At 59.9% G+C, this 56,428-nt stretch carries 54 protein-coding genes and 1 tRNA gene (1 of these 55 cut by a window edge); 25 read left to right on the top strand and 30 right to left on the bottom strand.

Features of this window, described 5'->3' with window-relative positions:
• Positions 1-298, top strand: partial view of a putative nucleotidyltransferase substrate binding domain-containing protein gene (locus QP904_RS05185; protein ID WP_023021978.1) — the end only. The gene continues 482 nt to the left of window position 1, outside the view; the window shows 298 of its 780 coding nt (coding positions 483-780); the start codon falls outside the window, past its left edge; its stop codon occupies positions 296-298.
• A 101-nt stretch (positions 299-399) separates the two neighbouring features.
• Positions 400-1,116 (top strand): TetR/AcrR family transcriptional regulator, encoded by a 717-nt coding sequence (locus QP904_RS05180; protein WP_023021979.1) that lies wholly within the window; start codon positions 400-402, stop codon positions 1,114-1,116.
• 7 nt (positions 1,117-1,123) lie between these two features.
• Here QP904_RS05180 and QP904_RS05175 read toward each other — a convergent pair whose 3' ends face one another.
• Genes QP904_RS05175 through QP904_RS05155 form a run of 5 tightly spaced genes read right to left on the bottom strand, consistent with a single transcriptional unit; the run spans position 1,124 to position 6,612 of the window.
• A complete protein-coding gene (locus QP904_RS05175) occupies positions 1,124-1,756 on the bottom strand; it encodes a hypothetical protein (protein WP_023021980.1) in 633 nt (210 codons plus the stop codon).
• Positions 1,757-1,781: 25 nt separating this feature from the next.
• On the bottom strand, positions 1,782-2,726 hold the full coding sequence (locus QP904_RS05170) for a serine hydrolase (protein WP_284835667.1): 945 nt from the start codon (positions 2,724-2,726) through the stop codon (positions 1,782-1,784).
• A 15-nt stretch (positions 2,727-2,741) separates the two neighbouring features.
• The gene (purH, locus tag QP904_RS05165) at positions 2,742-4,274 is read right to left on the bottom strand and encodes a bifunctional phosphoribosylaminoimidazolecarboxamide formyltransferase/IMP cyclohydrolase (RefSeq protein ID WP_250411697.1); all 1,533 of its coding nucleotides are present in this window, start codon (positions 4,272-4,274) and stop codon (positions 2,742-2,744) included.
• 27 nt (positions 4,275-4,301) lie between these two features.
• Entirely contained in the window at positions 4,302-4,910 is a 609-nt protein-coding gene (purN, locus tag QP904_RS05160; protein ID WP_251068576.1) for a phosphoribosylglycinamide formyltransferase, read from the bottom strand.
• A 22-nt stretch (positions 4,911-4,932) separates the two neighbouring features.
• The gene (locus QP904_RS05155; RefSeq protein WP_250411698.1) at positions 4,933-6,612 is read right to left on the bottom strand and encodes a cell division protein PerM; all 1,680 of its coding nucleotides are present in this window, start codon (positions 6,610-6,612) and stop codon (positions 4,933-4,935) included.
• A gap of 429 nt (positions 6,613-7,041) precedes the next feature.
• Here QP904_RS05155 and QP904_RS05150 point away from each other — a divergent pair, with 429 nt between their 5' ends.
• Both QP904_RS05150 and QP904_RS05145 read left to right on the top strand, forming a co-directional pair.
• Entirely contained in the window at positions 7,042-7,791 is a 750-nt protein-coding gene (locus tag QP904_RS05150; RefSeq protein ID WP_284835666.1) for a M23 family metallopeptidase, read from the top strand.
• Between the two features lie 647 nt (positions 7,792-8,438).
• Positions 8,439-9,197 (top strand): M23 family metallopeptidase, encoded by a 759-nt coding sequence (locus QP904_RS05145; protein WP_239279229.1) that lies wholly within the window; start codon positions 8,439-8,441, stop codon positions 9,195-9,197.
• Here the strand turns inward: QP904_RS05145 and pcrA are convergent.
• Positions 9,194-11,719 carry a DNA helicase PcrA gene (gene pcrA, locus QP904_RS05140; protein ID WP_284835665.1) on the bottom strand — a complete coding sequence of 842 codons (2,526 nt, stop codon included), beginning with the start codon at positions 11,717-11,719 and terminating at the stop codon, positions 9,194-9,196. The two genes, QP904_RS05145 and pcrA, sit on opposite strands and share 4 nt — an antisense overlap.
• A gap of 97 nt (positions 11,720-11,816) precedes the next feature.
• Here pcrA and QP904_RS05135 point away from each other — a divergent pair, with 97 nt between their 5' ends.
• The 3 genes from QP904_RS05135 to pgi all read left to right on the top strand — a co-directional run bounded on the left by QP904_RS05135 (position 11,817) and on the right by pgi (position 15,258).
• Positions 11,817-12,140 carry a chorismate mutase gene (locus tag QP904_RS05135; RefSeq protein ID WP_284835664.1) on the top strand — a complete coding sequence of 108 codons (324 nt, stop codon included), beginning with the start codon at positions 11,817-11,819 and terminating at the stop codon, positions 12,138-12,140.
• 47 nt (positions 12,141-12,187) lie between these two features.
• Positions 12,188-13,534, top strand: a complete 1,347-nt coding sequence (locus QP904_RS05130; RefSeq protein ID WP_284835663.1) for a Na+/H+ antiporter family protein — start codon at positions 12,188-12,190, stop codon at positions 13,532-13,534.
• An 86-nt stretch (positions 13,535-13,620) separates the two neighbouring features.
• Positions 13,621-15,258: a glucose-6-phosphate isomerase gene (gene pgi / locus QP904_RS05125; RefSeq protein WP_284767718.1), complete on the top strand. Its 1,638-nt coding sequence runs from the start codon at positions 13,621-13,623 to the stop codon at positions 15,256-15,258.
• A gap of 165 nt (positions 15,259-15,423) precedes the next feature.
• On the opposite strand, the gene QP904_RS05120 is transcribed toward pgi, so the two are convergent.
• From QP904_RS05120 to QP904_RS05110, 3 genes are read right to left on the bottom strand one after another with little or no spacing between them, the layout of a single operon-like run.
• Complete coding sequence (locus QP904_RS05120; RefSeq protein WP_049377693.1) at positions 15,424-15,837, bottom strand: YccF domain-containing protein; 414 nt, start codon at positions 15,835-15,837, stop codon at positions 15,424-15,426.
• Positions 15,838-15,861: 24 nt separating this feature from the next.
• Positions 15,862-16,680: a DNA-formamidopyrimidine glycosylase family protein gene (locus QP904_RS05115; RefSeq protein WP_284767719.1), complete on the bottom strand. Its 819-nt coding sequence runs from the start codon at positions 16,678-16,680 to the stop codon at positions 15,862-15,864.
• Between the two features lie 18 nt (positions 16,681-16,698).
• Positions 16,699-21,498, bottom strand: a complete 4,800-nt coding sequence (locus QP904_RS05110; RefSeq protein ID WP_284835662.1) for an ATP-dependent helicase — start codon at positions 21,496-21,498, stop codon at positions 16,699-16,701.
• A 35-nt stretch (positions 21,499-21,533) separates the two neighbouring features.
• On the opposite strand from QP904_RS05110, the gene QP904_RS05105 reads away from it, so the two are divergent.
• The 5 genes from QP904_RS05105 (at position 21,534) to QP904_RS05085 (ending at position 24,057) form a co-directional block, all read left to right on the top strand.
• Complete coding sequence (locus QP904_RS05105) at positions 21,534-22,292, top strand: 3'(2'),5'-bisphosphate nucleotidase CysQ (protein WP_284767721.1); 759 nt, start codon at positions 21,534-21,536, stop codon at positions 22,290-22,292.
• A 10-nt stretch (positions 22,293-22,302) separates the two neighbouring features.
• Positions 22,303-23,100, top strand: coding sequence for a thymidylate synthase (locus tag QP904_RS05100; RefSeq protein WP_284767722.1), 798 nt, complete (start codon positions 22,303-22,305; stop codon positions 23,098-23,100).
• Complete coding sequence (locus QP904_RS05095; protein ID WP_284766833.1) at positions 23,100-23,630, top strand: dihydrofolate reductase; 531 nt, start codon at positions 23,100-23,102, stop codon at positions 23,628-23,630. Before QP904_RS05100 ends, QP904_RS05095 begins: the two co-directional genes overlap by 1 nt.
• Positions 23,630-23,911 carry a glutaredoxin domain-containing protein gene (locus QP904_RS05090; RefSeq protein WP_284811066.1) on the top strand — a complete coding sequence of 94 codons (282 nt, stop codon included), beginning with the start codon at positions 23,630-23,632 and terminating at the stop codon, positions 23,909-23,911. The genes QP904_RS05095 and QP904_RS05090 overlap by 1 nt, the downstream gene beginning before the upstream one ends.
• 70 nt (positions 23,912-23,981) lie before the next feature.
• A tRNA-Arg gene (locus QP904_RS05085) sits at positions 23,982-24,057 on the top strand.
• Between the two features lie 528 nt (positions 24,058-24,585).
• On the opposite strand, the gene QP904_RS05080 is transcribed toward QP904_RS05085, so the two are convergent.
• The 3 genes from QP904_RS05080 to QP904_RS05070 all read right to left on the bottom strand — a co-directional run bounded on the left by QP904_RS05080 (position 24,586) and on the right by QP904_RS05070 (position 28,823).
• Positions 24,586-25,542, bottom strand: coding sequence for a hypothetical protein (locus tag QP904_RS05080; RefSeq protein WP_284835661.1), 957 nt, complete (start codon positions 25,540-25,542; stop codon positions 24,586-24,588).
• Positions 25,543-25,583: 41 nt separating this feature from the next.
• Positions 25,584-26,876 carry a hypothetical protein gene (locus QP904_RS05075; RefSeq protein WP_005328335.1) on the bottom strand — a complete coding sequence of 431 codons (1,293 nt, stop codon included), beginning with the start codon at positions 26,874-26,876 and terminating at the stop codon, positions 25,584-25,586.
• A gap of 867 nt (positions 26,877-27,743) precedes the next feature.
• Complete coding sequence (locus tag QP904_RS05070) at positions 27,744-28,823, bottom strand: GNAT family N-acetyltransferase (protein WP_005328338.1); 1,080 nt, start codon at positions 28,821-28,823, stop codon at positions 27,744-27,746.
• Positions 28,824-28,909: 86 nt separating this feature from the next.
• Between QP904_RS05070 and QP904_RS05065 the strand changes: the two genes are divergently transcribed.
• Together QP904_RS05065 and QP904_RS05060 are read left to right on the top strand one after the other, a co-directional pair.
• Positions 28,910-29,479 (top strand): TetR/AcrR family transcriptional regulator, encoded by a 570-nt coding sequence (locus tag QP904_RS05065; protein WP_284835660.1) that lies wholly within the window; start codon positions 28,910-28,912, stop codon positions 29,477-29,479.
• A 225-nt stretch (positions 29,480-29,704) separates the two neighbouring features.
• A complete protein-coding gene (locus tag QP904_RS05060; protein ID WP_005328341.1) occupies positions 29,705-30,298 on the top strand; it encodes a Type 1 glutamine amidotransferase-like domain-containing protein in 594 nt (197 codons plus the stop codon).
• A 46-nt stretch (positions 30,299-30,344) separates the two neighbouring features.
• Here the strand turns inward: QP904_RS05060 and QP904_RS05055 are convergent, their stop codons facing one another.
• The 3 genes from QP904_RS05055 to QP904_RS05045 all read right to left on the bottom strand — a co-directional run bounded on the left by QP904_RS05055 (position 30,345) and on the right by QP904_RS05045 (position 32,340).
• Entirely contained in the window at positions 30,345-30,824 is a 480-nt protein-coding gene (locus QP904_RS05055) for an MFS transporter (protein WP_050776590.1), read from the bottom strand.
• Between the two features lie 187 nt (positions 30,825-31,011).
• On the bottom strand, positions 31,012-31,458 hold the full coding sequence (locus tag QP904_RS05050; protein WP_005328347.1) for a DUF2871 domain-containing protein: 447 nt from the start codon (positions 31,456-31,458) through the stop codon (positions 31,012-31,014).
• Between the two features lie 252 nt (positions 31,459-31,710).
• Positions 31,711-32,340, bottom strand: coding sequence for a DJ-1/PfpI family protein (locus tag QP904_RS05045; RefSeq protein WP_034668385.1), 630 nt, complete (start codon positions 32,338-32,340; stop codon positions 31,711-31,713).
• A gap of 76 nt (positions 32,341-32,416) precedes the next feature.
• Here QP904_RS05045 and QP904_RS05040 point away from each other — a divergent pair, with 76 nt between their 5' ends.
• A complete protein-coding gene (locus QP904_RS05040) occupies positions 32,417-32,845 on the top strand; it encodes an OsmC family protein (protein WP_034668387.1) in 429 nt (142 codons plus the stop codon).
• A gap of 112 nt (positions 32,846-32,957) precedes the next feature.
• Positions 32,958-33,950, top strand: a complete 993-nt coding sequence (locus QP904_RS05035; protein WP_005328353.1) for a DUF1906 domain-containing protein — start codon at positions 32,958-32,960, stop codon at positions 33,948-33,950.
• Positions 33,951-33,952: 2 nt separating this feature from the next.
• On the opposite strand, the gene QP904_RS05030 is transcribed toward QP904_RS05035, so the two are convergent.
• The 6 genes from QP904_RS05030 to QP904_RS05005 all read right to left on the bottom strand — a co-directional run bounded on the left by QP904_RS05030 (position 33,953) and on the right by QP904_RS05005 (position 40,005).
• Positions 33,953-34,987: a hypothetical protein gene (locus tag QP904_RS05030; protein ID WP_396130030.1), complete on the bottom strand. Its 1,035-nt coding sequence runs from the start codon at positions 34,985-34,987 to the stop codon at positions 33,953-33,955.
• Positions 34,988-35,014: 27 nt separating this feature from the next.
• On the bottom strand, positions 35,015-36,658 hold the full coding sequence (locus QP904_RS05025) for a monocarboxylic acid transporter (protein ID WP_284835658.1): 1,644 nt from the start codon (positions 36,656-36,658) through the stop codon (positions 35,015-35,017).
• Positions 36,658-37,005: a DUF485 domain-containing protein gene (locus QP904_RS05020; protein WP_200436239.1), complete on the bottom strand. Its 348-nt coding sequence runs from the start codon at positions 37,003-37,005 to the stop codon at positions 36,658-36,660. The genes QP904_RS05025 and QP904_RS05020 overlap by 1 nt, the downstream gene beginning before the upstream one ends.
• Before the next feature lie 291 nt (positions 37,006-37,296).
• Positions 37,297-38,160 (bottom strand): aldo/keto reductase, encoded by an 864-nt coding sequence (locus tag QP904_RS05015; protein WP_284835657.1) that lies wholly within the window; start codon positions 38,158-38,160, stop codon positions 37,297-37,299.
• A gap of 69 nt (positions 38,161-38,229) precedes the next feature.
• On the bottom strand, positions 38,230-38,589 hold the full coding sequence (locus QP904_RS05010; RefSeq protein ID WP_005323855.1) for an FKBP-type peptidyl-prolyl cis-trans isomerase: 360 nt from the start codon (positions 38,587-38,589) through the stop codon (positions 38,230-38,232).
• Between the two features lie 123 nt (positions 38,590-38,712).
• Positions 38,713-40,005, bottom strand: a complete 1,293-nt coding sequence (locus QP904_RS05005; RefSeq protein ID WP_284835656.1) for a citrate synthase — start codon at positions 40,003-40,005, stop codon at positions 38,713-38,715.
• Between the two features lie 160 nt (positions 40,006-40,165).
• Between QP904_RS05005 and serC the strand changes: the two genes are divergently transcribed.
• From serC to QP904_RS04990, 3 genes are all read left to right on the top strand, one after another.
• Positions 40,166-41,284 carry a phosphoserine transaminase gene (serC, locus tag QP904_RS05000; RefSeq protein ID WP_284835655.1) on the top strand — a complete coding sequence of 373 codons (1,119 nt, stop codon included), beginning with the start codon at positions 40,166-40,168 and terminating at the stop codon, positions 41,282-41,284.
• 112 nt (positions 41,285-41,396) lie between these two features.
• Positions 41,397-42,272 carry a septation protein SepH gene (gene sepH, locus QP904_RS04995; RefSeq protein WP_284835654.1) on the top strand — a complete coding sequence of 292 codons (876 nt, stop codon included), beginning with the start codon at positions 41,397-41,399 and terminating at the stop codon, positions 42,270-42,272.
• Between the two features lie 2 nt (positions 42,273-42,274).
• Positions 42,275-43,105, top strand: coding sequence for a DUF6928 family protein (locus tag QP904_RS04990; protein WP_023022013.1), 831 nt, complete (start codon positions 42,275-42,277; stop codon positions 43,103-43,105).
• Here the strand turns inward: QP904_RS04990 and QP904_RS04985 are convergent.
• From QP904_RS04985 to QP904_RS04975, 3 genes are read right to left on the bottom strand one after another with little or no spacing between them, the layout of a single operon-like run.
• Positions 43,066-43,872, bottom strand: coding sequence for a TrmH family RNA methyltransferase (locus tag QP904_RS04985; RefSeq protein ID WP_200287979.1), 807 nt, complete (start codon positions 43,870-43,872; stop codon positions 43,066-43,068). The genes QP904_RS04990 and QP904_RS04985 overlap by 40 nt on opposite strands.
• A 9-nt stretch (positions 43,873-43,881) precedes the next feature.
• Positions 43,882-45,285, bottom strand: coding sequence for an NCS2 family permease (locus tag QP904_RS04980; RefSeq protein WP_200287981.1), 1,404 nt, complete (start codon positions 45,283-45,285; stop codon positions 43,882-43,884).
• A 49-nt stretch (positions 45,286-45,334) separates the two neighbouring features.
• Positions 45,335-46,003 (bottom strand): DUF3027 domain-containing protein, encoded by a 669-nt coding sequence (locus QP904_RS04975; protein ID WP_248100411.1) that lies wholly within the window; start codon positions 46,001-46,003, stop codon positions 45,335-45,337.
• A 38-nt stretch (positions 46,004-46,041) separates the two neighbouring features.
• Between QP904_RS04975 and QP904_RS04970 the strand changes: the two genes are divergently transcribed.
• Both QP904_RS04970 and QP904_RS04965 read left to right on the top strand, forming a co-directional pair.
• Positions 46,042-46,806 (top strand): glutaminyl-peptide cyclotransferase, encoded by a 765-nt coding sequence (locus tag QP904_RS04970; protein WP_284835653.1) that lies wholly within the window; start codon positions 46,042-46,044, stop codon positions 46,804-46,806.
• Between the two features lie 6 nt (positions 46,807-46,812).
• Positions 46,813-47,391 carry a DUF2771 domain-containing protein gene (locus QP904_RS04965; RefSeq protein WP_023022018.1) on the top strand — a complete coding sequence of 193 codons (579 nt, stop codon included), beginning with the start codon at positions 46,813-46,815 and terminating at the stop codon, positions 47,389-47,391.
• On the opposite strand, the gene QP904_RS04960 is transcribed toward QP904_RS04965, so the two are convergent.
• Complete coding sequence (locus QP904_RS04960; protein WP_005323875.1) at positions 47,388-47,768, bottom strand: cold-shock protein; 381 nt, start codon at positions 47,766-47,768, stop codon at positions 47,388-47,390. The genes QP904_RS04965 and QP904_RS04960 overlap by 4 nt on opposite strands.
• A gap of 321 nt (positions 47,769-48,089) precedes the next feature.
• On the opposite strand from QP904_RS04960, the gene QP904_RS04955 reads away from it, so the two are divergent.
• Positions 48,090-48,719, top strand: coding sequence for a resuscitation-promoting factor Rpf1 domain-containing protein (locus QP904_RS04955; protein WP_049360602.1), 630 nt, complete (start codon positions 48,090-48,092; stop codon positions 48,717-48,719).
• A gap of 86 nt (positions 48,720-48,805) precedes the next feature.
• Here the strand turns inward: QP904_RS04955 and QP904_RS04950 are convergent, their stop codons facing one another.
• A complete protein-coding gene (locus tag QP904_RS04950; protein ID WP_023022020.1) occupies positions 48,806-48,991 on the bottom strand; it encodes a hypothetical protein in 186 nt (61 codons plus the stop codon).
• A gap of 66 nt (positions 48,992-49,057) precedes the next feature.
• Between QP904_RS04950 and QP904_RS04945 the strand changes: the two genes are divergently transcribed.
• From QP904_RS04945 to QP904_RS04935, 3 genes are read left to right on the top strand one after another with little or no spacing between them, the layout of a single operon-like run.
• The gene (locus tag QP904_RS04945; protein ID WP_284835652.1) at positions 49,058-51,073 is read left to right on the top strand and encodes a helicase-associated domain-containing protein; all 2,016 of its coding nucleotides are present in this window, start codon (positions 49,058-49,060) and stop codon (positions 51,071-51,073) included.
• Positions 51,070-52,695: a DNA repair helicase XPB gene (locus tag QP904_RS04940; protein WP_023022022.1), complete on the top strand. Its 1,626-nt coding sequence runs from the start codon at positions 51,070-51,072 to the stop codon at positions 52,693-52,695. Before QP904_RS04945 ends, QP904_RS04940 begins: the two co-directional genes overlap by 4 nt.
• Complete coding sequence (locus QP904_RS04935) at positions 52,692-53,315, top strand: DUF3239 domain-containing protein (RefSeq protein ID WP_049360595.1); 624 nt, start codon at positions 52,692-52,694, stop codon at positions 53,313-53,315. The genes QP904_RS04940 and QP904_RS04935 overlap by 4 nt, the downstream gene beginning before the upstream one ends.
• A gap of 203 nt (positions 53,316-53,518) precedes the next feature.
• On the opposite strand, the gene QP904_RS04930 is transcribed toward QP904_RS04935, so the two are convergent.
• The 4 genes from QP904_RS04930 to QP904_RS04915 form a co-directional block, all read right to left on the bottom strand.
• Positions 53,519-53,962, bottom strand: coding sequence for an HNH endonuclease signature motif containing protein (locus QP904_RS04930; protein ID WP_284835651.1), 444 nt, complete (start codon positions 53,960-53,962; stop codon positions 53,519-53,521).
• A complete protein-coding gene (locus QP904_RS04925) occupies positions 53,896-54,765 on the bottom strand; it encodes a hypothetical protein (protein ID WP_284835650.1) in 870 nt (289 codons plus the stop codon). Before QP904_RS04925 ends, QP904_RS04930 begins: the two co-directional genes overlap by 67 nt.
• A gap of 180 nt (positions 54,766-54,945) precedes the next feature.
• The gene (locus QP904_RS04920) at positions 54,946-56,085 is read right to left on the bottom strand and encodes a hypothetical protein (protein ID WP_284835649.1); all 1,140 of its coding nucleotides are present in this window, start codon (positions 56,083-56,085) and stop codon (positions 54,946-54,948) included.
• The coding region (locus QP904_RS04915; protein ID WP_284835648.1) for a hypothetical protein at positions 56,073-56,428 on the bottom strand (356 nt) is incomplete at its 5' end. The genes QP904_RS04920 and QP904_RS04915, both read right to left, overlap by 13 nt.

Here is a 56,428-nt window from a genome sequence, read left to right as displayed (position 1 = left end):
GCTCTCCCCCATTGCAGCTATCGCTCGCTGGGCAGCGCCGGGGCCTCGCCCGACGGTAGATCGCCTGGCGATTGGCGTTGAGCGCGCTGTCCTCACCGCCACCGACGCAGAGTCTTTGGATCTAGCGTGGCGTACCGGCTATGCATTAGAGTTGCGCCGTTGGTACGAGCGCGTCAGTGACCGCCCAGCCACGCTGCGGGATCTTCCGCCGTTGGACCGCACTGCTTATGGCTCGGCGTGCCGTATTGTCTCGGCCGTATTTGAGTCCATTACCCAGCAGACAGAAGAATATAAATAGTCCCTAAGGTGCGGATTCGGAAGCAGTACCTAGTCGGGCATAAGATTGTACAGTTGGTAATTAAAAGCAATTTCTTCTTGTGAAAGGAGGCGTCCCACCGCATGGCAGGCACTGTCGGTAGGCCGCGTAAACACAGCCCGCGGCGCAGGGGAAACAGCGCCCGAGAGGAGATCTTGGACGCCTCCTCCGAGCTTTTCACTACTCAAGGGTTTGCTACTACATCCACGCACCAGATTGCAGATGCGGTTGGCATCCGCCAGGCCTCGCTGTATTACCATTTCCCGTCCAAGACGGAGATTTTCCTTACGCTGCTCAATTCCACCATCGAACCATCCTTGGAGTTGGCCGATGAGTTGGCCGGCACTGATGCCGATCCGGCTCAACGCCTGTGGTCTTTGGTCGCCGCGGAATCACGTCTACTGCTCACCAGCGGCTGGAACGTGGGACGCCTATATCAACTGCCGGTGGCTAATTCTCCGGAGTTTTCCGAATACCACGAATCGCGCGACCGCCTGCAGAATCATTTCCGCTCTACCGCCGCCGCCATTGTGGGCGAGGAGGATCCCCGAGTGGAGCTTCCCTTCCACATTGCGCTATCCGTCATCGAAATGCGCCCCAATAACGGCACCCCTCCGTTCGATGCTTCCCAGTCGGTACCAGAGACTGCAGCCATGCTTGCCGACGCCGCCTTAGCCGTCCTCGGCGCCTCCGTTCCCGATAACGCCGAGGAAACCACCCTCGAGCTATTGAAGAATCGCAACGACTCCATCTCTGCGGCCGCCGCCGCAGCAGCCGACCGCAAGAAGAAGTCGCGCTAACCCCTCACTAGCGCTGCCACGACTCCGTGAACTCTCCCGTGGCAGCCAATCCGCCTCCCTCGCGCACGCTGACGCCGCTCGGGGTCACCACGATAATCGAGGGATCCGCATTGACGTAGTAGTTATTCCCGTCTTGGGTAACGTCGTCCGTTTGGAACTGACCATCAAACATCGACGAGCGATAGAATTTGACTCCACCGCCGGTTTCACAAATGATGACCCTGCCGTCGGGACCAGAGCCGGCGAACAAGGCACGCTCAAAGCGCTGACAGTCGGCGTAGCCGCCATCCAGCCATCCGTACTCGTTGAAGTTGGAAATGTAGTTACCCACACCACTCTTCTGACCCCCGCCGGAAGAGGAAGGTAACTCCTGCTTTTCTGTCTGCGTGACCGTAACTACCGGTGGCTCCTCGGGGGTTTCCTCATCTTTCGTTGCGGTCTCTTGCGCAGCCGTGGTTTCCTCGCCACTCTTCTCTTCTTTATCGGCGTTGTCGACCGTGGTCATTCCACTACCCTGGCCTTTAAAGCTAGGGGCAGCTTCATCCTTGGCGTTGCTGCAGCCGCTGAGCGCGAGGCTGGCGGCCACGAGTGGGACGAACCCCGCGGCGATAAGCGGGCGGAGGCGAGAGCGATAAGACATTAGCTTTCCTTTCTAGTGCTAGGACTTAGCAGGCCGAGCTGGGCCACTGCGTATTGGCTTGAGCGAGGTCTTCGGCAATGGATGTAAGGACCGCCTGGGTGGAGGCGTACTGCCCATCAGGAGACGAGGCAATTAATGCTACGGCGACGTCGTGCCCGCCCAGCTGCACAATGCCCATCTGCCGCACGTCGTAGGCGCCGGCGGGGCTCGGTCCCCAGCCGCCCTTCATCAAGGCGCCCGGTAGGGTGCGCAGGCCGTAGGCTTGGGCGGGATCGGCGACACCCATGGCGTCGATAATCGGCTGGGCTCCTTCAACGCAGCGCACCCCGGCCATGAACTTTGCTTGGTTGCCCACGCTCCACATGGTTTGGCCAAAGGCCGTGAATTCCGGGCGGGTGACCTGGGATTGGACTTGGGTGGCGGTATCGCCCGCCTCCGCAATGACGCTTTGTGCGGCCTGCGCGGCGGCGGTGCCCTCCCCTAGCCCCGCCCACGCGGCCTTGGCGGCCTCGTTATCGGAGTAGGTGATTGCAGAGGACACTAGCTGACTATCGGCCACACCCGTGCGATTCGCCGCGATGAGCACCGGCACCTTGGAGGTTGACCACGCGGCTTCGGGAGCGGTGCGCCCCGCTTCAATGGTGGTGGTGCCATCGGATACGGCGATGCCCACATCGCCGTGTTCGGCCACGATGCGGTCAAGCACGGCTTGGACGTCACCGGCGGGTGCCGCGGCCGATGGCTCCGTGGAAGAGGAAGGCGCAGACGAGGCGGCTGGTGCTGCGGATGAGGCCGCCGGCGCTGCGGACGTGGTCTCACCGTAGAGGGGATCGGCCGTGCCGCGGGCCTCGGTGTTGACAAAGGTAGGGGAATTTTCTGCCGCGTCCTCGTCGCCGCAGGCGCTCAGGGTGAGCGCGCAGGCGATAAGGGTGGCTGCCGGGCCCCAGGCCCGGCGGATAGGGAATGTCATGGCGTCTAGCTTAGGCTAGTGCGCGAAGTGGCGGGTACCGGTCAGGTACAAAGTAACGCCGGCTTCCTTCGCTGCCGCGATGACTTCTTCGTCGCGGATGGAGCCGCCGGGCTGGACAACGGCCTTAACGCCGGCGTCGAGAAGCACCTGCAAACCATCGGCGAACGGGAAGAAGGCGTCAGAAGCGGCGAAGGAGCCCTCGGTGCGGTTGGCACCATCGGCCAAGGTGTTGGCGCGCTCGACGGCCAGCTTGGCGGAGTCAACGCGGTTGACCTGGCCCATGCCCACGCCCACGGTGGCATTGTCCTTGGCCAGCAAGATGGCGTTGGACTTCACCGCGCGCACGGCGCGCCAGGCGAACTCGAGCTCAGCCAAGTCGGACTCGTTGAGGGCCTCGCCCGCAGCCAGGGTCCAGTTGGCCGGGTTATCACCCTCGGCCTGGTAGGTGTCTGGCTCTTGGGTGAGCACGCCGCCGGAGATGTACTTGCGCTCCTCGTGCTGGTCTTCGTGCTCTGCCTGCAGCACGCGCAGGTTCTTCTTGGCCTTGAGCACCTCGATGGCGCCGTCCTCATAGGAAGGAGCGACGATGACCTCAGTGAAGATCTCCTTAACCTGCTCGGCCATCTCTACGGTGACCTCGCGGTTGACGGCAATCACGCCGCCGAAGGCGGACATTGGGTCGCACGCGTGCGCCGCGCGGTGGGCGGCGGCGATGGACTCCTCGGACACGGCAATGCCGCAGGGGTTGGTGTGCTTGATAATCGCAACGCAGGGGCGCTCGTGATCCCATGCGGCGCGCCACGCGGCATCCGCATCCTGGTAGTTGTTGTAGCTCATCTCCTTGCCATTGAACTGGGTGGCATTGGCAAGGCCCTTGGAACCGATGCGGGTGACGGTCGCCGCTTGGTGAGAGTTCTCGCCGTAGCGCAGCGGGGTGGTTTGGCCCTCCTCGCTGAGCTGGTCCACGAACCACGCGGAGACGGCAGCATCATAATCCGCGGTGTGCAGGAAGGCGTCGCGCGCCAGGCCGCGGCGCTGCTCCAGGGTGAAGCCACCGTTGTTCACGGCCTCCACGGCCTCGTCGTAGCGGGAAGGATCCACGACAACGGCAACAGACGGGTGGTTCTTGGCGGCCGCACGCACCATGGATGGGCCGCCGATATCGATCTGTTCCACGCAGCCATCAAAGTCCGCGCCCGAGGCCACCGTCTCACGGAAGGGGTACAGGTTGACCACGACGAGCTGGAAAGGCTCTACCTCGAGCTCGGAGAGCTGGTTGAGGTGATCTTCCTTGCGGGTATCGGCCAAGATGCCGGCGTGCACGCGCGGGTGCAGCGTCTTGACGCGGCCTTCCAAGCACTCCGGGAAGCCGGTGAGCTTTTCTACCGGAGTGACCTCGATGCCTAGGTCAGCGATCTTCTTCGCGGTGGAGCCGGTGGAGACGATTTCCACGCCAGCCTTATCGAGGGCGCGGGCTAGATCCTCCAGCCCGGTCTTGTCGTACACGCTGATAAGGGCGCGCTTTACCTGCTTGCGGTCTTCGCTCATGAGGAGGATTAAGCCTTTCGAAAAGTCTTAGTCTGCGAGTTGAATAGTTAGTTTCTCGTCGTGGACGTTAGCTGCACGCAGCACCTCCACGATGAGATCGCGCTCTACTTGTTTAATGCGTTCATGGAGGGTGGACTCGTCATCGTCCGCGTCAATGACAACGGGGCGCTGCGCGATAATGGAGCCGGTATCCACGCCCGCGTCCACAAAGTGGACGGTAGAGCCAGTGATCTTCACGCCATAATCTAGGGCGTCGCGCACCGCGTGCGCTCCCTTGAAGGCAGGCAGTAGCGCCGGGTGGGTATTGATAGTGCGGCCTTCGAAGCGGTCCAAGAATTCCTGGCCCAGGATCTTCATAAAGCCCGCAGAAACAACAACGTCTGGCTGCGCAGCATCTACTGCGTCAACCAGACGTTGATTCCATTCGGCGCGATCCGCACCCAGCGCCACGACCTCGGTTTCAATCCCGTGGCCCTGTGCGCGCGCAATACCGTGGCATTCCTTATCCGCCACCACCTTGACTACCTGGTAATGCCCGGCCTGGGCATCCACAATGGCTTGTAGCAGGGAACCCGTTCCAGAAACGAGCACCACCACTCGGAGGCGTTCAGGGTCAGCGGTATAGCGCGGAGGCATCGGTGAAGTCACGCGCTATAGCCTAGCCCCTCTCCCCCTCCTCGGGGGAATCTTCGCCCGCAGAGTCCTGCTCACTCTCCCCCATTTGGTCCTTGAACTGTTGGCTCAGCGGCTTGGCGACGCCCCTTTCATCGCCCTCCTCAGCCTCTTTTTCCGGTTCCTCTTCCGGCTCCTCCGCTGTTTCTTCGGCTGGAGTGCCCTTTTCTTCCTGCTCTTCTTCCGGTTCCTCTACGACCTCGCCAGGTGCGGAATCCTCGGGCTCGTCCTCGACTACCTCGGCGTCCACGATTTCCGGATCGGTGATGGGCTCGCGCTCCGAGTCGGTGGGAGCCTCGTCGGTTTCGGCGGCGGCTACATCGGTTGCCTCGGTAGTGACATCATCGGCGGGGTCCGCAACTGGTGCCGTGCGGGCCGCGCGCCAGGCTACGAAGGCGAAGCCTGCGGCAACGGCGCAACCAACGACGGCCATCCACAGGGCGGTAAGACCTGCGGCAGTCCACAGCTGCGGGCCGGTCGCGCCATAGTAGCCAAGGTCACCGCTGACGAGGTAGCAGGCAGCCAGCATGATTACTGCGGCGGCCACCGTAGCTACTAGTACGTCCTGAAAGTTCGGACGCTTCTTATACAACGAGTAGATTGCAGCGCCGAGGGGGACGATTAATAGCGCCACCGCCCAGCTGGGCGCGGATGCTGGAATGCCGCCGGTAATGGGCAGCGGCGGCAGCGGCACGAGGTGGGCGCTAAAGAGGCTTACCGAGCCTTCACCTACGGAAAACTCCGAGCCCACCAATACCGCCGCGGTGCTCACGATGGCATTGGGAATGTAGAGAACGCTCAGCAGCACGAGTCCGGCAATGCCTAAACCGGAGATCGTGGGATAGTCATTCATCATCTCGCCCTGGCGGGAAACATTGACAAGGAATACCACCGCGAAGACTGCGGCTGCACCAATGGCCAGGTAGGCGAGGTAGCGAAGGGCGATCTGGGTGGCGTCGACAAGCGGGCGCGGCACTCCATAACGCTTGGCCAACGCCCGCCACAAGCGCCAACCCATACCGGCCGCCATGGCTGCCAGATGCAGAACAATAACGCGCAACAATGCCTGCGCCAGGTTTGGCGGGGAGACGTCATAGACCTTGCCCGCATCCCACAGCATCAGCCACGCGATGATGGTAAAGACCACTGGGACCCCGAGCACACAGGCCAAGAGAGTCAGCAGGTCCTTGACGCTGACCTTGTGTTTGACCGCGCTGCGCACACGAACCGCCACCACCGCGGCGAGGATGAGCGCTGGCAAGGCCGGCAGGAAGGAAATATGCACATCGGCCGCAGAGACTGGGGCGAGGTTAAAGACCATCCAGGCCTCCGCCACGATGGTGTACCACCACGCCATGGGAGAGCCGGCGAGCATGAGACCACCCAGCGCGATGGCCATAATGATAAGGACAATAACCACGTTGGGCACTGCCGCCGTAATGAGCATGCGGCGAATACGCCCGGCTTTGGTCAACGGCGCGGGGGTGCGGCGCGCCTTGGCCTTGGAGCCGGCCTTACGAGCGACGCGCTGCGCCGATCCAGAGGACTGGCGTGACCCACTGGGATGAGGCGCGCGTGGGGTGCGCTCCGTGCGCACTGTACGGCCCCGCGCCTGGCTACGCGGGCGGGGCGTTGACCGAGATTGGGGGCTGGTGTTTTTGTTCATCGGCGTCCACTTTGCCACCTTCCGGAAGTGAAATCGGGGTGGCGCGACGAGGCGCTCGCAAAATCACCGGGGCAACCCCTGTACCTGGGATATACAGATATATAAGGAGTATAAAATCTACCCTGGTTTCACACCCTTAACTCTGACTGTAATACTATGGGGGAAATAGCCGCTAGTTTTGCGTGACGCACGCGGCGATCGCGTGGGATCTTTATCGCACTAATGATATTCCACGTCCCACATCTTGCCTGCTCGTGGACAATTTCCCCGAAGCGAGCCTGAAAATTCCTTAATTTGGGTTGCTGTTATCTTTTCGAGACGCTACTGTTACATCTCGTTGGTAACAAGAAGGTCACAATCTCGTAACTAACTCGGTGGGGACGTAACACTCGTTCTGCGCAGATTGTGAAAATGACGAAAGAAGACCTAATGCGAAGCAAAGTTCAGCGTGGCGCCGGCCGCCATCGCAAGATTGTCACCTCGCAGACCGCGAAGGGCCGCATTGCCGTAATGACGGTTGCGGCAGGTGCAGTTTCCACGGCCGGCGTTGGTGGCGCAGCCGCCGCAAACATCCAGTCCGATGACGCGGCCACCACCAAGACGCAGTCCGTTGACTTCGAGCTCGCCTCCGACTCCACTCAGGTGGAGGATACTGCTGCGGCTCCGGTTGATACCACCCCGCAGATCCTCAACGTTGCTGAAGCTAAGCCAGTTGCCGATCTAACCGATCAGCTCAACAAGGCCATTCAGGCTTCTGAAGAGCGCGCCGCTGCCGACGAGGCTGCTCGCGCTCCGTCCGTAGCTCGCCCTGCCGAAGGCGCATTCACATCTCCATTCGCTATGCGCTGGGGCACCTTCCATAAGGGCGTCGACATCGCCAACTCTCCTGGCACCCCAATCCTTGCCGTCATGGATGGTACGGTCATCGACTCCGGTCCAGCTTCCGGCTTTGGCCAGTGGATCCGCATCATGCACGACGACGGCACCATGACCGTTTATGGTCACATGCAAACTCTTGACGTGGCCGTTGGCGAGCACGTGCATGCCGGCCAGAAGATCGCCGGCATGGGCTCGATGGGCTTTTCCACCGGCTCCCACCTCCACTTCGAAGTTCACCCGAACGGTGGCGAGGCAATCGATCCGCAGCCTTGGCTGGCTGAGCGAGGCATCGACCTCTAAGGCCCCCACCCCAACACCTTCTTGTTAAGCGCCGCAGTGGCTTTCCTGCGGCGCTTTTTCATGTCCACAGATGCCCTCCCCCGCCCACAGCACGCACAGGCAGATGGGCTTGCCTCAACGACGCCCTAGACCATCCCTAGGGCGCCCTACACGACCCTTGGCGCCACCTGAGGACTCCGCTGCCACTAGTGAACACAGCACCAGCTAGACCCTCACCACGGCCCCACAAGGGCGCCAGAAGTACATTCAGGCAAGTCCAGCGCGCAGACTTGTCGCAGGTGAGTGGATATTTTCAACTTTCAGCCGCCGATTACGCACGAGACCGCAGCCCCAAGCCATGGACGCCACCCCCAAGGTCCACCCCCAGACCCTAAACCAATACTTTACAGACGCCACTCGAGTCACATTCGCAACACGCGCAACAAGCTGGCATGTTCGAATAATTTCGAATTATTTCCGCCTCTACCAGCGTTTTTTAAGATTGCGCGGGCCGTTCGAGCGGGCTAACTTTTAACTCGTTGCCACGAGCGATCACGAGCGCAAGTATTTCGACTTTCGGCGTGTCGCGGTTGGCAGTTGAAAGACGTCGCCCTCTCCAGGATGCGGGCGTCCCAAGACCATGCACAGCCATGAAAAGGACTTTAACTATGAAGCGCATGAACCGCGCGCGCAAGAACGTGGCGCTGAGCATCGTTACGCTTGGCACCGTACTTGCTACCGGCACCACCGCTTTTGCTGCAGAGCCAGTGGCTAGCGTGGACGTATCGGACGGCTCTTCCGAGCCCACCGCTACGAACGTAGATAACGCCGGCGTGGTCGACGCCCTTGTTGGCCTAGCCACCACCACCGTAGGCGTACTGAACGGCGAGACTACTCCGCAGGTAGATGGAAACGAATCCGGCGGCGTCAATATCGTCCTAGACCCGGGCGCTGTACCGGGCCTGGAGGAAGCTTTCGCACCGCAGGGGAATCACTCGGGACTCACCACGAAGCGCGGCACGGACTCCGCGGGCAATACCGTGGTCTTTCCTACCTCCGGCACGCTTACTTCTGGCTTCGGCCAGCGCTGGGGCACGATGCACAACGGCATCGACGTAGCTAACCCGGTGGGCACCCCGATTCACGCGGTCATGGACGGCACCGTCATCAACTCCGGTCCAGCGCAGGGCTTTGGCAACTGGATCCGCATCCAGCACGATGACGGCACCATCTCCGTCTACGGTCACATGCCGGCAGACCTGCTCAAGGTAAATGTGGGCGAGCGCGTGACCGCGGGTCAGGAAATCGCGGGCATTGGCAACGAGGGCCACTCCACTGGCCCGCACCTCCACTTTGAGATTCACCCAGGCGGAGGCGCCGCCGTTGACCCAGTTTCCTGGTTCAACGAGCGCGGCATTTCGGTCTAAAGCTTTTCCATCGGCACTCCGCCGATGAGCATCAGCCGGACCTTACCGGAAGAACCAAAGTCCACGGTGACCGTGGCGCGCTTGCCGGAGCCGGACGTCTCAATGACAGTTCCAAGCCCGTACTTAGCGTGATTGACGCGGTCACCCACGGCTAGGTTGAGGTTATTGTTCTTAGGCATCGAGGTCGCCGCCGGCTTGCTGGTGCGCTGCGATGGGGAAGACGCAGCGCGCCCTCCACCGCGCGACCCGGACCGGGAACCACCACTGCCCCATCCGGACCAATCGCGGCCGTAGGAACGACCATATTGGTAGTCGTCCTCGCCCCACGCGCCGGTCAGGGAACTATCGGAGTCTTCGCGCCGCCAGTTGATGAGGTCTTCTGGGACCTCGCCGAGGAAGCGGCTGGCGGGATTAGTCACCGGATTGCCCCACGCCGAGCGCAAAATGGCGCGGGTAAGATACAACTGCTCGCGAGCGCGGGTAATGCCCACATAGGCGAGGCGGCGCTCCTCGCTTAATTCTTTCGGGTCACCCAGTGAGCGCATATGCGGGAATTGGCCATCCTCCCAGCCGGTCAAAAAGACCACGGGGAACTCGAGGCCCTTTGCGGTGTGCAAAGTCATCATGGTGACCACACCGGTCTCAGAATCAGGGATCTGGTCAGCATCGGCCACCAGCGACACCTTTTCCAAGAATGCCTGCAACGAGCCGGGCGCGGCTTCGCCCTCCTCTACTAGCTCGGAGGGGTCCACTGCATCCGCACCGGAGGCGGCAAGCTGGTTGGCCGCCTCTGAGGTGAATTCGCGGGCCACCGATACCAACTCGTTGAGGTTATCCAGGCGGGCACCGTCCTGCGGGTCATTCGAATTTTCCAATTCCGCCTTGTATCCCGTGGCATCCAAAATGGCGGAAAGCAGCTCGCCCAAATCCGGCTGGCCGGTAACCTCATCGCGCATGGACGGGATCTGGTTGCGGATGCCCTCCATCATGTCGTTGAATTTGGTGACAGCGTTAATGGCCCGAGTGCCCAGGCCAGGGACGTCGCCCCGAGGGACATCGGCAAGCGCCTTGCCAAAGCTAATGCCGTGGTTTTCCGCATGGAGGGCAATATGCCCCTGCGCCTTGTCACCAATGGCACGCTTGGGCACGTTGATAATGCGGCGCAGGCTCACCGTATCGTCTGGATTGTCTAAGATGCGCAGGTAGGCCACCATATCGCGGATTTCGCGCCGCTCATAAAAGCGCGTGCCGCCCACCACCTTGTACGGAATTCCGGAGCGGATAAAGATATCTTCCAGCGCACGGGAGGCATTATTGGTGCGGTACATGACCGCGATATCGGAATAGCTGCGACCCTTATCCGCCAAAGAGTCGATTTCAGAGGCGATGAAGCGCGCCTCATCGTGCTCATTATCGGCAACGTAGCCTACGATCTGCTCGCCCTCGCCGTGAGCGGTCCACAGGTTCTTCTCGCGGCGGTTCTCATTCTTGGCAATAACGGCATTGGCCGCGTTGAGAATGGTCTGGGTGGAGCGATAATTCTGCTCCAGCAAGATGGTGTGCGCCTGCGGGTAGTCGCGCTCAAATTCCTGAATATTGCGGATGGTCGCGCCGCGGAAGGCATAAATGGACTGATCGGAATCGCCCACTACGCACAGCTCGGGGGCATCGGGGCCGAGCTCTCCCCTGCCCACGAGCGCGGCAACCAGGGCGTACTGGGCGTGGTTGGTGTCCTGGTATTCGTCAATTAGTACGTGCTTAAAGCGCCGGCGATAAAAATCCACCACCTGCTGGTGCTGAGTGAAGATCCGCACCACCTCACCGATGAGATCATCAAAGTCCACGGCATTGGCCGCACGCAGGCGGCGCTGGTATTCGGCATAGACCTGGGCCACGGTGGTCTCAAATGGGTTCTTGGTCTGCTGCGCCTTTTCCAGTGCGGATTCGGGACCGATGAGCTCATTTTTATGATTAGAAATCTGATTAGCCAGCACGCGCGGGGTGTACTTCTTCAGATCCAGCTGCATATCCTTAGCAATCATGGACAATAGCCGGCGGGCATCATCGCCATCATAAATGGTGAAATTGGTATTAAGACCCGGCACCAGCTGCGCGTTTTGGCGCAAGATGCGCACACAGATGGAGTGGAAGGTAGATACCCACATGCGCTCGGCCACGGGGCCAACCAGCCCGCCCACGCGCTCCTTCATTTCCGCGGCGGCCTTATTAGTAAAGGTAATGGCGAGGATCTCCCACGGATTTACCCCGCGATGGCGCATGAGATAGGCAATGCGGCGGGTAAGCACGGCGGTCTTGCCGGAACCAGCGCCGGCCACGATGAGCAGCGGGCTGCCCGAGTGGGTAACGGCCTCCAGCTGCTGTGGGTTGAGGCCCTCGGTCAAGGCATCGGGGGATTCGGATTGCGTGCTCGCTGCGCGCGGTGCGCCGAAGCCGCCAAAGGGACTAGGGTTCGAGGCACCGCCGGTGGACGGGGAAGGGCTAAAAGGAGAGTTTTCGTTCATAATGCCTTCCAACCTACTAGCCCCACCGGACACGCCCCGTATCCGCCGTGCGAGCTGCTATTTCCTTTTGCGCGGGCGGGTGGCACAATATGGTCTTATGACCGCAGAAGATAACAAGGGCATCGTCGATAACGGCTTGGACATCCGCACGCCTTCGGGCACGGACGATCCCCTATCTGATGCGGAGATCCAGCAGTATCGCGAAGAAATCAACCGCATGGACCGCATCATCTTGGATGCCGCCAAGCGCCGCGCGGAAGTCTCCCAAGCCATTGGCCGCACCCGCATGAACTCCGGCGGCACCCGCCTGGTCCACACCCGCGAGATCGCTATTTTGAATCAGTTTCGCGATGAACTCGGTGAGGAAGGACCCACCATCGCGTCGGCGCTGCTGCGCATGGGCCGCGGCCGGCTGGGTTAGCCGAATAATTACTGGCCAGCCGATACTATGCAGTACCCTGAATTAGCATGAATGCAGTTCTCGTCGCCGTCATAGTCATGCTCGTGCTCGCCCTCCTGCGCGTGCATGTGGTGGTAGCGCTCTTCTTAGGCGCCATCGTCGGCGGGCTCATGTCCGGCATGGGGCTTGATGCCACCATGGTTGCCTTCCAAGACGGCTTGGGCGGCGGCGCCAAGATTGCCCTAAGCTATGCCCTCTTGGGCGCTTTTGCCATGGGCGTAGCCTCGGCCGGGCTGCCACAGGTCCTGGCTAATTTCCTCATCCGCAAGCTCGGCGGCAGCGGCGAAGCAGACCCCAAGACCGCCCTGGCCACCAAGTGGATGCTCATCCTCGGGCTCATCGCCATGTCCGTGATGAGCCAGAACCTCATCCCAGTCCACATTGCCTTCATTCCACTCATCATCCCGCCGCTGCTGACAGTGATGAATAAGCTGCGCCTGGACCGCCGGCTGATTACCACCTGCCTGACCTTCGGCCTTATCACCACCTACATGTTCATTCCGGTGGGCTTCGGCTCCATTTACTTGAACGATATTCTGCTCTTTAATATCCAGCAGGCTGGGCTTGATACCTCCGATATCAATATTATGCAGATCATGGGCGTGCCGGCGCTCGGCATGCTCGCCGGCCTACTCATCGCCATCTTCATTAGCTACCGCAAACCGCGCGACTATGAAAACCTGCCCATCGCGGCTGAGGAGCACCAAGAGGCCCCCTCTGCTTATAAGGTGTGGGTTTCCGTCGTGGCCATCATTGCCACCTTTGCGGTGCAGATTGTCATGCAGGCGCTCGACTTCGAATCCGATGGCCTCATGGTCGGCGCGCTGACCGGCTTAGGAATTTTGCTGCTTACCGGCGCGGTGGATTGGAAGCACGCGGACGATGTCTTTACCAATGGCATGAAGATGATGGCGCTCATCGGCTTCATCATGATAACCGCCCAGGGGTTCGCCTCGGTCATGACGGCGACCAATGAGGTCGGCCCGCTGGTGGATGCCACCGCCAACCTCTTTGGCACCAATAAGGTCCTTTCCGCCGGCGCGATGCTGGTGGTGGGCTTAGTGGTCACCATGGGCATCGGCTCTTCCTTTTCCACCTTGCCCATCATCTCCGTTATCTATGTGCCGCTGTGCATGTCGTTGGGCTTTAGCCCCGCGGCCACCGTGGCGCTTATTGGCACCGCAGGCGCGCTTGGCGACGCCGGCTCTCCCGCCTCCGATTCCACCCTCGGCCCTACCGCGGGCTTGGGCGCGGATGGCCAGCACGACCACATCCGCGACTCGGTCATTCCCACCTTCATCCACTTCAATATTCCGCTGCTTATTGCCGGCTGGGCAGGCGCTCTCATCCTCTAAGACGGCCCGACGCGGTAGTGCTTTCTGGACTACGGTGGGAGGGGTAAATGTTGCCAATGCGCTAGTTGCCAGAAAGGCCAACCATCATGGATATCACCGCATCTGCCCAGTGGAGCGAGCTCGCGAAAGTATATGAGGATAAAAAGGACCTCAACCTCCGCGAGCTTTTCGCCGCCGATGCAGACCGCGCCCGCAACTTCACTTTCGACGCCGCCGGCCTGCACGTCGATCTATCGAAGAATCTGATCGACGGGGACGTCGTCAAGCAGCTGGTGGAAGTAGCCAAGGCCGCCGACCTTGAGGCCCGCCGCGATGCCATGTTCGCCGGCGAGCACATCAATAACACCGAGGATCGCGCCGTGCTGCACACCGCATTGCGCATCCCGGCCGAAGATGACTTGAGCGTTGACGGCCAGGACGTCGCCGCCGATGTCCACGAGGTCTTAGGCCGCATGCGCGATTTCGCCACCGCGCTGCGCTCCGGCTCGTGGCTCGGGCATACCGGCCACACCATCAAAAAGGTAGTCAATATCGGCATCGGTGGCTCCGACCTCGGACCAGCGATGGCGGCCAAGGCACTGCGCTCCTATGAGGTCGCCGGCATCTCCGCCGAATTCGTCTCCAACGTTGACCCGGCCGATATGGCCGCCACACTCGATGGCCTGGATGCAGAATCTACCCTATTCATCATCGCGTCCAAGACGTTTACCACCCAGGAGACGCTAACCAATGCGCACGCCGCGCGCCGCTGGCTCATCGAGCAATTCGATGGTGACGAATCCGCCGTAGCCAAGCACTTCGTCGCCGTGTCCACCAATGCGGAGAAGGTAGCCGAGTTCGGCATCGATACCGAGAACATGTTCCCGTTCTGGAATTGGGTCGGCGGCCGCTACTCCGTGGATTGCGCCATCGGCCTGTCCCTCATGTGCACCATTGGCCCGATGGACTTTATGCGCTTCCTCGAGGGTTTCCACGCCATGGACGAGCACTTCCGCACCACCCCACTGGAAGAAAACGTCCCCGCGCTCATGGGTCTCTTGGGGGTCTGGTACACCAACTTCTTCGGCGCCCAGACCCACGCCGTGCTCCCCTACTCCCAGGACCTCGGCCGCTTCCCGGCCTACCTGCAGCAGCTGACCATGGAATCCAATGGCAAGTCCGTGCGCCGCGACGGCACCGCGGTTACCGCCCCATCCACCGGGGAAATCTACTGGGGCGAGCCGGGCACCAATGGCCAGCACGCCTTCTTCCAACTCATGCACCAAGGAACCCGCCTCATCCCGGCGGACTTCATCGGGTTTGCCCGCCCGAAGCAGGACTTCCCCACCGCCGATGGCTCTGGTTCCATGCATGACCTGCTCATGGGCAACTTCTTTGCCCAGACCAAGGTGCTGGCCTTTGGCAAGACCGCAGAAGAAATCGCGGCCGAGGGCGTAGACGAGGCCGTCGTGCCGCACAAGGTCATGCCGGGCAACCGCCCGACCACCACCATCCTGGCCGAGGAACTCACCCCGCAGACCCTCGGCGCGCTCATCGCGCTCTACGAGCACATCGTGTTCACCCAGGGCGTTATCTGGGATATCAACTCCTTCGACCAGTGGGGCGTGGAGCTGGGCAAGCAGCAGGCTAATGACCTGGCGCCGGCCGTCTCCGGCGCTGAGGCCGCCAACTCCGGCGACCAGTCCACCGATGAGCTCATCGGTTGGTACCGCTCCAACCGCTAAAGGCACACTTTGAGCCGCGTTATCCCCTCTCACCTACTCGGCGAGGCGGATAACGCGGCTGCTTTATGGCCTCGCTTGCCCCACGGCGATGTAAAACAAGCACGTTCTGCCCCAAATCAAAGGAACATTAGGCAGAACGTGCTTGTTTTGTCAGCGGAATGCGGTTTAGAGCTTGACCATCGGCTCCCAGCCGAATGGGATGTGATCAGAGTCCACAATCTTGCGGCCGAACGGGAAGCAGGTCACCGGGATCATCTTCAGGTTGGCCAGCGCGGCTGGGATGCCCACGATGGTCACTACCTGTGCCGCCGCGGTGGTGACGTGGCCAATGGCCAGCCACAGGCCGGCGACCACGAACCAGACGACGTTGGAAAAGGTGGACATGGAGCCGCTGCCCTTTACCGGCTGCACCACCGAGCGGCCAAATGGCCACAGGGCGAAATTAGCCATGCGGAACGATGCGACGCCCGCGGGGATGGTGACGATGAAGATGCAGGCGATGATGCCAAAGATGAAGTAGGCCAAGGCTAGGAGGAACCCGCCGGTGATGAACCAAATGATGTTAAGAAAGGTACGCATGTCCCCCACACTAGCGCGGTCGTCTTACTGCGCGGGGTGAAAAGGCTGGCAATGCGGGCACCACCAGATGATGCGCTCGAGTTCACCTTCATCACCTCCGCGGTCCACCCCGCCGAGCGCGCCCTTGGTGATGAACGTGCCGCAGCGACGACAGCGCTTGCGATTGCGGCCGAAGACATAGGTGGTCTCCCCGGCGCGGCGCACCCCCGTGGTTACGCGCACCGGGGAGGCGCGGTTGCCCCACATGATGCGCCGAGAGATATCGAGGATGCGGTCGGTATCTACCTCGGCCACCGGTGTGGCCGGGTGCACGCCGGCCAAGAAACACGCCTCGGCGCGGTATTCATTGCCGATCCCCGCTACGACTTTTTGGTCTAGCAGCGCCGCTCCGATGGCTCGCTGCGGCTGGGAGTTAAGCCGGCGCAGGGCCTCCTCGCGGTCCCAGTCGGGGTCGAGAATATCCGGGCCGAGGTGAGCGATGCGCTGGTGGTAGTGGTCAGCGGGATAGATGTCCACAAAGCCCAACTGGTGGCCAACGACCTCGATATCGCGCGGGGAGTTGGCCAGCTGCAGCACGATGCGGGCGGTATGCCCAGGCTTGCGCCAGCGATCGCCTGCGTAGTGGATGGCCCAAGTGCCGTCCATCTTGAGGTGGGTGTGCACGATGGTCTGGTCGAATTGCATGAAGAGGTGCTTGCCATAGGGCCAGACGCGCTCGCACACCATGCCGTCGAGGTGAACGGTGGCATAGCGTGGCACGCGCACAGAGCAACCGGTCACCTCGCGGCCGGCCATGAACTGCAGTCGGTTGGATAGCTGCAGGACGGAATCGCCTTCGGGCATAACACCTCCTAGGTGGCTTTAGCGGCGGTACCCGCCGCGCGGGCGGAAGCTTCCATTATTGCGCGGAGCGGGCGGCGGATCATCAAAGCTGAGCTCTTCGATGGCCTCGGAGGCCCGGCGTCCTGCGCGCGGGGTGCGCGGAGCGGCGGCGCGGGCGGAGATGCGCACGCCCTTAGGCGTAATCCCGGCGCCGGCGTCGCGCAGGTGGGCCGCCGCATCGGTTTTATGGATGGGGCTGCCATTGCACTTTTCGACGACCAACGGGGACAGCGCTCCCCTCGCCACCATGTCCGTGAGCGCGGAAACCAAGCGGGGATATACCTCGGCGGGGTCGATGCCATCGGGCAGCGATTCGATAAAGGTGGTGAGGGTTTTGCCGCCGCGGGTGAGGTGGGCGATGGGTAGGCCGTCGATAAGCACTACCAGCGCACCGGCCGAACGGGTGGGCCCGCCGGTGGCTTTGCCGTCGGCGTCGTCGCGCTGCGGCCACGGCAGGGCCGCACCGTAGGGATTGGCCGGGTCGCAGGCGGCGAGGACAAAGGTCTCGGGCTCGGTGGTACCAGACGGCCAACCGGTAACATCCGGGGAATCGGCCAAGCCGCGCAGGCGGTCGATGATGGCGGGGGTCGAGAATTGCGCAGCGCCGAGCCCATCGATGACGTAGCCGCGCATGGCCTTGCCGGATTCCTCAAAACCGGAGAGCACCTTATAGGCCAGCGCGAAACCGCCGAGCACATCCTCGGCCACGACGGAGCCGCGGGTGAGCACGCCGTAGCGGTCGAGCCAGGCCTCGCCGTGGGCGACGGACCGGGAGGTGGCATCGGTAGAGGCTGGTACCGCGAGCGACCACCGGCCCATGACATCGGGCGGGGTCCCCGCGCCCGCGGCATTCTGCGCCTGGGCGAAGGAGGTACGACCCATGCGCAGGCGGGAGCGAGTGGGCCGCCGCTTCGAGCGATGCGCGGTGCGGCCCGAGCGGGAACCGCCGGAAGACAGTCGGGTGCGAATAGGCGCGAAAGAATCGGGACTCACCAGGCCCATCTCTACTAACCCCCAGAGGGCCTCGCGGGTCTCCTCGGTGGTCCCGGGGGCCTCGGCGGCAATATCGGCAAAGAGGAAGCCACCGCCGCGGCCGAGGACATCGAGGATGGAGCGCTGCACCATGCTGACGCCCTCAGCATCCGTTTCCGGAGCGAGTTGAGCAGCATAGTCTGAGGGCAACAGCATGATCCAGGGGTCGGCCGCGCCGGCCTTGCCAGCACCCACAATGAGCACCTCGCCATTGGAAGTGAGCTCATCGAGCATGGTGGGTGAATAATCGCCCACCCGGGCGGGCAGGATGAGCGATTCCCACGCAGAGGCAGGCAGGCGCACCCCGGCGAGCTGCTCGATGACGGAAAAGACGCCATCGGCACCGCGCAGGGCCGGGCGCTTTCCGGCCGGTGCGATGCTATGCCACTCCGGCAAGAAACGGGCGAAGGTAGCGCCCGAGACCGGCTCGGTAGCAGCCCTAGCGACGGCGAGCGAGCGCGAGCGAATGGTCTTCAACACCGCGGCGGCGCAGTACTCCTGCTCCTCCACCCCCTGGCGGTAGCGGCCTTCTACTACCCCATCAAGCGCGCCGAGAACGGTGTGCGCGGCGGAGACGGAAATGCCGAAGGCCTCGGTGAGATCTCGCAGCACAAACGGACCACGGGTGCGCGCCCACCGCGAGACCAGCTGCGGCAAGGCATCAGAAATGGTGGCCACTTGGGCAGGGATGCCGGGAGGAATGGGGATACCCAGGGCGTCGCGAAGCAGGGGCGCATCCTGCGCTTGCGCTAGGTGCTCGCGCCCGCCAATGCGCACGCGCATAATCCGGGTGCCCAGCTGGTCCAGGGCAGATAACGGCACGTCGGTGTGCTCGCCCAGCTCGTCGACGGGAATCGGCCCGAGCACGCGGAGCAGGTCCGCAACCTCCTCGGTGGTGCGGGCCCGACGCGAGGGATCGGTGCGCTGCAACTGGGCATGGACCTCGGCGATGATCTCTGGATCGAGCAACTCGCGCAGCTCCACCGTACCGAGGAGCTTGGCTAGAAGCGCTGGATCGAGGGCCAAGGCGGCCGCGCGCTTTTCCGCCAACGGGGAATCGCCCTCGTACATGAATGCGCCGGTGTAGTTAAACAGCAGCGAGGAGGCAAAGGGCGAAGGCTGCTCGGTGGTGACCTCCGCGATGCGGATGCGGCGGTGCCCCAGCTCCCGCATGACTTCCGTAAGAGCTGGGACATCGTAGACGTCCTGCACACACTCGCGCACCGTCTCCAAGATGATGGGAAAGGACGGGTACTTGCGGGCGACGTCCAAAAGCTGCTCGGCACGCTGGCGCTGCTGCCACAGCGGCGCGCGCTTGCCGGGATTGCGCCTGGGCAAAAGCAGCGCGCGGGCCGCGCACTCGCGGAAGCGGGAGGCAAAGAGCGCAGAATTGCCCACTTGCTCGGCCACGATATCGGCAATCTCATCCGCGTCGAAGGCAAAAATGGCTCCATCGGGCTCGGATTCTGCTTCCGGCAGGCGCAGCACGATGCCGTCATCACCGGCCACGGCCTGCGGATCCATGCCGGTGCGCTCGCCTACCCTGGCCCCCACCGCAAGTGCCCACGCGGAGTTGACCGGCCGGCCAAACGGGGTATGCAGCACCACACGCCAATCGCCTAGCTCATCGCGGAAGCGCTCAAGCACCAAAGTCTTTTCATCCGGGATGACACCGGTGGCTTCATTCTGCTCCTGCAAATAGGCCACGATATTGGAGCGCGCATTATCATCGGCATCTGCAATGATATCCGGCGACGAAAATACCTCGCGGCGGTACTCGCCCAACGCCTTGCCCAGCTCATAGGGGCGGCCCGCGCCATCGCCATTCCAAAACGGCAGGCGCCCGGTATGCCCCGGTGCGGGCGTGACCAACACCTGGTCGCGAGTGATGTCCTCGATGCGCCAACTGGTAGCGCCCAAGGTAAACACATCGCCCACCCGGGACTCGTAGACCATCTCCTCATCCAGCTCGCCCACCCGGCGCGGAGCACCACCGGAGCCCTCGCCCGAACCGGTATAGAGGAATACGCCAAACATGCCCCTATCCGGAATCGTGCCGCCACTGGTCACGGCCACGCGCTGGGCGCCAGGCCGCGCGGTCATTACTCCCGTCACACGGTCATAGACCACGCGGGGTTTAAGTTCCGCAAAGTCCGTGGACGGATACACACCGCTTACCAAGTCCAGCACGGAGTCATAGACTTCCCGCGCTAGATCGCGGTAGGGCCAGGCCCGGCGGACCATCTCGTACCACTCATCGGCATCGAGCCCGTCCTCGCCGGCCGCGGCCACGGCCGCCACTGTCTGCTGCGCCAGTACGTCCAGCGGGTTGCGCGGGGTATGCATTTCCTCAATGAGCCCGGCGCGCATGCGCGATACCGTCAGCGTGGACTGCACCAGATCCGCGCGGTGCTTGGGATAAAAGGAGCCGTGCGAAACCGCGCCCACAAAGTGCCCGGCGCGGCCCACGCGCTGCAGCCCGGAGGCCACGGAGGGCGGCGATTCCACCTGCACGACTAGCTCCACGGCACCCATATCGATGCCCAGCTCCAGCGAGCTTGTGGCCACCACGGCATTGAGCGTGCCCTCCTTCAGCATCGTCTCTGTCATCGCCCGCTCGTCCTTGGATACCGAGCCGTGGTGGGCGCGGGCGATGACCGCCGGGGCCTTGCCGGCGACGTCGACCTGTTTCATCAGTTGGGCTGGGTCGCGCCGAGTCTCAGGCGAGAGCGAATCCGGATCGTGCTCTTGTGCATAGAGCTCATTGAGCCGGCTGGTCAGTCGCTCGGCGGTGCGCCGAGAGTTTACAAATACCAACGTGGAGCGATGCGCCATGATTTCCGCATAGAGGTCATCCTCAATAAACGGCCAGATGGACTTGGCCGTGGGCAGCGCGGATTCATCCACGGAAGGAGAGCTGATGCCAATCGCATCATCCACCGTCATCTCCCCAATGGTGGAGCCTTGCTCCGGCGTGGGGAGATCGGACATATCCTCCACCGGCACATGCACGTCCAGCTGCCACTTCTTCTCCGCGGCCGGCGCCACAATTTCCACCGGCCGGTTGCCGCCCAAGAAGTTTGATACCGCAGACAGCGGCCGCACGGTGGCGGAAAGTCCAATGCGCTGGAAGTCTCCTGCCACCTGCTGCAGGCGCTCCAAAGTCAGAGCCAGATGCACGCCGCGCTTGGTACCGGCTAGGGCATGGATCTCATCGATGATGACGGTATCCACCGTCTTTAAAATCCCCGCCGCCTTGGAGGTCAGCATCAAATAGGCCGACTCCGGGGTGGTAATCAAGATATCCGGCGGCGTGCGCACCTGCTGCGCACGCTCCGCGGAAGGCGTATCGCCCGAGCGCACGCCTACCGATATATCCGGCACCTCCAGCCCTAGGTTCTCCGCAGTGCGCGCGATGCCGGTCAGCGGGGCGCGCAGGTTATTTTCCACGTCCACGCCCAGCGCCTTGAGCGGCGAGATATACAGCACCTTCACCCCGGCGGCGGATCCAGTTGTCCCTGACCCCACCGGCAGCGCCAGCTGCCCCTCGCGCTCGACCAAATTATTCAGCGCCCACAAGAACGCGGCGAGCGTCTTACCAGAACCGGTAGGAGCCACCACAAGGGCGTGCTCGCCACGGGAAATCTTCTCCCAGGCCTGCGCCTGCACGGCGGTAGGAGCAGCAAATACATCCTTAAACCACTGCGCTACTTGGGGCCGGAAGCGGTCGAGGATGTTTTCTGGCATGCCCACACTCTAGTCCGCGTTGTAATGTGGGCACCATGACCGTCGAGATTTCTGATTCCCGCCTGACCAATTCCCTCGCCCAGGGCTGCGGTGAGATCCTGAAAGGCGTGCGCAACGGGGGCCTGCTACGGGGCCTTTCGCTTGGCGACGCCGGCGATGAAGCCGCCCAAGAATGGATCTCCCGCGTCCTCGAGCAGCACCGTCCCCAGGACGGCATGCTCTCTGAGGAAGCCTCCGATGACCTAGCCCGTTTGAAGAAGGACCGCGTATGGATCGTGGACCCGCTCGACGGCACCAAGGAATTCGCCACCGGCCGCCAGGACTGGGCCGTGCACATCGCCCTAGTAGAAAACGGTATCCCCATCCACGCGGCGGTAGGCCTGCCGGATCTCGGCGTTACTTTTAAGTCCTCGGACGTCCGGGCGGTCACCGGCCCGCTGTCCAAGAAGTTCGTTGTCTCCCGCAATCGCCCGCCCAAGGTAGCCGACTACATTGCGGAGAAAATGGGCTATGAAATCGTGGGCGTCGGCTCTGCGGGCGCCAAGGCCATGCACGTGCTGCTCGGCGATTATGACGGCTATATCCACGCCGGTGGCCAGTACGAGTGGGATCAGGCCGCTCCGGTGGGCGTCGCCCAGGCGGCCGGCCTGCACTGCTGCCGCCTCGACGGCTCCGAAATCCGCTTCAATAATGAGGACACCTTCATCCCGGACATCCTCATCTGCCGCCCCGAGCTGAAGGATGAAATCTTGGAGCACGCCCAGGCCTTTGCCGCGGAGCACGGCGTATTCTAAACTAGTGCGCATGATTGAGACCCCGTATGAGGATCTGCTGAAGAAGGTCCTAGAGACCGGCACCCCCAAAGGCGATCGCACCGGCACCGGCACGCGTTCTATTTTTGGTGCGCAGCTGCGCTATAACTTGGCCGAGTCCTTCCCGCTGCTGACCACCAAGAAGGTCTACTTCCATGCGGTGTTGGGCGAGCTTTTGTGGTTCCTCAAAGGCGAGTCCAATATTAAGTTCCTGCAGGACAATAAGGTCCGCATCTGGAACGAATGGGCGGATGAGAACGGCGAGCTAGGACCAGTCTACGGCGTGCAGTGGCGCTCCTGGCCCACCCCGGACGGGCAGCACATCGATCAGATCCAGCAGGCGCTCGACACTCTGAAGAATAACCCGGATTCCCGCCGCAACTTGGTCTCTGCATGGAACGTCGCGGAGCTAGACAGGATGGCTCTGATGCCCTGCCACCTGCTCTTCCAGCTCTACGTGGCCGATGGCACCTTGTCTATGCAGGTCTATCAGCGCTCGGCCGATATGTTTTTGGGCGTTCCCTTTAATATCGCCTCCTACGCGGCGCTGACCCACATGTTTGCCCAGCAGGCTGGCCTCAAGGTGGGCGAGCTCATCTGGACCGGCGGCGATTGCCATATCTATAACGACCATGTGGAGCAGGTCAAAGAACAGCTTTCCCGCGAGCCGCGCCCCTACCCGCAACTCAACCTCCACAAGGCGGAAGACATGTTCTCCTATGACTTCACCGATTTTGAGATTGAGGGCTACGACCCCCACCCCACCATCAAGGCGCAGGTGTCCGTCTAATGTTGGGCGCAATCTGGGCACAGTCCCTGGACGGCATCATTGGCGATGGCGAGCAGATGCCCTGGCACGTGCCGGAGGATCTCAAGCACTTTAAGGACGTGACCATGGGCGCGCCGGTCATCATGGGACGGAAAACCTGGGAGTCCCTCAACCCCAAGTTCCGCCCGCTTCCCGGCCGCGAGAACTACGTGCTCTCCTCCCGCACGCCCGGCCAGTGGTCCGCCGGCGCCCAGGTGCTTACCGCGATGCCCTCGCTTTCCGACGCCTGGGTTCTCGGCGGCGGCCAAATCTACACCGCTACTTTGGACCAAGTGGACCGCATTGAGGTCACCCTCATGGGCGTTAATATCGGTAGCACCTACGGCGATAAATCCATCTACGCCCCCGCCATCCCCGAGGAGTTCGGCCTGGCCCACAGCACCGACTGGCTCACCTCCGCCAAGGGCCACCTCGCGCTGCCGGACAAAGAGGCCAGCGACCTCCCCATCAAGTACCGCTTTTTAACCTACGACCGAAAGGATACAGCCTAATGACTGTACAAACCCCCGAAACCAACTCCGACGTCACCATTTTCTACGCCGACTGGTGCCCCTTCTGCGCCAAGCTCATCAAGAACTTGGACCGCACCGAAACTCCATACGAGCTTGTCGACGTCGAGGGTGAAAACGCCGACGACATCAATGCCTGGATCGAATCCGTCAACGACGGCAACCGCATCATCCCCACTGTCCTCTACTCCGACGGCACCCACGAGACCAACCCACCAGCTTCCTCCGTGCGCAATAAGCAGAAGGAATTGGCCGAAAGCTAACCCACACCCCAGCCATTTCGGGGCGCTCCTGCCCCACTGCTATGATTAGCCAAGTTGCACACGCAACCCCGCCCCAGTAGCTCAGGGGATAGAGCACGGCTCTCCTAAAGCCGGTGTCGGTGGTTCGAATCCACTCTGGGGCACCATGTGAAGTCTCGAGACATCGTTCCGGTCGGTGTCTCGAGACTTTTAATTTTTGGTTGCCCCGCTGGGGGTTGAGTTCGTTGTCTTTCTTGTTGTAATAGATCTTTTCTTCGGTGAGTGTGTAGGCGGCGATTTGTGCCCCGGTGAAGGTTATTTTGATGTCGACGTGGTTGTCGACGCAGACCATTGTGATGGGTTCTCCGCCCCATCTGCGTCCGATGTAGTGGCTGCGTAGTTTACCGCCCCATCGCAGAGTTGTCTTGCCGTTGAGGGACCGACCCGCGGAATGTGGACGCATCGGGGGTCGGGCCCTACCTAGTCGGAACCTTGCTCGTCTCTGCAAGACGCACGCGACGTAGCTAGTCGGACCGGTGGCGGACCCATCTATCGACGCACTTGGGAACTCGAATCGGAGCTGTGAATCCCCGCCACGTGGGAACCATGGGGCTAGTGAGACTAGCGATACATACTATTTGTTCGCGGCCAACCTTTGAGGAACAGCTACTTTTGACATGAGATTTTTGCGGGAGTTAGTGTTGCTTCAAGTAGTCATAAAAGCAGGAACCGGTTTGAGACAGATGATCCTTCTTCGTTTCTAGCATTCTTCTCAAATCAGTTCGCCCGTCGAGGACACTGTATATTTCCATACCCGTAACAACCATAAACGGACTCTGCACAGAGTAGGTGTCCAACGTTGTCGAGGCGATGCCGGCCTGAGTGATCAGAAGTCCCTGCGTGACGCGGCTCCTGCGCTCTATCTTGGCCCGAAAAATATCTGCAATATCTCGGCCGCTTCTCTCCCGCTCCCATTTCACTTCAACAATAAATCCAAATCCATCTATTTGAACAAAGCCATCTATTTGCTCACCCGGCAGATTGTAGGGTCGCTCAGGATTAAGATCATGAAGATCGAAAAGGTCATAAATGAGATCTTCAAAGTCTCTCCCCCGTTGCTGGGGATTATCCGCCTGATGCATTTCTAGCAGACGCTGTTTCATATCCCCTAACTGCAGCCTGAACAGGCGTTTTCTTTCTCGCTGGGACTCTTCCCGCCTCCGTTCTTCTTCTATGCGGGCCCTTTTCTCCATCATTTGCTGAAATGGTTGCGTAAACCTCGTCAAGCCTTCGACTGACAGCTGCGCTCTTCTAAGATTCTCAGATCTTTTTGGCTCCTCTAACCCTTCGATATCTGGAAACTCAACCATTTCCGACAAAGATAAGAGCAGATCGATGATGGAATCTCGCAGACGATCTTCTTTCGCTTGCAGAGCCTCGACGACCTTGTCGGCATTCTGTATCTTGAATCCGCTGCTAAAATCGATCAAGTGGAGCCCAGCAGTTTCGAAAGCTTCGCCCCCGAGGTGGCGAAGCAACAGCGAACGCTGCGCATTCTTGTAATACGTCGTATACGCTATAGCTTGCTTGAGCGCTTCATAAGCATGCGGATCAATCCGCTGACTTGTCCGAGGGTTTCCAGAAGTGGTCACATGAACAGGATAGATGACACCCCCACACGGCCATCAGTTAGCTAGCTTCCAAGGTTTTCGTCTGGTTGCTCTTCATTGTCGGTAATATCTTTCTTGGTTGCTGTCCCCCGCTGCCCCGTGGATTCCTTTGTGGTTACGGAAGCCTGCCAGGCCCGTGCGACCTCCCCCAGCTGGCCGTCAATGTACACACGCTGACCAACGCCGCGACGTATCTCCATCGCATCATCATCTTCGAAGCGAGCGAGAAACGCATCCAGCGAGCCGAGGCGAGCCTCCGCGCTACGGCTGTCTTGGAAACTCCGTTGTTGAATCGAAGCCTGTCGGAAGAGGTATGTGGCTAGAACACCTGCTCCCACACCAATGATCGCCCGCAGAATGCCACGAACAACATCTGCGCTGGATACCGCGTCTTCCAAGGCCGTCCGGCCTGCAAAATAAAGCGAAACCGCGCTAATGATCGTGACAACTCCTGCTGCTGTCGTAAATCCAAGCCACAGATTCTTAGCTTCTTCAGCCCGCTCCCTGAACATCCGGGCCATGGCATCTTCAGCCACGTATCCCGAGACAGCCTGGGTGTCCTCGATCAAATCATCGAGCTCTGCTTTTCGCGTTCGGATGTGCTCCAGCATCGTGTCGAGCTCGTCGTTCGCCCTCGTCTTCTGCCTGTCAATCTCAGAATTGTACTGGCTCTGAAGTGTCGTGATCTGATCGTCGATGCGCTTCTTCCCGGCCTCAACGCCGTCGTTGATCTCCTCCTCGAACCTGTCAGCCACCTCGTCGATTTGCTGACGCAGTTCGTTGAGATCTTTTTCTGCGGCCTGCTTGTTCTCCGCAATCGCATCGGCGAGGCGCTCCCCTTCACTCTCCAGCCGCTCGACAGCCGCCTGACTCCTGTCGAGAAATCCAGCGACCCGCTCACGCTCATTCGTGTCAGCCTCCTGCTGCTGTTCCAAGAATTGAACCGGCCGGAATCCCAATCTGTGAAGGGTTGAGAGCAGATCGTCTGCGGCCGTGTTCGCCTTAGCAAGTTCTTCGTCATAATCAGCTTCGTCGTCCCACTTGATCGACTGCAGCTGAACCAAGATGGAGCTTAAGGCCGCCTTCAGCTCATCAAGGAGAGGGCGACTGGCCAGTTCCTTGGGCACCATGCCCAGATAGAGCCTCGTAACACCGACGACAAGCTCAATCCTCCCGATGATGCCGCTAGCCAGACCAGGCAACCCTGCGTATGAGGGATCGAAGGTCTTGCTTAGCTCTGACAACCACTCATCGATGTCCCCCAGCTCCGCCCACAAGGGATGATCGTCGAACATATCGGTAGCGGTATCACTCAAATCGAACCCCTCGTTGTCACTTAATCCTTGGAATGAGCTTACGTACGACCCTTAACCATCCAGCAGCAATGTCGAACGTAAGTACTATTCTACCCTTTCGCGAGGCCCGAGCCAACCACCTTCAGTCCCCGAGGGGGTTCTTCCGGGTTTTTGAGGGGACCTCAGCTGGCGTAAGCCAATTCCTGGTGGCTGCTGCAATTCTTTCTCCCTTTGGGTAGCGGTTTTAGAACTAAATCATCAGGACCGTGGAATTAAAATGGAACTGGGGCGCGTTGGAGATGGTCAGGAAGTTACCGAAAGCCTCCTGACGGAGTCGGATGGCTAGAAGACCCCCATTCATGCTGACTGAGTTCGGCGTGAATGGGGTTTTACTTTGCTCCGCGGGGTCCGCGACAAATTCCGAGAACGTGGCAGGCGTTCCTTTCTGGTAACAACGAGCGAAACTAAAGCGAGGAGGTGGCACACTCGATTGAGGTGGCTATTGCGTACCTCCTCGAACGGTGCAGGGGACGTCTTGGAGGTTCCGCGGCGGTTGGCGAAACGGGGGTCGGAGCGGGTGCCGAGGCGGGGCGTGGTTTGCCTGGTGAACGCGGTAGCGTGGAACATTCTGGGCGAGGCCGTGGAACACCGGTCGCAAGGGTGTGGGGTTGGTGCTGGTGGAGGAGATTTCTGAAGTCCCCGAGTTCGAAGAATCTGGTTTGATTGTTCGAACACCCCTCAACACACCAAACGCTTCCACTTGCAAAAATAGTTGAGGCGTTTTGCGTTGTGCAGGGACTGCCATCAGAGACCTGCGGCCGGAAATGTGACTAGAATTCGCTACCCGCTAAGGCATCCAACCGCTGCTCATTTCAAATCAGACGCCATTCATTGGCTTATGTTCTCGGAGGCAAGCCGCGCGTAAACGAGGGTATCGGTCCATTCACCCTTGCTAAACCAGTCCTGGACGTGATGCGCTTCGAGCCGGAACCCAACGCGGTTAGCAAGTGCTGCGGAGGCACTGTTTCGGGCGTCCATCTGTGCGGTAATGCGGTGGAGATTGTAATGATCAAACCCGAGGGCAAGTACCGCGCGAACGGCTTCACTGGCGAAGCCTTGTCCACCGTGCGTTGGGTTCAGCACCCACCCGATCTCGCCCTGTCGGTGCACCTTATCTGTGAGCCATAGTGCGACGTCCCCGATCGCGATACCTCCATGTTCGATAACCAACGCGAGCGCAGCAGTCTCACCATCGAGGTCAGTTTTTGATTGCCGCTCCGTAAGCTTGTCACGGGTAACTTCCACAGTCCATGGTTCGTCCAACAGGTAACGAGCAACGTCAGGTCGCGAGTACAGCTCGTGAAGCCATGCGACATCGCCCATCTCATGCAGACGGAGTCGAAGTCGTTCTGTCACCAACGGCCACTTGGATGCGGGCACGAGATCGCGCTGGTAATGGAACAACTCTTCGCGCTGTCCTGCGGGCGTGGTCCCTACGCCTCGTCCGGTCTCGCGGAATCCCGCCGTCGTCAAGCAGTGCTGGGAGGCCTTGTTTTCCGGAAGCGTGCGTGCCGTCAGGGTTCGAAGTCCACTGGTGCGCGCAAAGCGTGATGCCAGTTCCAAGCCCCGACGGGCATGCCCACCCCCTCGCGCACCGGGATGAATCCAGAATCCGACCTCTGCAGCCTCGGAGCTGACATCAAAGAGAACCATGGAACCCACGAACTGGTCGGTCTCGGCGTCGGCAAGTGCAAGGACTGCCAACGTGCCGGACGAGAGGCCCGTCGCAACCTCGTCACAGATCATCCGTCGCACGGACTCGGGGGTGTAATCAGGTTCAGGCAGATGAGCGAAGCGCCGCACAGCTTCGTCTTTTGTGCCTGTTGCATACGCGTCTGCGTCCAGTTCGGAGAGAAGGCGTAGGCGAGTGTTCTCAAGAGCGATCGGAAGGTTGGTAGCATCCAGCATGTGCCAAAACTAACATAGTTTGGATAGGTGGTTCAAGCATGTTTGGTTAGGCTGGTGGGGTGAGCTACTGGGAACATCGGAAACCTGTGCAACGCCATCGCGCCGTGGATATTGCGGAAGTTGCAAGAGCATCGGGCAGACTGTTGGACGAAGGTGGTTTGAAGGCACTCACCATGAGGGCTGTAGCGCAACAGGTGGGCGTCGCCCCAGCTAGCCTGTACTCCCGTGTGGAGTCGGTAGACGACTTGTTCGACCTTGCTCTCGATGTAGTGCTTGCAGACGATCCCTTGATGTCCGAGTCGATCAACAACGCCGACCTGCCCGCCCTAATGCAAGCTTTCTTCACGCACCTCACGACCCACCGGTGGGCCGGTCAGGTCATCGGCATGCGTGCCCCCAGAGGCCCTGCTTACCTGGCCCTTTCTGAGCGTATGTGCGTGCTGCTTGAACGAGAGGGAGTCCCGGATCCGTTGGGAACTGCCTACCGGTTATCAAACCTAGTGATCGGCGCCGCCCTGACCGCGCCCATGGCGCCCGACGAAAAGCGTGTTGCCATCAACCCCGAACAAGCGCCGACTTATGCGCGCCTCCACGCGGCGCACCACATTAGCCCACAAGAGATCCTCTCCGAGGGCATCAAGAAACTTTTGTCTTGACGGAACCATCCCATTTCGGGCAGCGGCAGTGTGAGGAATACTCAGAAATGGCGAGAGGAAGCTCAGCTGGGCCAGTAGTGGAGTAGCCGGGCTAGGGATTACTCGACTGCCCCCCATGTGAAGTCTCGAGACATCGTTCCGATCGGCGTCTCGAGACTTTTCCGATTATTCAATACTCCGATCTTGCTGCCCCAAGCATATAAGGCGCTCACGTAGACTACGTCTATGCACTTACTCCTCGCCTCATACCTACACCCAGAAATCAGCAAATACATTTCGGGTCGAGTGCTGTACATCGATGATGCTGCCGCGGGAATGAGCCAAGCCCCGTTCGCCCAAACAGAGTTGACAACCATTCGCAATGCGGCAGAGGAACTAATCCCCTTAACCGTGGCGCAGGCGCAACCGAGCGACATACGCAATGAAATCAACTTAGCCGACTGCATCTATGTTGCGAGCGGCGAGGCATTCCGTCTCCTTGATGCGCTGAGACTCACTGGTACCGACCACCTGCTAGTTGAAGCGGTCCAGAACGGCACGTTTTACGCTGGAAGTTCTGCCGGCGCAATGGTTGCAGGACCTTCAATCGAACCGGCATCAATCATGGACGATCCGCGGACGGCACCGCAGCTCACCGACCACACAGGACTAAATCTCACTCCGTATGTCATTATTCCCCACGCCCAAGGAACAACTGGTCCTTATTCTATAAACGTCATCAGTGAAACTGTTGCGCAGTACGGACAAGATTGGAATCTCCTACTGCTGAGGGATGGGCAAGCCCTCTTAGTTGAAGGTGGAAAAGCTATGCTCATCTAATCCGCCCAGGAAAACAACAGACTTACACTAACTTTCTGGCAATAAATCAGTTCGATTGCTCCATGGAACTGCTTTCGTTCGCGGCCCGGAGAACCCGCATCGCACTTATAAAGCCCAACGCAAGGAATGCGGACGCAGCAAGAAGGGAGTAGCGGGCGGCGTCGATCATGCCGTCGCTAAGCGCCTGAACCACAACGCTGGTCTGCTCGCTAAAGGGACTATGCCCGCCTTGAACGCGCAGTTCTGCAATAGCGGAACCAGCTGATTGGCGCGTTGCTTCTGCTATGCCAGCGGCACCCGGCCCCATGATGCCGGCCTTCTCCAACGTCTTCGGCAGCGTTAGCCCAAGGGCTATGGGAAAGACCGACCCAGAAACCGCGGTACCCAGCGCCGAATCGACCTGGCGAACCGTACTCTGGGTGGCCGAAGCCTGACCGGAACTATTCACTGGAATCTCGCTGAACACCGTGCCGGTCACCTGCGCAGACGCAAGCCCTAAGCCCAAGCTGTAGAGCGTCAATGGCAAGGCAATGATCCAACCGCAGCCACGGCAGAAATGAACGCTTGCGACCCCAGCTATCGGCAATCTTTCCTGTGGTCTACAACAGCGCTGCAAGGAGGACCGCATACAAACTAGTACCCCAGTGCGCCTGAGTTAGGTTCAGTCTCGCCGTGGAGGCACTGTGCCTATTCAGTAGCCATCTCGCTCATCTTTAGTCACCTGCTACGGGTTGGGCCTTAGCCTCTTGAGCCTCGCTGATGGCATTGCCTAGTGCTGCAATGAATGCAATCAGGCCAATCGTAATGAGGATATGACCAAGACCAGCGATCCCGGAGAGCATTGCAGTGGACTCCTCCCCTAGGACAGTCAAGCATCCGTGCCAGATCATGACTCCAACGGTGACGACCACGCCGACGTTATACAGCCAAAAGAACGCATTGAACTGACCACGATTGCGTGACAGCCCAAAGACCTTCTCCAATACCAAGAAGATAAGGCTCATCATGAAACCGAGCGCTAGCAAGTGAGTATGCGCCACGCTCAACTGAGTGAACTCACCCGCGGGGAACTCATTGGCACGCGTGAATTCGCGGTAGAAGACCCCGGCTCCCAATCCCAAGACAAGGTAGAAAATGGATGCCCAATACAAAGCCCTCATGGTCATTCTCCTTCCCAACCGCTACCACGGCCGGAGTAGCGATGAATAAAATATTCTAAGGACTTATCTTTCTACATCTGTTGCGGCTTTGAATCGCAGGGCTGGTTGAAACTGCAATCAACCAGTTGGTTGACTATTAGGTCCGGTAGCTTAATATTCAAAAGCCTGCGCCGGGAAATACAAGCGCTGAATGCCAGGCCGTTTTGTTTCAGCAAGAACCCGAATCGTTGAAGTGGTCTTCGGTAACTCCAGCTAGTTTGAACAGGCCCACGCCTGAACCTTATTCATATGTTCAACGAAGGCCGCTTCTGTTCTTTGCTCATGCAATTGAAGCCAAGCGTCCACGACATCATCTGGGTAAACGCCCGCCGCGCGCAATACCGCCGCGGTGAATGGCACTGGAGCCAAGCCTGATGCTGTGATCACTCCGCGATCAAAAACTGCATCTTCTTCTTTATATCCATCGATGTTGGCGTACTTCATTGATGCAAGGAAGCCTCGCGCATTTGAAGTGTGTTGGCAGTGGTCAAGCACCCCAGCACGAGCAAGGGCCAAAGTTCCACCACAGATTGCTGCCAAGAGCACTTCATTCTCTTTTAAGACATTAACCGTCTCCAACAGCTGTTCGTGCCCGTCAAAGTATGTATCTGCTCCTGGCACCACGAACGCCGCAATATCAGTCCTATTCTGGACGTCCTGCAAGGTCAGGGCTGGAACCACCTCGATTCCGCCCTTGGAGCGAACGGCTTCTAGCGATTCGCCAACAAACAAGACCTTGAAGCGATCCGGTACTTGGGCCTCAGCTTCAGCTACCTGGGTTGTGAGGTAGGCATACTCCCAATCAGACATAGTTTCCGTTGCGTAAATAGCAATGATCTTCATGGAACTCACAATACGCAGGATTTCCAATAAATATTAGGAACTCGAACGACCTGCTTCCTCGCCTTAAACTGGCCACATGTCTGAAGTAATGAAGCAATACGCCGTAGACCTCACCCGCCTCGATACCGCCATATACCGCGCTACCAATGCTGCCGGAGCCAGCATTGAGTTTGGCAGTGGTGAGGGGCGCCTCTCCCCTGTTGAACTCTTGCTCGCAGCCGTTGCGGGGTGTTCGGCGGTGGACGTGGATGTGGTGACGTCACGGCGTGCGGAACCAGAATCTTTTGATGTGCATGTGGAAGGCGACCGCGTCAACGAGGACGGAGCGTCGCGCCTGTCGGAGGTTCGCGTGGGCTTCGATCTATCATTCCCGGATACACCCGAGGGCAACCAAGCACGCAAGCTGGTGGATAATCTGGTTCGCATCTCCCATGAGAAGGACTGCACGGTATCACGCACGGTTGAGAACCCTACGCGAGTGACGTTTAGCAACGACTCGAAATAGCGCCACTAAGTAAAACGCGACATGCGGTTGCGTTCCAGCTAGGGCTCTAGACCTCCTGCTATGGTGCAGTTGTTAACTACTGTGACAAATGTGATTACTGCAGGAGCTCTACATGTCACCATCTTTCTCTCGTCGCGGCCTCTTTAAGGTCGGCGCTCTCGCCCTGACCGCAGGCGCTATCGGTGCTGCCGGTCCAAATGCGGCAGCACTCGGACCCGTGCGCGGCACTATCATTGATTTCTCCGCCGGCGTACCTTCCCCGCAGGCAATTAAGAATGCCGGTCACATGGGCGCGATTCGCTACGTCTCCGACAAGCGCCCCGGCGCTGCGTGGATGACCGGCAAGCCGGTAACTCTCAAGGAAACTAAGGCCAATGCAGCAGCAGGCCTGCCCACTGCGTCGGTATACCAATTCGGCCGGGCGGAAACAGCCGATTGGAAGCAGGGCGCAGCAGGTGCTGCAATTCACGCACCGAAGGCGATTGCGCTGCACAAGAAGGCAGGCGGCCCCACCAAGCGTCCGATCTACATCGCTATCGACGATAACCCCACCCGCGAGCAGTACACCCGCCAAATCCGCCCGTACCTGCAGGCGTTTTCCAAGACCTTGGAGCTGGCCGGCTACCAGACAGGTGTCTACGGCAATTACAACACCATTGAGTGGGCGATCCAGGATGGCATCGGCAAGTACTTCTGGATGCATGACTGGGGTTCCAACGGCAAGATTCACCCGCGCACCACTATCCACCAGCTGCCGCACGGCAAGCAGCAGACCATTGGCGGCGTCATCGTAGACGTAAACGAGGTCTACGCCGAAGACTGGGGACAGTGGACGCCTGGCAAGTCCGCGGCACCTGCACCGGCAAAGAAGCCGACCACCAAGAAACCACAGCCAAAGCCTAAGCCGCAGACCACGGCCCCGAGCAATGGCTCGTCCGACCTGGTAAATCAATTGAGCTCGCAGCTGCAGAGCAAGCACCCAGAGCTACCGGAACTTCCGCAGGTCACCGCCAATGGCGTGACCTTTAATGGCAAGACGTTGAGCAACGATCAAATTCGCCAGCTAGCGAAGATCGTCGCAGAGACAGTCTCTAAGGCGCGGTAGTACTACTTCTTAGAGGGCTCGGAGGTTTTCTCCGAGCCCTTCTTTTTGTCTGCGGACTTCTTTTTGGACGTGGTGGATTCGCTAGTGGGCTCCTTGGACGGGGACTTTTCCTTCTTGTCCTTGCCGGATTGCTCGTCCTTGTCCTTCTTGTTGGAGGACGTGGTAGAGGTCTCCGAGGTGGAAGTCTCGATCGGTGGTACGTCTTCGCCGTCTTTGTACTTGAGGAAGCGCTCGGTGGCCTTGCCCAGATTCTTCCCCGTCACCTCATCCTTGACGTAGTCGGTGAGGTCATCGGATGAGCCGGTGATAGAGGCGGCGGCGACGAAGTTCTCACCAAAGGAGACCGAAGAATTGATGGACTTGTCATTGGACCAGCCCCACTTGCTGCCCACCACATTGGAGAGCTTGGCGGTGCCATAGTTTTGTTGGTACCCATCCTCCGAGATGGGATCGGCATGCGCCATAGCTACGAGCACCGGGTGGGTTTCATCGCGGTCGATGAGCTGCGAGATGAAGCTGGCGACGTCATACGTGGAGGTTTGCGAGTAGCCCCACTTCTCGCCGGCTTTGGTGGATTCGAGGTTGAATTCATCGGCAATCGCGTCGATGGAATCCGGGTACTTATCAAAGAGGTCTTCGGCGGACTTATCAGAGGAGCTAGCGATCATATCCAGCGCCTCATATTTATCCTCGTACTCGCCCTTTTCCATCACGTAGGTGGCGATATATAGCTTGATGAGGCTTAGCGCTGGGCGAGCCTCGTGCTCCGAGGCAGAGCCCATGTGCATGCCATCGTGCAGGCGGATATAGGTAATCGAGCGCCCCTCATCGCCCTCCAGGAACTCATTGGTTTCCGGTGGGACGTCGCGGTTGGTGTCTGTTGCTTCCGAGGGAGCGTCGGCAAGCGCGTCGCTTTCACGCTCGCTATTGCTGCACGCGGTGGTGGTCAAGGCGAGCATACATACGGCCAAAGCGGCACCAGCCTTAACTGATGCCGCCTTGCGGGTCACAGACGTTCTAAGCACGTCCAACCACATTACCGGGTGAATGCACTTTTCAAGCAATTAATGCTGCACGGGTGCCTCCACGCCCACGCCAGTAAGCGAGCGAACCTCCATCTCTGCAGAAAGCTCGTCAAGGTTATCCGGCTTGGTCATGATGGAGACCAACCAGCCGACGAAGAAGGACAGCGGAATGGAGACCAAGCCCGGCGAGGAAAGCGGGAAGATGGCCCAGTCCGCGCCCGGGAACATGGAGCTCTCAGAACCGGAGACTGCCGGGGAGAAGAAGATGAGCACCAGGCAGGACACCACGCCGGTGTACATGGAGGCCACCGCGCCCGCAGTGTTGAAGCGGCGCCAGTACAGGGAGTACAGGATGGTCGGCAGGTTGGCGGAGGCTGCCACCGCAAACGCCAGGGAGACCAGGAAGGCCACATTCTGGGTCATGGCTAGGATGCCCAGGATGATGGAGACGATGCCAAGGACCACCACGGTGGTCTGAGAGACGCGGACCTGCTCGGCCTCGGTGGACTCGCCGTTGCGGATAACCGCGTGGTAGATATCGTGCGCGATGGACGCAGAGGCGGTAATGGCCAGGCCAGCAACCACGGCGAGCACGGTGGCGAAGGCCACGGCGGAAATAATCGCCATGAAAATGGAGCCGCCAATCTCCAATGCGAGTAGCGGCGCCGCAGCATTGGCTCCGCCCGGCGCGGCCAAGATACGGTCCGGACCTACCAGTGCAGCCGCACCATAGCCCAGGACCAGGGTCATGAGGTAGAAGGCACCGATGATGACGATCGCCCAGGTAACGGAGCGGCGCGCCTCGGTAGCGGTGGGCACGGTATAAAAGCGCATCAGCACGTGCGGTAGGCCACCCACGCCGAGCACCAGGGAAATGCCCAAGGAGATAAAGTCCAGCTTGGTGGCGGTAGTGGCGCCGTACTTCAGGCCCGGAGCCATGATGTCCTTGGCCTCGTAGCCCTTCTCCTTAATCTGCTCGGAGGCGGCGTGCATGTCGATAGCGTTATTAAACAGGGTGCTAAAGCCGCCGCGCAGGGCAATGAAGACCAAGAAGCACATAATGACCACGCCGGCCACCAATAGCACGGCCTTAATCATCTGGACGTAGGTGGTGCCCTTCATGCCGCCAACTAGGACGTAGACAATCATGAGCACGCCCACGATGCCCACGACGAGGGCCTGCCACTTGAAGTCGTGGATATCCAAGAGCACCGCAACCAAGGAGCCGGCGCCGGCCATCTGCGCGATGAGGTAGAAGAGCGTGACGAAGAGGGTGGCGATGGACGCCGCCACGCGCACGGGCTTTTGCTTCAGGCGGAAGGATAGGACGTCCGCCATGGTAAAGCGGCCGACGTTACGCATGGGCTCGGCGACGAGCATGAGTGCTACCAGCCAGGCAACGAAAAAGCCCACCGAGTACAAGAAGCCGTCGTAGCCATTGAGCGCCACCGCGCCGACGATGCCGAGGAAGGATGCGGCGGAGAGGTAGTCACCGGAGATGGCCAGACCGTTCTGGCGTCCAGAGAAGCTGCCGCCACCGGTGTAGAAGTCCGAGGCTTCCTTGGTGGTTTTACCGGCGCGCAGCACCACCGCCATGGTGACGATGAGGAACAGGGCGAAGATGGAAATATTCAGGATGGGGTTGCCGGCGGAAGACTCAGCAGCAAGGGTGGTGGTAGTCATTAGATGCCCTCCAGTTCTGCACGGATGGCGGCCGACTTCGGCTCGATATTCTTATTGGCGTACTTCACGTAAATCCACGTGATGATGAAGGTGGTAAGGAACTGGGCGAGGCCGAAGACTAGGCCAATGTTCCAACCGCCGCCGAGCTCGGTTGCCATGAAGTCAGGGGCGAACACGGCGGCAAGAACGTAGACCACGTACCACACGAAGAAGGTCACGGTCATAGGGAAGGTAAAACTCCGGTAAGTGCGGCGCAGCTCGCCGAATTTGGCGGAGTCGCGCATCGCGATGAACTCGCTACCGGTGGGTTCGCGGCGCGAGACAGGAGTTGCAGCTACGTCACTCATAGAGCATCGTCTCCTTGGGTGAGAGGAACTTAGGTCACACGAGATAGTGTGTTACTGATCACTATCCATGCTGATTTGTAAGTTACAGAACATTTTCTGCAAGGTTGTAAACTCTGCCAAGAAAACCTTCCGCTCCCCCACCCTTTCAACCCCATAGGCTTCGCTGAACTGGAATAACATCTTTAACAAACTACCCCCGAGGGAAGAATTTTTTACCCCTTGTAAAGATTGTTAACAGCCGCTTGGCAAAAGAAAAAGCCCCCGTGAGGGGGGCTTAAACTGCGGTTGGCGTTACTCTTCGTTGCCTGGGAATTCGCGCGGGTCATTGAACATGCGGCCAAAGCCCTCCTGGCCCTCAAGTGCGTCAATGGCGGATACTTCCTCCGCCGTGAGCTCCAGCTCGGTGGCGGCCAAGTTTTCCTTCAAGCGCTCGGTGTGCGCGGACTTCGGAATGACGGAGATGCCTTTAGACATAAGGTACGACAGTACTACCTGTCCCTCGGTGGCCTCGTGGTCAGCCGCAGCCTGCTCAATCACGGGGTTATTGAGCACAACGCCGCGCGCCAGCGGGGCCCATGCCTCGGTGACGATGTCATTATCGTGATGGAAGGCGCGCAGGCTCGACTGGGTAAAGCCCGGGTGGATCTCCACCTGGTTGAGCACCGGGGAAATGCCGGTGGTGGAAATGAGGTCCTTGAGCACGTCTTCGTAGAAATTGGCCACACCGATGGACGCAATCTGACCCATACCCTGCAGGCGGGCGATAGCCTCAAAGGTCTCGTTGTACAGGCCACCCTGCGGCCACGGCCAGTGGATAAGATACAGGTCGAGGTAATCCAGCTGCAGATCCTTCAGCGACTGCTGGAATGCCTCTTCCACCTTGTGCTCGCCCTGGTGGGAGTGCCACACCTTGGAGGTAATAAAGAGCTCATCACGGGTGACGTCGCCGGCGTCCATTGCCTGCTTCAGGGCGGTGCCTACCGCCTCTTCGTTCTTGTAGAGCGTGGCGGTATCGAAGTGGCGGTAGCCCAAATCAATAGCCTCGCGGATGACGCGGATGCATTCCTCGTCATATAGCTTGTACGTACCCAAGCCCAGCTGGGGCATTTCGCGGTCATCATTGAAAGTTACGGTTGGCACAGTCATGCCCTCCATTGTGCCGCAGTTTTTCTGACCGCGCCGAAAACGACGAAACCCCAGGGCGAACCCTGGGGCCGAGCGCCTTTAGTCGGCGCGGATGAGGTCAATAATGAAGACCAAGGTGCGGCCGGACAGCGGGTGCGCACCACCGGCGGGGCCGTAGGCCTTTTCCGGCGGGATGATGAGCTTGCGGCGACCGCCCACCTTCATTCCCGGGATGCCCTCTTGCCAGCCGGCGATGAGACCGGTCAGCGGGAACTCGATGGACTGGCCACGGTCCCACGAGGAATCGAATTCTTGGTTGGTCTCGTATTCAGCGCCGACGTAGTGGACCTCCACTACGGCACCAGGCTGCGCCTCAGCACCGTCGCCGACGACGATGTCTTCTACAACAAGGTCGGTCGGCGCTGGGCCAGACTGGGCTTCAATAACAGGCTTATCCATGGGGATTATTCTCCTTGGGAAATCTAGTTTGTTCGTGCGGTCGCATTAAAAACCGAACCGAGCTGCACCTATTATAGGTGCTACCACCCGATTCGGCTTAATTCGACAGACCCGCGGGGCGCTTTAGCGCTCGTTGCGCGGGGTAACCTTACACAGGGACTCGCCGGTGTAAATCTGGCGCGGACGGTTGATCTTGGTGTTGATCTCCAGCTGCTCGCGGTACTGTGCAATCCAGCCTGGCAGGCGGCCGATGGCGAAGAGGACGGTGAAGAAGTCCGTCGGGAAGCCCATGGCGCGGTAGATCAGGCCGGTGTAGAAGTCCACGTTCGGGTAGAGCTTGCGGGAGACGAAGTAGTCGTCATTCAGCGCAATGTCTTCCAGCTTCATGGCCAGATCCAGCATTGGGTCGCCGCCCAGGTGCTCGATGATCTCGTGGGCGGTGTCCTTGACGATGGCCGCACGTGGGTCGTAGTTCTTGTACACGCGGTGGCCAAAGCCCATGAGGCGAACGCCCTTTTCCTTATTCTTCACGCGGTTCATGAAGTCGGTAGCGTCACCATCGTGGTTGTTCTGGATATCTTCCAGCATCTCCAGAACGGCCTGGTTTGCGCCGCCGTGCAGCGGACCGGACAGGGCGTTAATGCCGCCGGCAATGGAGACGAACATATTGGCCTGAGCGGAACCAATCATGCGCACGGTGGAGGTGGAGCAGTTCTGCTCGTGGTCAGCGTGCAGGATAAGCAGCTTATCCAGGGCCTTAGCTACAACCGGGTCTACCTCGTACTCCTCGGTGGGGTAGCCGAACATCATGCGCAGGAAGTTCTCGCGGGCGTTCAGGCTATTATCCGGGTACATATAAGGCTTACCCTGAGAAGCGCGGTAAGCATACGCAGCCAGCATTGGAACCTTGGCCAGCAGGCGGACGGTGGCCTTATCCAGCTGCTCTGGGTCCAGCGGGTTGAGCTGATCCTGGTAGTACGCGGAAAGAATGTTAAGGGAGGAAGCCAGCACGGCCATTGGGTGCGCGTTGCGCGGGAAGATATTGAACGCGGCCTTAAAGTCCTCATCCAACAGGGTGTGGTGGCGGATTTCGCGGTTGAAGTGGCTGAGCTCTTCCTCGTTAGGCAGATGACCCTTGATCAGCAGATAGGAAACCTCGTTAAAGGAAGCGTTCTCCGCCAGGTCCGCGATATCGTAGCCGCGGTGGCGCAGGATGCCCTCTTCACCGTTAATGAAGGTGATCTTGGACTCGGTGGAACCGGTGGAGGTATAACCAGGGTCGAAGGTAACGAGCCCGGTCTCGTTACGGAGCTTGGAAATGTCAAAGCCGGAGTCACCCTCGGTGGACTGCTTGATGTCCATCTCGTACTCGCCGCCTGGGTACTGGAGCACTACCTTGTTGTCTTCAGAAGCCACGGAAGTTCCTTTCTCTATGTGAAGAGTCACTATTAAGCACTAACTTAAGGAAGCTAGCTTGATACCTCTTCACACTTTAGCAAACTTTGTGACGCCAACAACAGGATTTGGCCGACTAAAATAACTGCCGTTCGACCGGAACTGCTCTACACTGGCACGCATGAGCACTCCAGAACTTACGCTGCCTGCCGACCTCCTGCCTGCCGACGGCCGCTTTGGCTGCGGCCCCTCCAAGGTTCGCCCCGACCAGCTTGCGGCGATTGACCCCGCGGTCATGGGCACCTCTCACCGCCAACCGGCAGTAAAGAACCTCGTAGGTTCGGTGCGAGAAGGCTTAAGTGATCTCTTCTCCTTACCGGAGGGCTACGAGATTGTCCTTTCCCTCGGCGGCGCCACCGCCTTCTGGGATGCGGCCACTTTCGGGCTTATAGAGCGCCACTCCGCCCACCTCACCTTTGGTGAGTTTTCCACTAAATTTGCCAAGGCCGCCGCGGGTGCACCCTGGCTCGATGCCCCGTCCATCGTGGAGTCCCCCGCGGGCACCGCGCCCGACCCACGCGAACTCTCTGCGGAAGCGGACGTCGTCGCTTGGGCACACAATGAAACGTCCACCGGCGCGATGGTAGAAGTCACCCGCCCGCACCCCCGCAATGATCAGCAGCTGGTGGTCGTGGACGCCACCTCCGGCGCGGGTGGCCTGCCCGTACACATATCCGATACGGACGTCTACTACTTCTCGCCGCAAAAGTGCTTTGCTTCCGACGGCGGCCTGTGGCTCGCCGCCATGTCCCCCGCCGCACTGGAGCGGATTGAGAAAATTAACGCCTCCGAGCGCTATATCCCCACCTTCCTCAACCTGCAGACGGCAGTAGATAACTCCCGCAAGAACCAGACCTATAACACCCCGGCAATCGCCACCCTGCTCATGTTGGATAACCAGCTCCAGTGGATGAATGCCAACGGCGGCCTGGACGGCATGGTTGAGCGCACTACGGAATCCTCCACCACGCTGTATAGCTGGGCCGAATCCCGCCCGGAGACCACTCTCTTCGTCGCGGAGCCTGCGTCCCGCTCGCTCGTGGTGGGCACCATCGACTTCGCCGAGTCCGTCGACGCCGCGGCGCTCGCCGCCACCCTGCGCGCCAACGGCATTCTGGACGTGGGGCCGTACCGCAAGCTAGGCCGTAACCAATTGCGCATCGGCATGTTCCCGGCTATTGAGCCGGCCGATATCGCCAAACTGACCCAGTGCATCGATTACGTCTTGGATGCGAATTAACGCATCACCCCCAACATGCCCCGCCGCCTCGCAGGCCGCGGGGCATTTTCACGTTATAGTTGAATGCATCACAGATATGTCCGCCGTCGATAGGCAAAAGGAGCGCCCTATTATGCGCGAGCTGTTCCCAGTTGACAGCGAATCGACTGAAACCTCTTTGGTGCTGCGCACCGAAGACGGCGAAGAGTTTTTCCTCTCCATCACCGATGAACTGCGCGAGGTCTTGCAGGGTGAGCAGCAGGAAACCCCGGAAGAAGAGCCGGCGGCTCCCGCCATCAGCCTTGCCAAGCCCGCCAAACCGGAGCCGGTGGAAGAGACAAAGATTCGCCCGGCGGAGATCCAAAACCGCATCCGCGCCGGTGCCTCCGCGGCGGAAGTGGCGGAAGAAATGGGCGTGCCCGAGTCCCGCATTGAACCCTTCGCCTACCCGGTCATGCTGGAGCGCAACCGCATCGCGGAGATTGCCAAGCAGGCTCACCCGGTACGCGAGGACGGCCCAGCCAAGCTCACCCTGTGGGAGGTTCTTGCTACCGCCTTTGCCGCTCGCGGACACTCACTGTCCGAGTCCACCTGGGACGCCTACCGCCACCAGGGCGAGGCCTGGATCGTGCGCGTGACGTGGAAGGCCGGCCTGTCCGAGAACGAAGCCGAGTGGTACTTCAAGCAGTCCATGTCCTCGCCCGCCACGGTGGAGGCCCGCAACTCGGTGGCCGCAGACCTAACGGACCCGGACTTCGTACAGCCGGTGCGCTCGCTGACCTCGTTGGGCAGTGGCCGCTACGACGAAGCTATCGACGGCGATCAGCCCAGCAACGTCACTGACCTCACTGCGCCAACCACCCCGCCGGAAGAGCCCGAGGAAGAGGAGTTCCTACAGAACCCCTCCCCGGAAGAAAAGCCCGCCAAGCGCCGCCGCAAGGCCGTCACTCCGCATTGGGAGGACGTACTACTCGGCGTTCGCTCCAATACCAAGCGCCCTAGGGACTAATCGTGGACATCTCTCACGCAGTACTCACTCTCTGGTACATCTCTAAGCCCAACGCAGAAGAGGTGCTAAAGACCGAGCCCAAGGCGGATCGCGGCTTTGGGCGAAAATTCCTCGCCCAATTAGACCCGACATTCCCGGTCACCCCGATTGGGCAATTCCCGCTTAACCGCTCCGCGCAGACGGATCCACATGAGTACTATATCGGCGGCTACCCCGGCATCACCGTGGTACAGACGGTGTGCGAAGGAGACTCTGTCCTCCTCTCGCAGCTGCCGGAAACCCTACTCAATGCGGTCCCCGCCCAGCGCGTCATTGCGCTGGCGAGTAATGAAAAGGAAGGCTATGCCGGCTTCGCCCTGTGGGAGGGTGGCCAGCTCAAGCGCTGCCTGTGCGCTACGCGCGAGCACCTTTATGAAGACACCGGCCTGCCAGAGCCTTTCGAGGCGCCCTACTGGGCAGGAGAAAAGTACGAACCGATCGGTGGCATTTCCCTGCCCTTCGAGCCGCAGGGCATCATGGAGGCGGCCCAGGAGTACTGGCTCGGCATCGAGGTAGGACACGATGGCCCGGATCTGGACGTCGTGGGCTACGCGGTTGACGGCCGCCCAGAGCCGAAGATCGACCCGCCGAAGCCGAAGCGGACCGTGGGCGAGTTAGCTGCGCAGTCGGCCAATAAGCTGGGTCTGAACGATTATGATGATTACGAGGACCACAGCGCCGAGCCGGAATCCACTGGCGAGGAGATCATCTCCACTGCGAAGCATCTGGGTTCCCTCATCGGCAATTGGGGCGCTCAGACGTTTAGGTCGCTCAAGGAGCGCTGGCGTTCATAAAAGGAAATGGCGGCGGCCGTTGCCACATTGAGGGAATCCGTACCCGGGGCCATCGGTATGCGTGCGCGCACATCGGTGGCCTTCATTGCGTGTTCGGTAAGGCCAGGGCCTTCCGCACCGACGAGCATGGCCACCTTATCCAAGCCATGCATGGCCTCGGCCAAATGCACCGCTTGGGGGTTGGGGGTTAAGGAAATGAGGGTAAAGGAGGCGTCGGCAAGCGCCTGCAAGGAACGCTGCCACGTGGTGAACCCGCCTTCCAAATGGGCAAAGGGCAAGCGCAGCACGTGCCCCATGGATACGCGCACCGAGCGTCGATAGAGCGGATCTGCGGCCCCTGAGCCGAGCAGCACCGCGTCCACCCCCATGCCGGCGGCGTGGCGGAAGATTGCGCCAATATTCTCGTGATCGCCCACACCCTCCAGCACTGCGATGGTTTTCGCGGTCTTCAAAATCTCTCCCAGATCCGGCTCTGGGGCGCGGTCCGCGGCGGCGACAAGCCCGCGGTGCATATCAAAGCCCGCTACCTCTGCGAGGGTCTCGCGGGAGACCTCGTAGATGGGGCACTCAGGCTCGCCATACTCGGAAACGTATGCTTCCAGCTTCTTAGGAAAGCCCACCAAGCAACGCATGGGGAACCGGGATTCGGCCAGCCGGGAGACCACCAGCGGGCCCTCTGCAATGACGAGACCCTCGCCGGATTTATCGGATTTGTTGAGGTTCCGAATATCGTCCAGGCGAGGGTCCGCAGGGTCAGTAATCAGCATGCCTTTAGGCTAGCCGATGGCATTGGATATCGGATCCATGCCAAAGAAAATCACGAAGAGGCCGGCCAAGAGCCACATGATCCAGTGCACTTCCTTGGCCTTACCGGCAAAGGTGGACATGAGCGCGAAGGAGATAAAGCCTACGCCAATACCGTTGGCAATGGAATAGGTAAAGGGCATGGTCACAATGGTCAGGAAGGCCGGAATGGCGATTTCCATCTTGGTCCAGCGGATCTCGGTCAGCTGCGCGGCCATCATCACGCCGACGATGACTAGCACCGGGGAGGCGGCCTCGATAGGCACGATTTCATAAAGCGGGGTCAAAAACATCGCGGCGAGGAACAGCAGGCCGGTCATCAGGTTGGCCAGACCGGTGCGGGCGCCATCGGCAATGCCGGCGGAGGAATCCGCGAAGACGGTATTGGAAGAAGCACAGCCTAGGCCACCGGCCACTGCGCCAAAGCCTTCTACGACGAGGGCCTTTTTCATATCGGGGAGGTTGCCGTCGGCGTCGACAAGCTTGCCTTGCTTGCCCAGGCCGGTCATGGTGCCCATCGCATCAAAGAAGTTGGTAAGCAACAGGGTGAAAATGAGCAAGACGGTGGAAACCACGCCGATTTTCGTGAATGCGCCTACCAGGTTCACATCGCCCACAATGGACAGGTCCGGAATCCCACCGAGCGCTTCTGGTTTGACGGGCGCGGCCATGCCCCAGTCCTCGGAGCCGGTAAATACCTGCACGATAAAAGCGATGATGGTGGTGAGCACGATGGCGATAAAAAGCCCACCCGGCACGTTCCGGATGACCATGAAGGAACAGATAATAAGGCCGATGACAAAGACCAGCGCCGGCCAAGTGGAAATCGATCCATTAATGCCCAAGCCCACCGGCACGGTGGTATGCGCAGCGTCCGGCACGCGGGTGACAAAACCACCGTCCACAAGGCCGATCATGGCGATGAACATGCCGATGCCTACGCCCATCGCCGCCTTCATGGACTGCGGGATGGCGTCGAAGACGGCGGTGCGGAAACCGGAAATGGCCAGCAGAACGATGATGATGCCCTCGATAACCACCAGGCCCATCGATTCTTGCCAGGTCAGCCCGCTGGTGGCGACCATGCTCACGCCCACGAAGGTGTTCATGCCCAGGCCGGCGGCCATGGCGAAGGGGTATTTGGCAATCGCGCCGAAGAGGATAGACATTACGCCCGCGACCAGCGCGGTGGCGGCAGCAACCTGCGGCACGCCCAGCGCGTAGCCGTCTGCATCCTCGGTGGTGCCGAGGATCAGCGGGTTCAAGAGAATGATATAGGCCATGGCGAAGAACGAGACCGTTCCCGCGCGTAGCTCGGTTCCAATGGAGGAACCACGTTCAGAGATATGGAAGTAGCGATCGAGAGTGGCTTTCAACGCCTGCGCCTTTCACGTACAGCGAGTCTTACGCCATAAGTGTGCTGTCTTAGTCCTCGATTTCAAAATCCTGGAAGATGGGTTTTTCATCATCGAAGGCAACTTCGGGGTTCTTTTCTTCCCGCACCCGTGTCTGCGAATGCGCGCCACAACCATAACGCGAGTGCACTACCCGTCCGTCCGCAGAATACTCATTGGCGCAGACGCCGTAGTTTTCCATCAGCTCTACATAAAACGCGCAGGTGCGGCATTGCAGGCGCGCCTTGGCCGCCATATCCGTATTCGGGCCACGCTCGGTGCGCCAGCGCTTCTTGGCGTCGTCCAAGCCGGACTTGGAAAGTTTGTCGCCGTCCAGGCGGGAATCATCTACGGCCGGTGGCATCAAATCACCCGGCCCAAGGTCGCCCGGCCGCACGCGATCCTCATAGGGCACCCATTCCGGCGGCTGCAGAGCCTCTCCGCCTGGCACCAGCGCCACTTCATTGACGGTGACGTAGCGCGATCCCTCCGCACATGCGAGCACCGCCTGCCATTCCCAGCCGGGGTAGCCAGGCATCTCTGCTTCAAATCGGTGGGTAGCAACGTTTCGGCCCATCCCAGCGACGCCGATATGCTTGCCGACGCCCCCTTCCCCCACCTCATCCAGCGCCTCGCGCGCAATGCGCACGGCGCGGGAATCGATCAACGGATTTGCTTTTCGCTTACTCACGCCCCTCATTATTCATTATGGGGCGCGCACGGTGGTACATATGGTGCATGTCGTTTCTTTCCCGCGCCGCCTGCATTCTCCTGCCCTGCACCCTCGTTGCTTGTTCCTCTACCCATGCAGAACCCGAAGTTGAGCACCTCTCCGTGGAGGTCTTAGGCACCGCTTCCCTGCCGGCCAATTCCTTTACTCAAGGCCTCGAAACCGATCCGGACGGCAACCTGCTCCTTGGCACCGGCCAATGGGGCGAATCCCGCCTGGAGCGCTTCTCCCCCGAAACCGGCGAAACCTTAGCCGAAACGCACCTGGATAACCGCTACTTTGGCGAGGGCATCACCCAGGCCGGAGATTCCATCTGGCAGCTAACCTGGAAGTCCGGCCAGGCCCTGAAATACGACCAGGACCTGCGCCAGGTCGATACCGCCGCCTACACCGGTGAAGGGTGGGGGCTGTGTAATAACGGCGAAGATCTTCTCATGTCCGATGGCTCCGCTACCCTGCAGCATATGGATCCGGAAACTTTTGCGGAGCGCTCGACCACCGACGTCAGCCTGGAAGGAAAACCCCTCGAGGACATCAATGAGCTGGAGTGCGTGGGCGATTCCGTTTATGCCAATGTGTGGATGGATGACAATATCTACCGCATCGATCCTTCCACCGGCCGCGTGACCGCCGTCATTTCCACCGACGCCATAGATAAATCCCGCTATACCGACCCCGATGACGTCCTCAACGGCATCGCGCACATCAAAGACGATGAGTTCTGGCTTACCGGCAAGCGGTGGAAAGAACTCTTCCACGTTCGAGTAAGGTAAAGGCCCATGGCAACCCGTAAGGAAGCAAGGAAAAAGTCGCTGCTGCAGATCTTGGCCCTCATCGTGGTCGTGGCAGTCATCGTCGCCGCCGTAGTGATCTTCCAGAACTGGTGGAACCAGCGGCCGGGTCCCGATCCGCGCGAAATCAAAGTGACCGCCTCCGTGGGCGATAATTCCATCGACTTCGCCCCTTATATCGCGTGCGAGCCCGGCGCCGATTGCCCAGAGGGCGAGGTCCCGAACCTCACCGTAGGGGAAGACGACACCCTCAAGCTGGAAATCCCCGAAGAGATTTCTGATCATGAATGGAAGATTCTCTCCATCTACGATGACCCCGCCGCCAATGATGAAACCGCGCACGGCGCGAACGAGACTACTGAAGTATCAATCCCCGGATCGGTAGAGCCCATCAAGGCCTCCACCGGCAAACGCCCCCGCCTCAAGGTGGTAGAGATTTCCTCCATGATGATCGGCACCGATGACAACGGTGACGAAACCCCCTTGGCCACCGTGTGGTCGCTCACCACGATGACCGATAAAGAACGAGAAGCCTCCGCGGAGGAATCCACGAAGGCTTCTGATTAGCTATCCAAATCCTTCGCAATTGCGCGAAGGATTTCTGCTACCTGGCGGCCGGTCTTGCGCTCCGGGTAGCGGCCGGAATTGAGCACCGGCTGAATCTGTGACTCCAGCAAAGTCATCACATCAGAGACCATGCTGCCGAGTTCCTCGGGCTTGCGGGCCGGCGTGCGGCGACGCGGCTTATCCAATACCTTGACCCGCAGCGCCTGCGGACCACGGCGGCCAGCCGCGAAATCGAAATCGATGCGCTGGCCTGGGAACAGTTCCTCTACTCCCTTAGGCAACACGTTGCGGCCGACATAGACGTCTTCATCGCCCGGGTTGCTGACGAAACCGAAACCTTTCTCGGCGTCATACCACTTCACTTTGCCAATAGGCATAGGTACCCACCTCTTCTCTAGGGGAAAATCTTTATTTTAGCTGCCTGGTCAAAACAACAGAAGTCGCGCACGCTAACGCGACACACCTCCGCCATGTGCCACAGATCACATGTTGCCACTCACCTGCACAAATGCCCTCGCACGCGCCACATTCGCCCCATTCCTTTCCCATTTAGTGCCCATAACGTGACACTTTCGTTATAAACCGCTACGCTGTCCCCCAGACATTTAAGAGCCGTTAAGAAAGTTGCCCTCGCCCGCCCTTTCTTTTTGGTACATATTCTTTGCACTTAATGCGGGCACACAGAGAGGACTAACTACATGGGACGCCACTCCGCTAAGAACCGCATGGCCGCTAAGTTCACCGCCGGCACCGTCGCCTTCGGCGCCGCTGCTGCCATCATGGCACCAACCGCATCTGCTGCCCCGGATTCCGACTGGGACCGCCTGGCACAGTGCGAGGCCGGCGGCAACTGGCACATCAACACCGGCAACGGCTTCTACGGCGGACTGCAGTTCAACCCGCAGACCTGGCAGGCTAATGGCGGCGGCGAGTTCGCAGCTACCGCTGACCAGGCTTCCCGCGAGCAGCAGATCGTTGTTGCTGAGCGCGTACTTGCTTCCCAGGGCTGGGGCGCATGGCCGGCTTGCTCCGCTTCCCTAGGCCTGAACTCCGCTCCTACCCAGCGCACCGCTCCGTCCGCCGCACCTAAGGCTCCGGCCCAAGCACCGGCTCCGGTTAAGCAGGCTGCTGCCCAGAAGTCCGACGAGCTGGCCGTTGATGCCCTGTACAACACCATCAAGAACGCCGCTAACTCCTACGGCCTGGCTCTGCCTCCACAGTTCACCGAGCTGTACAAGGCTAACCGCCACGACTTCAACAACTTCTACTCTGCCAACCGCAACGTCATCGACCCGATTGCGCAGATGATTGAGAACATCACCCGCTAAGACACAGCGCTGAAAGGCCCCTTGCTCATGCAAGGGGCCTTTTCTGCGTGAGAGAGAAATTCCCCGCACCGAGGCGGGGAAACACTCTAGCGGTTGATGCGAGTATAAGGGTGAACGTAGTTCAGCTTCTCTGCCGGCATCGGCAAAATCAGATCATCGCCGTAGGGGCTGGATGCACCAGCAAAAGGCGCAGAGATTTCCGTGATTGCGTGCTCGCGATTTTCGTTCTTCGGCCAAGCCGGGGAAACGTGACCCTTCTTCTCATTCGACATAGTCCCTATTATTTCAAACCTTGCGCAAAAACGTAACTCAATCGATAGCTAAACTGGGAAGTCATCATGACTCAGTCTTCCCATCTTCAGCATTTCCGCACGTGGCTTGCCTCCCTTGACGAAGAAGAGCTGGCAACAGTCCTCCGCAACCGGCCAGATGTGCTCAACCCACTACCCCCAAGTATCGCCGCGCTCGCCACTCGGCTCCTGCTGCGCACCTCTATCACACGAGCCCTTATGGACTGCTCCGCGGAGCTGCTCGCGGAAATCGAGGACATCGCGCGCCGTGGTGGAGAGCTCGAGGAGGTAGAAGACCTGCATCCGGAGACCACCCGCCAGCTCAAGGAGCGCGGACTAGCGTACGGCAACGTCCTCATTCCGCCTGAGGTCATGCCTGCCTTGCCTACGGGCTGGTCCCTCCTCGAACAAATCCGAGTAAGCCCGGCAGACATCGCCGAGCTGCCAGCTGAAGAGCGCAAGGTCCTCGAGACCCTGTCCCGGTCCAATGGCCTCGGTACCACGCGGGACGCAGCCGTTGATGCGGATCCGACGCGGCCGATCCCGCGGCTCATCGCCAAGCAGCTGCTCCACCGCGTTGACTCAACCACCGTCCGCCTGCCACGCGCCGTGCACCTTGCGCTGAACGGCAAAGCCACCGCGCCTATCCCTGTGGAGGGAATCACCGAATCCCCCTCCCCCGATTCCAAGGCCGATGATGCTGGCACTGCAGCCGGGTTATCCGTCGTGCGCGGCATGCAGCGTGTCATTGACTCCCTAGGCGCTCGGCCGATAGAACTCCTCAAAGACAAGACCGTCGGCGTTCGCCAGCTCACCGGATTAAGCAAGACCCTTAACATTGGCGAGGAGGAGTTGCGCCGCCTCATCGAACTCGGCATGAGTGCCCGCCTACTAAGCCGCGGTGAGCCGAAAAACATGGAGGGCAATTTCCTCGTCTCAACGGAGCTCGCCCAAACCTGGCTCGACGCCAGCCTCGCCGAAAAATGGCAGCTCCTGCTCGAGTCATGGACAACCTCCACGTGGACCAACGAAGGCCGCACACTGGCGCACACCAATGACCGCCTGCCGGGCTTCAGGCAAAAGGTCCTGCAGGTCTATCTGCGCGGGGCGAAACCCACCTTCGAAGAATCCCTCCGCTTCCACTTCCCACTCTTTGCCACGCATACCGCGGACGAGACTATCGCCGAGCTCCGTGCGGAAGCCGAGTGGATCGGCGCAATCGCCCTCGAGCGCCCCACCAGCGTGCTTATCGAGGGCCCCGAGGCCGCCGCCCGCCTGACCCCAGATACGGTTGACTACTTTCTAATTCAGGCAGATATGACCGTATTGGTTCCCGGACCGCTCGATCCAGAAACACACCAACGGCTCGAATCCGTCGCGGACCTTGAATCCCCCGGCTTGGCCAGTGTCTACCGCATCTCGGACGCTTCCCTTCGCCGCGGCCTTGATCGCGGAATGACTGGGGAGGAAATCCACGCCTTTTTCGCAGCCCACGGGGAGGTGCCGCAGACGCTGGAGTTCCATATCGGGGACGTCGCCAAGCGCCACGGCACCCTGCGCTCCGGCCCGGCACTGTCCTACCTGCGCAGCGAGGACCCAGCCCTCCTCCAGATTGCGCTCAAGGCCGCGCCTTTGCGTCTGCTTGCTCCCACCGTCGCTATTTCTCAACTGCCGGTACACGACCTGCTGGAGCGGCTGCGCGATCACGGTCTTTCTCCCGCGGCCGAGGACCACAACGGCGCGAGCCTCACGGTTGCACCCGAACCTGCAACGCTACCGACCCCCACCGCGCGTCGGGCTACCGCTTTCCCGGACATTGCGAAGGCCATGCGCAATCTGCGCGATGACTCCGCGCCTTCCACTCCCAGCCTCGATATAGTCCACGCAGCCGCACGCACAGCCCGGTCGATCACCATTGGCTATGCGGATAAGAACGGCAACGAAAAGCACCGCACCGTTACCCCGCTGACGGTCGCGGGTGGGCAAATCGACGCCCGCTCTTCCGACGGCTCCACTATCCGATTTCCCTTGCACCGGATCACCTCCGTTACGCTGGAGCCATGAATGGACCATTAATTGTGCAGTCGGATAAGACCGTCTTGCTCGAGGTGGATCACGCCCAGGCCGCAGAGGCCCGCGCCGCGCTCGCTCCCTTTGCGGAGCTGGAGCGCGCTCCCGAGCACGTGCACACCTACCGCATTACTCCGCTCGCGCTGTGGAATGCCCGCGCGGCCGGACACGACGCCGAGCAGGTCGTCGACGTCCTCGAAAACTACTCGCGCTTTCCGGTCCCCCAAGCCCTGCTTATCGACGTCGCCGAAACCATGTCCCGCTACGGCCGCGTCCGCCTGCACGCCCACCCAGCCCACGGCCTCATTCTCGAGTCCGAAGAGCCACCTATCCTGGAAGAACTCTCCCGTGGCGCAACCGGAAAGCTCCTTGGCGCTCGCATCGACGAGCATTCCATCGCCGTCCCGCCCTCCGAGCGCGGCCGCCTCAAGCAAGCCCTCCTCAAGGCGAGCTGGCCGGCAGAAGATCTCGCAGGTTATGTCGATGGCGAGTCCCACCCCATCGCCCTCAATCATGATGGATGGCAGCTGCGCGATTATCAGCAGTACGCCACCGAGGCCTTTTGGTCCGGCGGCTCTGGCGTCGTGGTGCTGCCGTGCGGTGCTGGCAAAACCATCGTCGGTGCGGCAGCCATGGCCAAAGCAGAATCCACCACGCTCATCTTGGTCACCAATACCGTCGCCGGCCGCCAATGGCGGGACGAACTCCTGCGCCGCACCACGCTGACGGAAAATGAAATCGGCGAATACTCCGGCGAGAAGAAGGAAATCAAGCCCATCACCATTGCCACCTACCAGGTGGTCACGCGTAAAACCAAAGGCGAATACCGCGCCCTCGAGCTCTTCGATTCCCGCGATTGGGGCCTCATCATCTACGACGAGGTCCACCTCCTGCCCGCGCCGGTATTCCGTATGACTTCGGATCTTCAGTCGCGGCGTCGGCTAGGGCTCACCGCCACCCTCGTGCGCGAGGACGGCCGCGAGGGCGACGTCTTTTCCCTCATCGGGCCCAAGCGCTACGACGCCCCGTGGAAAGAGCTCGAGATGGCCGGCTATATCGCCACCGCCGAGTGCATCGAAGTCCGCGTAGACATGGACGCCGAGGAGCGCATGCTCTATGCCACCGCCCAACCTCGCGACCGCTACCGCATCGCTGCCCAGGCTGCCGCCAAGCTCCGCGCGGTCGACAAAATCTTGGCCCGCCACCCGCAGCAGGCGCTTATCATCGGCGGCTACGTCGACCAGCTCAAAGAACTCGGCGCGCATCTCGACGCCCCCGTAATCGATGGCTCCACCTCCACTGCTAAGCGCGAACGCCTCTTCCAGCAATTCCGGGATGGCAGCCTTCCCGTTCTGGTGGTGTCCAAGGTCGCCAATTTCTCCATCGATCTCCCCGAGGCCGCCCTAGCCATCCAGGTCTCCGGCACCTTCGGTTCCCGCCAGGAAGAGGCTCAGCGCCTTGGCCGGCTACTCCGCCCCAAGGAAGAAGAGGCGCTCTTTTATTCGCTGGTCACCCGCGATAGCCTCGATGCTGACTACGCCGTGCACCGCCAGCGTTTCCTCGCCGAACAAGGATATGCCTACCGGCTTATCGACGCACTAGACTTAGAACAATGAAAATCTTCAAGTTCGACGTAGACGAGTCCTTTGCCAAGGCCAATAACGAGCTCTTGCGCGATTCCAACCGCCTTCGCCTTTCCGGCCTCGTACTGGGCATCCTGCTCATCATCGGCGGCGCGGCCATCTGGTGGGGATTTTCCTGGGGCATCACTATCGGCCTGGGCATGATTCTATTCGGAATCATGGTGGCCATCGTCGGCTTTGCCGCCGCTCGTAAAGTTGGCACCGCCCAGCAACTCTATGATTCCTATCCCCTTGCGCCGGCCGTCATCGCTGAAGTAAATGAACGCGATATGGTCTTGCTCGCATTGGTGAATACCAATGTGGATCCTTCCCTTCCTCCCCGCTGGGCTGCATGTCTGCGCACCGTGACCGCCATCCCCGGCACCCAACGGACCGTAGGCACCAAGGTTCCCGTTGCAGCTGTTTCTGGCCGCGCGGACAATAACCACTGGCAGCAAATCACCCCGATGCCCATCGCCTGGGGCACTCCTGACGCCGAGACCGTCACCATCGCTCGCAAATCCATCCCCCAAGAGGAATGGCAGCGCCTCGAGCGAGCCCGCAAGCGCCTTTCCGACGTCAAGGCTACTAAGTTCGACCTGCTGGTTCTCTAGAGCTGCATAAGCTACGTCGGATACAGGTCCGTTCACAGACCCAACTGAAACTTCCACGCTAGGCAAGGAATTGGTCGTCATCTTGCCTCGTCCTGTGAGCACACGAGGCAAGATTAACGCCTCGGTAGCCCTCAACGAGAAACCGAGTTACGCGCTAAATATGCAACCCGCGCAATCACAATTAAACCGCGAGGCGGGCGTCTTTATCCTTTCACTTTCTCTCTTTTTGATCGCTGTTGTTGTAGTGCGAGGTATTTTGCCCAGGTGTGGTTCCAGTGTGTTTGGTGTGTGGCTAGGGGCCCAGTGGGGTGGTCTAGTTGGTAGGTGCCGTCTCGGTGGAGCCAGGCGATGGTGCCGGTGATGGGGTCGAGGATGTAGTGGACGCGGCGGTCGGTTTTGATGTTGTGGTGGTGTTGGCAGAGGTTTACTAGGTTGTCTGGGCTGGTCGGTCCGCCTTGGTGGTATTCGATGCGGTGGTCTAGTTGGCACTGTGTGGCGGGGATGGTGCAGCCGGGCCAGCGGCAGGTGGCGTCTCTGCCTTGGGTGTAGGCGCGGATGTCGGCGTCAGGGATGTAGGAGTCTACTTCGTCGGCGTTAAGCCGACGGATGAAGGTGTTGTCTGTGGGGCATGGTTGAGATTTATCCAACCTGCGCCGGGATGAAAGACGATATTGGTGTCTTCGTTGGTGGTGAAGGTGTTTATAGCGACGCTGGTATGGGTGTCTTCGAGGATGAGATCGATAAGGCCCTGCGCTGCGGTGGTGTGTGCCTTGTTGGTGTACACATCGATATGGCGGGCGATGATTGTGGCGGTAGCACTATCGCAGGTCAAAGATAGTGTAGTGGTGTTATCGGGGTTGTAGTTTATGCGGAGTGTGGGTTGCGGCTTTTCTTCTTTGTCTCCGGGGCGCAAGTGGGTGTCGATGAAGCCGCGGATGAAGCGGCGTAGTTCAGCATCAGTGGGGACTGTTTGATTCGGTGCGGTGGGCGTGAGGAAGTCTGCGAGTGCGGCGTCGATGGCTTCGAGGTCATCTAGGTTATTTTCCAGTCGGTGTAGTTCGCGGTCGATGATGCGCAATTTGGTCAGATCGAGGATCCAGTGGAGTCCTTGCACTTCGGTGACTAGAGGTAGTTGGCGCATGCGGAAGTGGACGCGCAGGAAGCCTTGGAGTTTCGAGTAGGAGATACCAAGGTCTTTGGCGAGACTGGTCAGGCTTAAATCAACATCTTCGTCTAGTTGGGGGAGGATTGCGCGGTAGAGGAACCAGGAGGTTTTGCGGGTGTAGGTGCCGGCTTGGCCGATGTGGTTGCCGGGTGCGTTGGTGGTGTAGAACGCTTCGGGCACATCACCTTCATCTAGAGGATCAGTATCGGGATGGCCGGAAATGAGGAGGGTGTCGGGATAGTCGAGGGCGGTATCGGGTTGAGGTGGGGATAGTGTGGCAGTCACGGGGTGTACTCCAACAAAAAAGTAGGGGTTCGTACGTGGTTTCTAACCAGTGTCCTTATAGTATCCCGGCTTTCGAACATATGCTCTTGATGGGGGTGTTTATGTTCGAATAGGGTGACCTAAACCTGCAGGGATCTCCAGAGTCACACCCCACACACCGGCGGGGGTAAAAGGAAAGGTTTAGAGTTCGTCGACGCCGGCAAGCAGGGAGCGAATTTCGGGGCAGTTAGCAAACTTCCGCTTTAGCCGACCCAAGAATTCTTCAAAGGAAGTTGGTTCAGCAACCTTTTGGATTTTCCCGAGCAACTCATACGCTTGGTCGCAACCGTACTTGTTTTCCAACTGCTCCTCGACTTTTCGCATCAGAATGGGAATGGTCTCGTCCGGCAAGTCCGGAAGAAGCTGCTCTGCCAAGCTCCATTCAATTCCGGCGTCCGAGGCTGTTGCCCAAGCACGCTCCGGATCATTTAGGCACACGTACTGGAACATCGCTAGGTCCCATGGTTTATCCCGCAGGCGAGTCTGGATGAGTACTGACGCGGTGTCCCCTACGGCCGCAAAAAGCCCACGCGCAGTCGATAGCATTGGAAAACTATCGAAGGCTATCCGGTGCACGGCGGGGCTGCGGTGGGGAAAGTGGGCGTCGCAAAGCGCGGCCCAAAAAGTAACGATATGGAAAGTATCCTCCGTGGGCAACGCCAGCATGGCCTTCTCTGAGTACCTATAGGCGAGGTCAAACTGACCTATCTCCGAAAGGCCGCGAATCAGCTGCTCGTATCCGTCCGTATGAGTACGATATACGTCCTCGACAGAGCCAGAAAGCACCGCGAGCCGACGCCTCGCATACGCGCCATGCGCCCGCTCGCGAAGTTCCTTCACGCCCTCTACGCCTAAAGATTCCTCGTACTGCACGGGGTCAACATCTATTTGTTCCGCATACGGCGACTCAAGAATGCCCAACAGCCACTGGGCCAAGTACAGCCCGTCAACCTTTGAAAGTTGAGCTGCATGAGGTAGTTCCTGCGCCAAGCGCTCGGCACTCCAACGCACGGCGTCGTTGACATCCTCAATAAGCGGCAACTGTTGCAGAACTTCGTCAACTGCGCGTTGCGCCACTGGGAAGATATCTTGAGCCTTAATTGGCTCAATTCCATAGCCGGCTAAAAGATGAGGTTCAAACATGGCCGTCTGGAGCAGCTCGCCGGCCTGCCACACCTGGTCGGCGTACTGGCCCGAATCGTCGGGGCCAGCCAAGTTTAGTCCGGTGGGCTTTACAAAGTTAATGGTTACTTCGGCGAGCGTCTGCCTTACTTCTGGCATTCCTTTAAATCCGCAAGGAATTCCTTGAGAGATTCCGTCAGATCCCATATTTGGTTACGCTCGTCTTCAAACATGCGATCAACGAGGAACTCCACACCACCCAGTTCATCCGGATGCAAGCTGTCTAAATAGGCCAGAAGCTTATCGACATCCTTTAAGCATTGAATTCTCTGCTCTACTTGTTCCACCACAGTAGAAATCTGCCTTTGGTCCATGCGTTTGAGACTAGCAAAACGACGAAAGAAGAGGGCGGTGGTATACCGTCCTCTTCTTTGTTGTATTTTGTTGTGTTTGTTGTTTGGTGTCGGCGGTGACTTACTCTCCCACAACCTCCCGGTTGCAG

It is taken from the genome of Corynebacterium nasorum, assembly GCF_030229765.1.
Classification (GTDB): Bacteria; Actinomycetota; Actinomycetes; order Mycobacteriales; family Mycobacteriaceae; genus Corynebacterium; species Corynebacterium kefirresidentii.
The sequence above is the reverse complement of the archived record's forward strand: the minus strand, read 5'-3'. Positions and strand labels throughout refer to the sequence as shown.

What these genes read in the sequence shown, in the direction of transcription:
- QP904_RS05180 (WP_023021979.1), top strand. Translation starts at nt 400, where the DNA reads ATGGCAGGCACTGTCGGTAGGCCGCGTAAACACAGCCCGCGGCGCAGG.
- QP904_RS05175 (WP_023021980.1), bottom strand. Translation starts at nt 1,756, where the DNA reads ATGTCTTATCGCTCTCGCCTCCGCCCGCTTATCGCCGCGGGGTTCGTC.
- QP904_RS05170 (WP_284835667.1), bottom strand. Translation starts at nt 2,726, where the DNA reads ATGACATTCCCTATCCGCCGGGCCTGGGGCCCGGCAGCCACCCTTATC.
- purH (WP_250411697.1), bottom strand. Translation starts at nt 4,274, where the DNA reads ATGAGCGAAGACCGCAAGCAGGTAAAGCGCGCCCTTATCAGCGTGTAC.
- purN (WP_251068576.1), bottom strand. Translation starts at nt 4,910, where the DNA reads ATGCCTCCGCGCTATACCGCTGACCCTGAACGCCTCCGAGTGGTGGTG.
- QP904_RS05155 (WP_250411698.1), bottom strand. Translation starts at nt 6,612, where the DNA reads ATGAACAAAAACACCAGCCCCCAATCTCGGTCAACGCCCCGCCCGCGT.
- QP904_RS05150 (WP_284835666.1), top strand. Translation starts at nt 7,042, where the DNA reads ATGCGAAGCAAAGTTCAGCGTGGCGCCGGCCGCCATCGCAAGATTGTC.
- QP904_RS05145 (WP_239279229.1), top strand. Translation starts at nt 8,439, where the DNA reads ATGAAGCGCATGAACCGCGCGCGCAAGAACGTGGCGCTGAGCATCGTT.
- pcrA (WP_284835665.1), bottom strand. Translation starts at nt 11,719, where the DNA reads ATGAACGAAAACTCTCCTTTTAGCCCTTCCCCGTCCACCGGCGGTGCC.
- QP904_RS05135 (WP_284835664.1), top strand. Translation starts at nt 11,817, where the DNA reads ATGACCGCAGAAGATAACAAGGGCATCGTCGATAACGGCTTGGACATC.
- QP904_RS05130 (WP_284835663.1), top strand. Translation starts at nt 12,188, where the DNA reads ATGAATGCAGTTCTCGTCGCCGTCATAGTCATGCTCGTGCTCGCCCTC.
- pgi (WP_284767718.1), top strand. Translation starts at nt 13,621, where the DNA reads ATGGATATCACCGCATCTGCCCAGTGGAGCGAGCTCGCGAAAGTATAT.
- QP904_RS05120 (WP_049377693.1), bottom strand. Translation starts at nt 15,837, where the DNA reads ATGCGTACCTTTCTTAACATCATTTGGTTCATCACCGGCGGGTTCCTC.
- QP904_RS05115 (WP_284767719.1), bottom strand. Translation starts at nt 16,680, where the DNA reads ATGCCCGAAGGCGATTCCGTCCTGCAGCTATCCAACCGACTGCAGTTC.
- QP904_RS05110 (WP_284835662.1), bottom strand. Translation starts at nt 21,498, where the DNA reads ATGCCAGAAAACATCCTCGACCGCTTCCGGCCCCAAGTAGCGCAGTGG.
- QP904_RS05105 (WP_284767721.1), top strand. Translation starts at nt 21,534, where the DNA reads ATGACCGTCGAGATTTCTGATTCCCGCCTGACCAATTCCCTCGCCCAG.
- QP904_RS05100 (WP_284767722.1), top strand. Translation starts at nt 22,303, where the DNA reads ATGATTGAGACCCCGTATGAGGATCTGCTGAAGAAGGTCCTAGAGACC.
- QP904_RS05095 (WP_284766833.1), top strand. Translation starts at nt 23,100, where the DNA reads ATGTTGGGCGCAATCTGGGCACAGTCCCTGGACGGCATCATTGGCGAT.
- QP904_RS05090 (WP_284811066.1), top strand. Translation starts at nt 23,630, where the DNA reads ATGACTGTACAAACCCCCGAAACCAACTCCGACGTCACCATTTTCTAC.
- QP904_RS05070 (WP_005328338.1), bottom strand. Translation starts at nt 28,823, where the DNA reads ATGCTGGATGCTACCAACCTTCCGATCGCTCTTGAGAACACTCGCCTA.
- QP904_RS05060 (WP_005328341.1), top strand. Translation starts at nt 29,705, where the DNA reads ATGCACTTACTCCTCGCCTCATACCTACACCCAGAAATCAGCAAATAC.
- QP904_RS05050 (WP_005328347.1), bottom strand. Translation starts at nt 31,458, where the DNA reads ATGAGGGCTTTGTATTGGGCATCCATTTTCTACCTTGTCTTGGGATTG.
- QP904_RS05045 (WP_034668385.1), bottom strand. Translation starts at nt 32,340, where the DNA reads ATGAAGATCATTGCTATTTACGCAACGGAAACTATGTCTGATTGGGAG.
- QP904_RS05040 (WP_034668387.1), top strand. Translation starts at nt 32,417, where the DNA reads ATGTCTGAAGTAATGAAGCAATACGCCGTAGACCTCACCCGCCTCGAT.
- QP904_RS05035 (WP_005328353.1), top strand. Translation starts at nt 32,958, where the DNA reads ATGTCACCATCTTTCTCTCGTCGCGGCCTCTTTAAGGTCGGCGCTCTC.
- QP904_RS05030 (WP_396130030.1), bottom strand. Translation starts at nt 34,987, where the DNA reads ATGTGGTTGGACGTGCTTAGAACGTCTGTGACCCGCAAGGCGGCATCA.
- QP904_RS05025 (WP_284835658.1), bottom strand. Translation starts at nt 36,658, where the DNA reads ATGACTACCACCACCCTTGCTGCTGAGTCTTCCGCCGGCAACCCCATC.
- QP904_RS05020 (WP_200436239.1), bottom strand. Translation starts at nt 37,005, where the DNA reads ATGAGTGACGTAGCTGCAACTCCTGTCTCGCGCCGCGAACCCACCGGT.
- QP904_RS05015 (WP_284835657.1), bottom strand. Translation starts at nt 38,160, where the DNA reads ATGGAGGGCATGACTGTGCCAACCGTAACTTTCAATGATGACCGCGAA.
- QP904_RS05010 (WP_005323855.1), bottom strand. Translation starts at nt 38,589, where the DNA reads ATGGATAAGCCTGTTATTGAAGCCCAGTCTGGCCCAGCGCCGACCGAC.
- serC (WP_284835655.1), top strand. Translation starts at nt 40,166, where the DNA reads ATGAGCACTCCAGAACTTACGCTGCCTGCCGACCTCCTGCCTGCCGAC.
- sepH (WP_284835654.1), top strand. Translation starts at nt 41,397, where the DNA reads ATGCGCGAGCTGTTCCCAGTTGACAGCGAATCGACTGAAACCTCTTTG.
- QP904_RS04985 (WP_200287979.1), bottom strand. Translation starts at nt 43,872, where the DNA reads ATGCTGATTACTGACCCTGCGGACCCTCGCCTGGACGATATTCGGAAC.
- QP904_RS04975 (WP_248100411.1), bottom strand. Translation starts at nt 46,003, where the DNA reads ATGAGGGGCGTGAGTAAGCGAAAAGCAAATCCGTTGATCGATTCCCGC.
- QP904_RS04970 (WP_284835653.1), top strand. Translation starts at nt 46,042, where the DNA reads ATGTCGTTTCTTTCCCGCGCCGCCTGCATTCTCCTGCCCTGCACCCTC.
- QP904_RS04965 (WP_023022018.1), top strand. Translation starts at nt 46,813, where the DNA reads ATGGCAACCCGTAAGGAAGCAAGGAAAAAGTCGCTGCTGCAGATCTTG.
- QP904_RS04960 (WP_005323875.1), bottom strand. Translation starts at nt 47,768, where the DNA reads ATGCCTATTGGCAAAGTGAAGTGGTATGACGCCGAGAAAGGTTTCGGT.
- QP904_RS04955 (WP_049360602.1), top strand. Translation starts at nt 48,090, where the DNA reads ATGGGACGCCACTCCGCTAAGAACCGCATGGCCGCTAAGTTCACCGCC.
- QP904_RS04950 (WP_023022020.1), bottom strand. Translation starts at nt 48,991, where the DNA reads ATGTCGAATGAGAAGAAGGGTCACGTTTCCCCGGCTTGGCCGAAGAAC.
- QP904_RS04945 (WP_284835652.1), top strand. Translation starts at nt 49,058, where the DNA reads ATGACTCAGTCTTCCCATCTTCAGCATTTCCGCACGTGGCTTGCCTCC.
- QP904_RS04940 (WP_023022022.1), top strand. Translation starts at nt 51,070, where the DNA reads ATGAATGGACCATTAATTGTGCAGTCGGATAAGACCGTCTTGCTCGAG.
- QP904_RS04935 (WP_049360595.1), top strand. Translation starts at nt 52,692, where the DNA reads ATGAAAATCTTCAAGTTCGACGTAGACGAGTCCTTTGCCAAGGCCAAT.
- QP904_RS04920 (WP_284835649.1), bottom strand. Translation starts at nt 56,085, where the DNA reads ATGCCAGAAGTAAGGCAGACGCTCGCCGAAGTAACCATTAACTTTGTA.